At 69.2% G+C, this 56,751-nt stretch carries 55 protein-coding genes (1 of these 55 only partly in view); 17 read left to right on the top strand and 38 right to left on the bottom strand.

The annotated features are described in order from the left end of the window. Nucleotides 1-43: 43 nt before the first annotated feature. From adh to mftE, 5 genes are all read right to left on the bottom strand, one after another. Nucleotides 44-1,567 carry an aldehyde dehydrogenase gene (gene adh, locus LDQ05_RS07265; RefSeq protein ID WP_226436226.1) on the bottom strand — a complete coding sequence of 508 codons (1,524 nt, stop codon included), beginning with the start codon at nt 1,565-1,567 and terminating at the stop codon, nt 44-46. A 67-nt stretch (nt 1,568-1,634) separates the two neighbouring features. Then, nucleotides 1,635-2,963 carry a helix-turn-helix domain-containing protein gene (locus LDQ05_RS07270; protein WP_226436227.1) on the bottom strand — a complete coding sequence of 443 codons (1,329 nt, stop codon included), beginning with the start codon at nt 2,961-2,963 and terminating at the stop codon, nt 1,635-1,637. 96 nt (nt 2,964-3,059) lie between these two features. After that, nucleotides 3,060-4,541 carry a mycofactocin dehydrogenase MftG gene (gene mftG / locus LDQ05_RS07275; RefSeq protein ID WP_226436228.1) on the bottom strand — a complete coding sequence of 494 codons (1,482 nt, stop codon included), beginning with the start codon at nt 4,539-4,541 and terminating at the stop codon, nt 3,060-3,062. A 1-nt stretch (nt 4,542) separates the two neighbouring features. Then, complete coding sequence (mftF, locus tag LDQ05_RS07280; protein WP_226436229.1) at nt 4,543-5,961, bottom strand: mycofactocin biosynthesis glycosyltransferase MftF; 1,419 nt, start codon at nt 5,959-5,961, stop codon at nt 4,543-4,545. Then, nucleotides 5,958-6,644 carry a mycofactocin biosynthesis peptidyl-dipeptidase MftE gene (mftE, locus tag LDQ05_RS07285; RefSeq protein ID WP_226436230.1) on the bottom strand — a complete coding sequence of 229 codons (687 nt, stop codon included), beginning with the start codon at nt 6,642-6,644 and terminating at the stop codon, nt 5,958-5,960. Before mftE ends, mftF begins: the two co-directional genes overlap by 4 nt. Nucleotides 6,645-6,737: 93 nt before the next feature. Between mftE and LDQ05_RS07290 the strand changes: the two genes are divergently transcribed. After that, a complete protein-coding gene (locus LDQ05_RS07290) occupies nt 6,738-7,706 on the top strand; it encodes a GNAT family N-acetyltransferase (protein ID WP_226436231.1) in 969 nt (322 codons plus the stop codon). Between the two features lie 26 nt (nt 7,707-7,732). Here LDQ05_RS07290 and LDQ05_RS07295 read toward each other — a convergent pair whose 3' ends face one another. The 7 genes from LDQ05_RS07295 to mftA all read right to left on the bottom strand — a co-directional run bounded on the left by LDQ05_RS07295 (nt 7,733) and on the right by mftA (nt 15,415). Beyond that, nucleotides 7,733-9,712, bottom strand: a complete 1,980-nt coding sequence (locus LDQ05_RS07295; protein WP_226436232.1) for a mycofactocin system FadH/OYE family oxidoreductase 2 — start codon at nt 9,710-9,712, stop codon at nt 7,733-7,735. 4 nt (nt 9,713-9,716) lie between these two features. Further along, complete coding sequence (locus tag LDQ05_RS07300) at nt 9,717-10,529, bottom strand: mycofactocin-coupled SDR family oxidoreductase (protein ID WP_226436233.1); 813 nt, start codon at nt 10,527-10,529, stop codon at nt 9,717-9,719. 65 nt (nt 10,530-10,594) lie between these two features. Continuing rightward, nucleotides 10,595-12,472: a mycofactocin system FadH/OYE family oxidoreductase 1 gene (locus LDQ05_RS07305; protein WP_226436234.1), complete on the bottom strand. Its 1,878-nt coding sequence runs from the start codon at nt 12,470-12,472 to the stop codon at nt 10,595-10,597. 9 nt (nt 12,473-12,481) lie between these two features. Beyond that, nucleotides 12,482-13,690 (bottom strand): pre-mycofactocin synthase MftD, encoded by a 1,209-nt coding sequence (gene mftD / locus LDQ05_RS07310; RefSeq protein ID WP_226436235.1) that lies wholly within the window; start codon nt 13,688-13,690, stop codon nt 12,482-12,484. A 20-nt stretch (nt 13,691-13,710) separates the two neighbouring features. Next, nucleotides 13,711-14,958 (bottom strand): mycofactocin radical SAM maturase, encoded by a 1,248-nt coding sequence (gene mftC / locus LDQ05_RS07315; protein ID WP_226436236.1) that lies wholly within the window; start codon nt 14,956-14,958, stop codon nt 13,711-13,713. A gap of 44 nt (nt 14,959-15,002) precedes the next feature. Beyond that, nucleotides 15,003-15,317: a mycofactocin biosynthesis chaperone MftB gene (gene mftB, locus LDQ05_RS07320; protein ID WP_226436237.1), complete on the bottom strand. Its 315-nt coding sequence runs from the start codon at nt 15,315-15,317 to the stop codon at nt 15,003-15,005. Between the two features lie 2 nt (nt 15,318-15,319). Continuing rightward, entirely contained in the window at nt 15,320-15,415 is a 96-nt protein-coding gene (gene mftA, locus LDQ05_RS07325; protein ID WP_226436238.1) for a mycofactocin precursor MftA, read from the bottom strand. A gap of 119 nt (nt 15,416-15,534) precedes the next feature. Here mftA and mftR point away from each other — a divergent pair, with 119 nt between their 5' ends. Both mftR and mftM read left to right on the top strand, forming a co-directional pair. Continuing rightward, nucleotides 15,535-16,182 carry a mycofactocin system transcriptional regulator MftR gene (gene mftR, locus LDQ05_RS07330; protein ID WP_226436239.1) on the top strand — a complete coding sequence of 216 codons (648 nt, stop codon included), beginning with the start codon at nt 15,535-15,537 and terminating at the stop codon, nt 16,180-16,182. Next, on the top strand, nt 16,179-16,988 hold the full coding sequence (mftM, locus tag LDQ05_RS07335; RefSeq protein ID WP_226436240.1) for a mycofactocin oligosaccharide methyltransferase MftM: 810 nt from the start codon (nt 16,179-16,181) through the stop codon (nt 16,986-16,988). The genes mftR and mftM overlap by 4 nt, the downstream gene beginning before the upstream one ends. A gap of 3 nt (nt 16,989-16,991) precedes the next feature. Here the strand turns inward: mftM and LDQ05_RS07340 are convergent, their stop codons facing one another. From LDQ05_RS07340 to LDQ05_RS07350, 3 genes are read right to left on the bottom strand one after another with little or no spacing between them, the layout of a single operon-like run. Next, nucleotides 16,992-17,657 carry a MadR family response regulator transcription factor gene (locus tag LDQ05_RS07340; RefSeq protein ID WP_226436241.1) on the bottom strand — a complete coding sequence of 222 codons (666 nt, stop codon included), beginning with the start codon at nt 17,655-17,657 and terminating at the stop codon, nt 16,992-16,994. Next, nucleotides 17,654-19,030, bottom strand: a complete 1,377-nt coding sequence (locus LDQ05_RS07345; protein WP_226436242.1) for a MadS family sensor histidine kinase — start codon at nt 19,028-19,030, stop codon at nt 17,654-17,656. The genes LDQ05_RS07340 and LDQ05_RS07345 overlap by 4 nt, the downstream gene beginning before the upstream one ends. Next, nucleotides 19,027-20,235: an iron-containing alcohol dehydrogenase gene (locus LDQ05_RS07350; RefSeq protein ID WP_372461049.1), complete on the bottom strand. Its 1,209-nt coding sequence runs from the start codon at nt 20,233-20,235 to the stop codon at nt 19,027-19,029. Before LDQ05_RS07350 ends, LDQ05_RS07345 begins: the two co-directional genes overlap by 4 nt. Nucleotides 20,236-20,402: 167 nt before the next feature. On the opposite strand from LDQ05_RS07350, the gene LDQ05_RS07355 reads away from it, so the two are divergent. The 5 genes from LDQ05_RS07355 to LDQ05_RS07375 all read left to right on the top strand — a co-directional run bounded on the left by LDQ05_RS07355 (nt 20,403) and on the right by LDQ05_RS07375 (nt 25,333). Then, the gene (locus LDQ05_RS07355; RefSeq protein ID WP_226436243.1) at nt 20,403-20,876 is read left to right on the top strand and encodes a DUF2871 domain-containing protein; all 474 of its coding nucleotides are present in this window, start codon (nt 20,403-20,405) and stop codon (nt 20,874-20,876) included. Further along, a complete protein-coding gene (locus LDQ05_RS07360; RefSeq protein WP_226436244.1) occupies nt 20,873-21,259 on the top strand; it encodes a DUF3817 domain-containing protein in 387 nt (128 codons plus the stop codon). The genes LDQ05_RS07355 and LDQ05_RS07360 overlap by 4 nt, the downstream gene beginning before the upstream one ends. Nucleotides 21,260-21,321: 62 nt before the next feature. Continuing rightward, the gene (locus tag LDQ05_RS07365) at nt 21,322-23,457 is read left to right on the top strand and encodes an MMPL family transporter (protein ID WP_226436245.1); all 2,136 of its coding nucleotides are present in this window, start codon (nt 21,322-21,324) and stop codon (nt 23,455-23,457) included. A gap of 77 nt (nt 23,458-23,534) precedes the next feature. After that, the gene (locus LDQ05_RS07370) at nt 23,535-24,701 is read left to right on the top strand and encodes a sensor histidine kinase (RefSeq protein ID WP_226436246.1); all 1,167 of its coding nucleotides are present in this window, start codon (nt 23,535-23,537) and stop codon (nt 24,699-24,701) included. Then, nucleotides 24,698-25,333: a response regulator transcription factor gene (locus LDQ05_RS07375; RefSeq protein WP_226436247.1), complete on the top strand. Its 636-nt coding sequence runs from the start codon at nt 24,698-24,700 to the stop codon at nt 25,331-25,333. The genes LDQ05_RS07370 and LDQ05_RS07375 overlap by 4 nt, the downstream gene beginning before the upstream one ends. A gap of 38 nt (nt 25,334-25,371) precedes the next feature. Here LDQ05_RS07375 and madC read toward each other — a convergent pair whose 3' ends face one another. From madC to mdo, 3 genes are all read right to left on the bottom strand, one after another. Further along, a complete protein-coding gene (madC, locus tag LDQ05_RS07380) occupies nt 25,372-26,874 on the bottom strand; it encodes a MadC family VWA domain-containing protein (protein ID WP_372461050.1) in 1,503 nt (500 codons plus the stop codon). Nucleotides 26,875-26,887: 13 nt separating this feature from the next. Beyond that, entirely contained in the window at nt 26,888-27,955 is a 1,068-nt protein-coding gene (locus LDQ05_RS07385) for a MadB family AAA-type ATPase (protein ID WP_226436248.1), read from the bottom strand. A 94-nt stretch (nt 27,956-28,049) separates the two neighbouring features. Next, nucleotides 28,050-29,321 (bottom strand): NDMA-dependent methanol dehydrogenase, encoded by a 1,272-nt coding sequence (mdo, locus tag LDQ05_RS07390; protein WP_226436249.1) that lies wholly within the window; start codon nt 29,319-29,321, stop codon nt 28,050-28,052. Nucleotides 29,322-29,634: 313 nt separating this feature from the next. Here mdo and LDQ05_RS07395 point away from each other — a divergent pair, with 313 nt between their 5' ends. Further along, complete coding sequence (locus LDQ05_RS07395) at nt 29,635-30,690, top strand: ferredoxin--NADP reductase (protein ID WP_226436250.1); 1,056 nt, start codon at nt 29,635-29,637, stop codon at nt 30,688-30,690. A gap of 50 nt (nt 30,691-30,740) precedes the next feature. On the opposite strand, the gene LDQ05_RS07400 is transcribed toward LDQ05_RS07395, so the two are convergent. Beyond that, entirely contained in the window at nt 30,741-31,991 is a 1,251-nt protein-coding gene (locus LDQ05_RS07400; RefSeq protein WP_226436251.1) for an MFS transporter, read from the bottom strand. A gap of 203 nt (nt 31,992-32,194) precedes the next feature. Here LDQ05_RS07400 and LDQ05_RS07405 point away from each other — a divergent pair, with 203 nt between their 5' ends. After that, nucleotides 32,195-32,557, top strand: a complete 363-nt coding sequence (locus LDQ05_RS07405) for an SPW repeat domain-containing protein (protein WP_226436252.1) — start codon at nt 32,195-32,197, stop codon at nt 32,555-32,557. Nucleotides 32,558-32,621: 64 nt separating this feature from the next. Beyond that, on the top strand, nt 32,622-33,302 hold the full coding sequence (locus LDQ05_RS07410; RefSeq protein ID WP_226436253.1) for a TetR/AcrR family transcriptional regulator: 681 nt from the start codon (nt 32,622-32,624) through the stop codon (nt 33,300-33,302). Between the two features lie 26 nt (nt 33,303-33,328). Here the strand turns inward: LDQ05_RS07410 and LDQ05_RS07415 are convergent, their stop codons facing one another. Further along, nucleotides 33,329-34,105: a glutamate racemase gene (locus LDQ05_RS07415; protein ID WP_226436254.1), complete on the bottom strand. Its 777-nt coding sequence runs from the start codon at nt 34,103-34,105 to the stop codon at nt 33,329-33,331. 78 nt (nt 34,106-34,183) lie between these two features. Next, complete coding sequence (locus LDQ05_RS07420) at nt 34,184-35,362, bottom strand: NAD(P)/FAD-dependent oxidoreductase (protein WP_226436255.1); 1,179 nt, start codon at nt 35,360-35,362, stop codon at nt 34,184-34,186. Nucleotides 35,363-35,649: 287 nt separating this feature from the next. Between LDQ05_RS07420 and LDQ05_RS07425 the strand changes: the two genes are divergently transcribed. Genes LDQ05_RS07425 through LDQ05_RS07445 form a run of 5 tightly spaced genes read left to right on the top strand, consistent with a single transcriptional unit; the run spans nt 35,650 to nt 38,185 of the window. Continuing rightward, nucleotides 35,650-36,105 carry an Asp23/Gls24 family envelope stress response protein gene (locus tag LDQ05_RS07425; protein WP_226436256.1) on the top strand — a complete coding sequence of 152 codons (456 nt, stop codon included), beginning with the start codon at nt 35,650-35,652 and terminating at the stop codon, nt 36,103-36,105. Continuing rightward, a complete protein-coding gene (locus LDQ05_RS07430; protein ID WP_226436257.1) occupies nt 36,102-36,422 on the top strand; it encodes a hypothetical protein in 321 nt (106 codons plus the stop codon). Before LDQ05_RS07425 ends, LDQ05_RS07430 begins: the two co-directional genes overlap by 4 nt. After that, nucleotides 36,419-36,613, top strand: a complete 195-nt coding sequence (locus LDQ05_RS07435; RefSeq protein ID WP_372461051.1) for a DUF2273 domain-containing protein — start codon at nt 36,419-36,421, stop codon at nt 36,611-36,613. Before LDQ05_RS07430 ends, LDQ05_RS07435 begins: the two co-directional genes overlap by 4 nt. Then, nucleotides 36,606-37,625 carry a DUF6286 domain-containing Asp23/Gls24 family envelope stress response protein gene (locus tag LDQ05_RS07440; protein WP_226436258.1) on the top strand — a complete coding sequence of 340 codons (1,020 nt, stop codon included), beginning with the start codon at nt 36,606-36,608 and terminating at the stop codon, nt 37,623-37,625. The genes LDQ05_RS07435 and LDQ05_RS07440 overlap by 8 nt, the downstream gene beginning before the upstream one ends. Then, nucleotides 37,622-38,185: a hypothetical protein gene (locus LDQ05_RS07445; protein ID WP_226436259.1), complete on the top strand. Its 564-nt coding sequence runs from the start codon at nt 37,622-37,624 to the stop codon at nt 38,183-38,185. The genes LDQ05_RS07440 and LDQ05_RS07445 overlap by 4 nt, the downstream gene beginning before the upstream one ends. A gap of 239 nt (nt 38,186-38,424) precedes the next feature. Here LDQ05_RS07445 and tuf read toward each other — a convergent pair whose 3' ends face one another. The 7 genes from tuf to LDQ05_RS07480 form a co-directional block, all read right to left on the bottom strand. Beyond that, nucleotides 38,425-39,615 carry an elongation factor Tu gene (gene tuf / locus LDQ05_RS07450; RefSeq protein ID WP_226436260.1) on the bottom strand — a complete coding sequence of 397 codons (1,191 nt, stop codon included), beginning with the start codon at nt 39,613-39,615 and terminating at the stop codon, nt 38,425-38,427. Between the two features lie 92 nt (nt 39,616-39,707). Further along, nucleotides 39,708-41,810: an elongation factor G gene (fusA, locus tag LDQ05_RS07455; protein ID WP_226436261.1), complete on the bottom strand. Its 2,103-nt coding sequence runs from the start codon at nt 41,808-41,810 to the stop codon at nt 39,708-39,710. Between the two features lie 147 nt (nt 41,811-41,957). Further along, nucleotides 41,958-42,428 carry a 30S ribosomal protein S7 gene (gene rpsG / locus LDQ05_RS07460; protein ID WP_226436262.1) on the bottom strand — a complete coding sequence of 157 codons (471 nt, stop codon included), beginning with the start codon at nt 42,426-42,428 and terminating at the stop codon, nt 41,958-41,960. Then, nucleotides 42,428-42,802 (bottom strand): 30S ribosomal protein S12, encoded by a 375-nt coding sequence (rpsL, locus tag LDQ05_RS07465; protein ID WP_226436263.1) that lies wholly within the window; start codon nt 42,800-42,802, stop codon nt 42,428-42,430. The genes rpsG and rpsL overlap by 1 nt, the downstream gene beginning before the upstream one ends. Before the next feature lie 365 nt (nt 42,803-43,167). Then, nucleotides 43,168-43,695 (bottom strand): DUF3558 domain-containing protein, encoded by a 528-nt coding sequence (locus LDQ05_RS07470; RefSeq protein WP_226436264.1) that lies wholly within the window; start codon nt 43,693-43,695, stop codon nt 43,168-43,170. Between the two features lie 20 nt (nt 43,696-43,715). After that, nucleotides 43,716-44,270, bottom strand: a complete 555-nt coding sequence (locus LDQ05_RS07475) for a DUF3558 domain-containing protein (protein WP_226436265.1) — start codon at nt 44,268-44,270, stop codon at nt 43,716-43,718. An 11-nt stretch (nt 44,271-44,281) separates the two neighbouring features. Then, on the bottom strand, nt 44,282-44,914 hold the full coding sequence (locus LDQ05_RS07480; protein ID WP_226436266.1) for a TetR/AcrR family transcriptional regulator: 633 nt from the start codon (nt 44,912-44,914) through the stop codon (nt 44,282-44,284). Between the two features lie 210 nt (nt 44,915-45,124). On the opposite strand from LDQ05_RS07480, the gene LDQ05_RS07485 reads away from it, so the two are divergent. Continuing rightward, on the top strand, nt 45,125-45,685 hold the full coding sequence (locus tag LDQ05_RS07485; RefSeq protein WP_226436267.1) for a TetR/AcrR family transcriptional regulator: 561 nt from the start codon (nt 45,125-45,127) through the stop codon (nt 45,683-45,685). Between the two features lie 22 nt (nt 45,686-45,707). On the opposite strand, the gene LDQ05_RS07490 is transcribed toward LDQ05_RS07485, so the two are convergent. The 10 genes from LDQ05_RS07490 to LDQ05_RS07535 form a co-directional block, all read right to left on the bottom strand. Next, nucleotides 45,708-46,493: an enoyl-CoA hydratase family protein gene (locus LDQ05_RS07490; RefSeq protein ID WP_226436268.1), complete on the bottom strand. Its 786-nt coding sequence runs from the start codon at nt 46,491-46,493 to the stop codon at nt 45,708-45,710. A gap of 35 nt (nt 46,494-46,528) precedes the next feature. Beyond that, on the bottom strand, nt 46,529-47,689 hold the full coding sequence (locus tag LDQ05_RS07495) for an acyl-CoA dehydrogenase family protein (protein WP_226436269.1): 1,161 nt from the start codon (nt 47,687-47,689) through the stop codon (nt 46,529-46,531). Nucleotides 47,690-47,692: 3 nt separating this feature from the next. Beyond that, entirely contained in the window at nt 47,693-49,705 is a 2,013-nt protein-coding gene (locus LDQ05_RS07500; RefSeq protein WP_226436270.1) for an acetyl/propionyl/methylcrotonyl-CoA carboxylase subunit alpha, read from the bottom strand. Between the two features lie 7 nt (nt 49,706-49,712). Then, nucleotides 49,713-51,311: an acyl-CoA carboxylase subunit beta gene (locus LDQ05_RS07505; RefSeq protein WP_226436271.1), complete on the bottom strand. Its 1,599-nt coding sequence runs from the start codon at nt 51,309-51,311 to the stop codon at nt 49,713-49,715. Beyond that, nucleotides 51,308-52,471 carry an acyl-CoA dehydrogenase family protein gene (locus LDQ05_RS07510; RefSeq protein ID WP_226436272.1) on the bottom strand — a complete coding sequence of 388 codons (1,164 nt, stop codon included), beginning with the start codon at nt 52,469-52,471 and terminating at the stop codon, nt 51,308-51,310. The genes LDQ05_RS07505 and LDQ05_RS07510 overlap by 4 nt, the downstream gene beginning before the upstream one ends. Further along, nucleotides 52,468-54,183 carry an acyclic terpene utilization AtuA family protein gene (locus LDQ05_RS07515; RefSeq protein ID WP_226436273.1) on the bottom strand — a complete coding sequence of 572 codons (1,716 nt, stop codon included), beginning with the start codon at nt 54,181-54,183 and terminating at the stop codon, nt 52,468-52,470. The genes LDQ05_RS07510 and LDQ05_RS07515 overlap by 4 nt, the downstream gene beginning before the upstream one ends. Beyond that, entirely contained in the window at nt 54,180-54,977 is a 798-nt protein-coding gene (locus LDQ05_RS07520) for a TIGR03084 family metal-binding protein (RefSeq protein ID WP_226436274.1), read from the bottom strand. The genes LDQ05_RS07515 and LDQ05_RS07520 overlap by 4 nt, the downstream gene beginning before the upstream one ends. A gap of 117 nt (nt 54,978-55,094) precedes the next feature. After that, nucleotides 55,095-55,865 (bottom strand): SDR family NAD(P)-dependent oxidoreductase, encoded by a 771-nt coding sequence (locus LDQ05_RS07525; RefSeq protein ID WP_226436275.1) that lies wholly within the window; start codon nt 55,863-55,865, stop codon nt 55,095-55,097. Beyond that, nucleotides 55,865-56,056, bottom strand: coding sequence for a hypothetical protein (locus LDQ05_RS07530; protein WP_226436276.1), 192 nt, complete (start codon nt 56,054-56,056; stop codon nt 55,865-55,867). Before LDQ05_RS07530 ends, LDQ05_RS07525 begins: the two co-directional genes overlap by 1 nt. 47 nt (nt 56,057-56,103) lie before the next feature. Continuing rightward, on the bottom strand, nt 56,104-56,751 hold the 3' portion of the coding sequence (locus tag LDQ05_RS07535) for a LysR family transcriptional regulator (protein ID WP_226436277.1). It continues 288 nt past the right edge of the window; 648 of the gene's 936 nt are visible here — the last part of the coding sequence; its start codon lies off the right edge, out of view; it ends in the stop codon at nt 56,104-56,106.

The raw sequence follows: 56,751 nt of genomic DNA on the forward strand, positions 1-56,751 counted from the left end.
GCCCGCCGCGTCGGTCACGACGCGACGGGCGCCGGAGTCGGGATCAGAAGAAGCCCTGGGCCTTCGGCGCGTAGGACACCAGGAGGTTCTTCGTCTGCTGGTAGTGGTCGAGCATCATGTGGTGGTTCTCGCGGCCGATGCCCGACTGCTTGTACCCACCGAACGCGGCGTGCGCCGGGTACTGGTGGTAGGTGTTCGTCCACACGCGACCGGCCTGGATCGCACGACCGGCCCGGTATGCGACGCCGCCGTCGCGAGACCACACACCGGCGCCGAGACCGTACAGGGTGTCGTTGGCGATGGAGATCGCGTCGTCGAAGTCGCGAAACGAGGTGACGGACACGACGGGGCCGAAGATCTCCTCCTGGAAGATCCGCATCGCGTTGTCGCCCTGGAAGATCGTCGGCTGCACGTAGTAGCCGCCCGACAGGTCGCCACCGAGATCGGCGCGCTCACCACCGGTGATGACCTTGGCACCTTCGCTCTTGCCGATCTCGATGTACGACAGGATCTTCTCGAGCTGGTCGTTGGAGGCCTGCGCACCGATCATCGTGTCGGTGTCGAGCGGATCGCCCTGGCGCACCGCCTTGGTACGGACCGCGGCGAGCGACAGGAAGTCGTCGAAGATGTCCTGCTGGATCAACGACCGCGACGGGCACGTGCACACCTCGCCCTGGTTGAGCGCGAACATGGTGAATCCCTCGAGCGCCTTGTCCTGGTAGTCGTCGTCGGCGGCGAGGACGTCGGAGAAGAAGATGTTGGGGCTCTTGCCGCCCAGTTCCAGGGTGACGGGAATCAGATTCTGCGACGCGTACTGCATGATCAGCCGGCCCGTGGTGGTCTCACCGGTGAACGCGATCTTGCGGATGCGGGGGCTCGACGCGAGCGGCTTACCGGCCTCCACACCGAAGCCGTTGACGATGTTGACCACGCCCGGGGGCAGCAGGTCACCGATGATCGAGATCAGGTGGAGGATCGATGCGGGGGTCTGCTCGGCCGGCTTGAGGACGACCGCGTTGCCGGCGGCCAGCGCGGGCGCAAGCTTCCACACCGCCATGAGGATCGGGAAGTTCCACGGGATGATCTGGCCGACGACGCCCAGCGGCTCGTGGAAGTGGTAGGCGACGGTGTCCGAATCGATCTCCGAGAGCGATCCCTCCTGGGCGCGGATGGCTCCCGCGAAGTAGCGGAAGTGGTCGATCGCGAGGGGAATGTCGGCGTTGAGGGTTTCGCGGATCGGCTTGCCGTTGTCCCACGATTCGGCGAGCGCGATCGATTCGAGGTTCTCCTCGATACGGTCGGCGATCCTGTTGAGGATCAGGGCGCGCTCGGCAGGCGAGGTCTTACCCCAGGCCGGTGCGGCGGCGTGCGCCGCGTCGAGAGCGAGTTCGACGTCCTCCTCGGTGCCGCGGGCGACCTCGGTGAACACCTGCCCCGTCACGGGGGTGACGTTCTCGAAGTACTGCCCCTTCACCGGGGGAACCCACTGGCCGCCGATCCAGTTGTCGTACCGCGACTGGAAGGACATGAGTGCGTCGGGTGAGCCGGGGCGGGCGTACACGGTCATGGTGCATCTCCTACAGCGTCGAGCATCCGGTATGTGATGCGGGACACTACGGACGCGGACGTTGCAACTACGTTGCGAGCTGCCCGTCCAACCGGTCCAGTTTCGCTTTCACCTGCGTGAACTGCGGCGATACCGGATCGAGCGTGCTCAGGTAGGCGGTCCACGCCGCGATGTCGTCGCGTCCGTGAACCGACGACGTCCACCGCGCGAGCAGCTGTTCGTCGCCGTCGCGCAGGAGCGCCGCCTGCACCCGGGTGCGCAGGTCGTCGCGGATCTCCTGGACACCCGGCGCGTCGGAACCGGGCAGGACCGGGCCCGAGTACCGGCGCACCGCGCCGGCGGTGTCGCCCCGGTCGAGGGCCGCACGCACCTCGGCTACGTCGGTGACGAACTCGGTGAGCAGACGATACGGACGCGACCCGAGGTGTTCGGGCCCGAGCACCTTCCGCAGACGGGACATCTCGGCGCGGATCGTGACGGAATCGAGTTCCGCCTCGTCGAGGAGCACCGCGAGCTGGTCGGAGGTCAGCCCCTCCGGGTGATCGGCGAGGATCAGCAGGATCTCGGCGTGCCGCTGCGAGAGTGTGGTGCGGCGACCGTCCAGGTGCACGGTGGGTCTCCCGGCACCGAACGTCTCGACCCGGGCGGACGGCGACGGGAACAGATGCGGAGAGGTGATCAGGTGCAGTCGCAGCTCCGCTTCGGCCGCCGCCACCGTCGCGCGCACCAGCTGCAGCACCTCCGGCGCGGCGACCCTGGGGCCACCGGTGATGTCGATCGCCCCGAGGATCCGTGCACTGATCGGATCGTGGACCGGACCCGCGGAACAGCTCCACTCGTGGACCGTGCGATTGAAGTGCTCGGCACCGAATATCTGCACCGAATGATCCAGCGCCAGAGCAGTTCCGGGCGCATTCGTGCCGACCGCGTCTTCGCTCCAGTCGGCACCCTCGACGAAGTTCATCGTCAGTGCGCGGTCACGCGCGCCGTGATCGCCCTCGACCCAGAGCAGTCGTCCGCGCTCGTCGCTGATCGCGACGAGGAGCCCGGCGTCGGCACCGTCGTCGACGAGGAGTTTGCGGACGACCGGCCTGATCAACCCCATCGGGTGCCCCGCTCGGTACTGTTCGAGATCGACGCCGGTGAGCAGACCCGGCTGATCGACCACGTCGGGATCCACCCCGCGGTGGAGGCTGCGCAGCCAGGAGTCGCGGACCACGGACCGCACGTGGTCGATACGTCGCTCCCCCAGCGCACCGACGAAGGTGTCGTGCGCGCGGGACACCCGCCGCGCATGCGCAGCGGCGTCGTCGCCCGGGCGCAGCGCCACCCAGGGGTTCGCCCACACGCCGCTCGTCGCGGTGTCGGTCGTCGCGGATCCGACGTGATCGGTCATCTACCGGGGACCTCCTTGCCGATACTGTAGTCCGGATCACACCGCGGGTGGGCGGTCAGGTCCCGTGATCAGTGCACTCGGCGGAACGGCGAGCCGTCACCACCGCCCCGCGACGCGGTGGGCCAGCATGACCGCGGTCGCGTGCGGACCGCGACTCGGTACCTGCGGGAACACCGAGGTGTCCACGACACTCAACCCCTCGATCCCGCGGACGCGGCACCGGTCGTCGACGACCGCCCCGTCGTCGTCACCCATGCGGCACGTACTCGACAGATGCACGGACGTGCCCAGGTGCGCGGTCAGCCAACGGTCGTCCGGTCCGCCGGGTGCCGCGGCGTCCGGGTCGATGCTGCCGACGTCGAGTACGTCCCCCATCCGGGCGAGCACCTCCACGGCCGCGCGGACACCGGCGCGCAGATCGTCGCGGTCGGCGGGATCGGCGAGATACCGCTGGTCGAGTGTCGGCGGAGCAGACGGATCGTGCGGGTCGAGCACGATCCGTCCGCGGCTGCGGGGCCGGGTGAGCACCACCCCCAGCACCGGATCGTGCACCCCGCTGCCCGGGACGGCCGACCCGAACGGCACGGTGTACGGACGCAGTTCGACGGGACCGGTGTGGAGCACCGTCTCGAGCAGCGCCGACCCCGGCGGCCGCTGCTGCGCGGTTCGGTAGCGGTAGCGGATCGTCACCTCCGGATGATCGCTGGAGCTTCCCCCCACCCCCGGCAGGTCGTGCCGCACCTCGATGCCGAGCCGACGCAGTTCGTCGGCGGGTCCGATGCCCGACAGCATCAGCAGTTGCGGCGAGCAGACGGCGCCCGCACACAGAACGACGTGGTCGGCATCGACGCGGTGGACCGCGCCCCGCCGGTCGGCGACGTCGACGCCGCGCGCTCGGCCCCGGGCGACGACGATCCGGAGCACGCGGTGATCCGCAGCGACCGTCAACTGCGGCCGGCCGAGCGCCGGCTGCAGATGCGCCCGTCCCGGTCCGGTGCGCACACCGTCGCGGACGTTGAGCGGGACCCGGCCCACCCCGTCCGGGCCCGGCGCGTTCAGGTCGTCGACCACGGTGTGCCCCACCGCGGCGGCGGCGGCATGGAAGGATCCGGACACCGGCTGCAACCGCTCCCACGACACCCGTGACACGGGGATCGGCCCGGCGTCACCGTGTTCGCGACCGCGGAAGTCCGCGTCGGTCTCGATCTCCCGGAACGAAGGCAACACCCTCTCGTACGACCAGGAGTGGGGCCACGAGTCGAGATCACGGTCGCGGGCACGCACGAAATAGGCACCGTTGACGGCCCCGGAACCGCCGAGCACCCGGCCGCGGGAGACGACGGTCGCTGCGCCCGGCGACAGCCGCGTCGGGTAGGTCGACGTCCACTCGCTGCCCGGCCCCACCGGAACCGTTGCCACATCCAGGATCTCGTCGGGCACGTCGTCGAGCGACGGAAATCCTCGGCCGGACTCGATCAGGAGAACGGACCGGTCGGGATCGTCGCCGAGCCGTGTCGCGACCACACTGCCGCAACTGCCCCCGCCGACCACGACGACGTCGGCCCGCCGGGGCAGCACGTCAGAGCCTGATGTCGGGAACCAGCGCGGACACGTCACGCGCGTCGATCGCGCCCTTCCACAGTCCCGTGCCGTAGGCGGCGTCGTCGAGCCGCTTCAGCAGCACGTACCGCAGCGGTCCGAGTCCGTCGACGTCCCGGTGCCCCCACCAGTCCCACAGTCCCTCGGCCACAGCGAAGGCCACGACGGCACGCCGGATCCTCCGCGAGAACAGTGCACCCACGAACGTCACCGGCCAGTAGTGGCGACACACCGCCGACGCCACCTGCCACAGTCCCCCCGCGAATCCACGCGCGGTGAGCGCGAGAGCGATACGGCTGGGCCGGTCGAGTTCGGTGAACATGCGGCGCACCCGCAGCAGGGTCACGATCTGGGTGAGCACCGCGGCGACCACCCCGATGCGGGTGAACGTCGCGAGCGCCGCGCACCCGAGGAGCGTCCACAGCGACATCGCCATCGGCGGCACCGACCCGGCGTGCCTCGCCGCCAGCGGGGCTGCACCGGTGCCGTAGAAAGCTTTGCGTGTCAACCAGTTCCGGAATCGGATGCGGTGGTCGTGTGCGACCTGCGAGACCGGTTCGTATCGCAGTCGCCAGCCGTCGGACTGCAACCGCAGGCACAGGTCGACGTCCTCGGCGACATGCAGCGCCTCGTCGAACCCACCCGCGTCGACGACCGCGGCACGGCGCACGAGCATCGCGGCACTGGGCACGTACGAGACGGGGCTGCCCGCGACCACCGCCGACTCGCGTCGCCCCAGGTCCAGCGACGACCGGGTGTGCTCGTACCGTGCCAGTGCCCCGGTGTCGGGTTCGAGCGCGATGATGCGCGGCGCGGCCAGCACGACCGCGGGGTCGGAGAAATGCCCGAGCAACGCCTCGAGCCACCCGAGCCGCGGAACGACATCCGAATCGAGAAACGCCACGAACTCGGTGTCCGCCACCCTCATCCCCGCGTTGCGCGCCGCGGCGGGCCCTCGGGGAACCTCATGGCGGATCACGGTGACGTGCCCCGCCTCCGGCGCCTCGACCGGGGACGCGGACCCGTCGTCGACGACGATCACGCGATGCCCCTGCAACACACCCAGCAGCCGTCGCAGGCCCGCCTCGTTGTCCTTGACCGGGACGACGACGGTCACCTCCGACATCGACGGCAACGCTGCGGGTCGTGGATGCCCGATGCCGGAGTCGAGAAGCCTGCGCGCGACCACCGCGGTCTGCGAGTCGACGACCTCGAGGTAGTCGTCGTCGATCATCGTCGCGGCGACCGGCGCGAGCTTGAGCATGCGGGTCGGGGACCCCCCGATGAGGACACGTCCGGCAGCGAAGCGACGGACACGCGGATCGATCCGCACCTTGAACCCGTCGGGGAGCCGGGCCCGTCGGGTCCTGGTCACGGTGGGTGCACTCGCCTGACTCACCGAAGTCGTCCTTCCGTTCCCGGTTGCCAGCGAGCAACCTGCTCGCTCGCCTGCTCCACGAGGCGGGCGAACAGGCGCGCCCCCTCGGCTGCGGTGGCCTCGCGGGGGTCGCCCAGAATGCCACTCTCGGACACCGCGACGATACCGGCTTCCCGCAGTCGCGGCATCAACGTCGCGATCGGTTCGGTTGCGCCTTCCACGGCTCGGGACATGTCCACCGTCTCCGGCGCCAGGTGCAGCATCAGGCCGGTCTCGGTACGTCCGGCATGTGGGTCGCCGCCGGGCACCGCGCACGCGAGCCACGCCGCGTCACGCCCCTCGTAGCGCAGCAGCGACACCGCTTCCGCCAGCGGACGGCCGTTGCCGCCGTGGCCGTTGACGAACAGCACCCGTCGCGCCCACCGGCACGCCGACCGCCCGTACTCGACGATCAGCGACTTCGTGGCCTCCGCACCGATGGACACGGTGCCCGCGAACGCCTCGTGCTCACCGCTGGACCCGTACGGCAACGCGGGCGCGAGCACCGTGCCGGGCAGCGCCGCGGCGACGGCCCGGGCGATCCGGGTGTCCGTGTCGAGGGGAAGGTGGGGGCCGTGTTGTTCGAAGGCACCGATGGGTACGACGACCGTCCACCGGTCGCGTTCGACGTCCGGCCAGTGGGCTGCGGTCAGGTCCCGGGTCACCGGTCCGATGCTAGGGGTTGGGGGCGTGCCCGACGCAACCCGGGCGGTGGACCCGGGACGGTGGCCGAGGGAGCACGGCGCTATGTTTCCGACGTGCAGATCGAACCCCGCCCGTTCGACGATCCCGACGTCCGATCGCTCGTCGACGAGGTGCAGGCCGAGTACGTGCGTCGTTACGGTGGCCCCGACGAGACCGTGCTCGTTCCCGGCGAATTCGCCGCGCCGACCGGCGCGTTCCTGCTCGCTCACGTGCACGGCCGGCCGGTGGGGATCGGCGGGTGGCGCTCCCCGACCCGCGCCCACGGACTGCGCGACGGCGACGCCGAGATCAAACGCATGTACGTGCGCGCCGATGCTCGACGCCGGGGCATCGCCCGTCGCATCCTGGAGGCGCTCGAGCGGTCCGCCGCGGAGTCGGGGCGCAGCCGGATGGTGCTCGAGACGGGAACCGCGCAACCCGAGGCGATCGCGATGTACGAGACGGCCGGATACACGCCGATGCCCGAGCGCTACGGTCGGTACGCGGACGAACCCTCGTCGCTGTACTACAGCAAGGAGTTGCCGCCGATCCGGCGGGCGACCGACACCGACCTGCGTGTGCTGCAGGAGATCGAGCGATCCGCCGGGCTCGTCTTCGCCGAGATCGGCATGGACGCGGTCGCCGAGGACGAGCCGCCGACTCCGGACGAACTGCGCGCGCACCTGGGGCGGTGCTGGGTGTGGCACGACGGCGACGACCGTGCGGTCGCGTATCTGATACTGGACGTCGTGGACGGTGCCGCCCACATCGAGCAGGTGTCGGTGCACGCCGATCATGCGCGGCACGGACTCGGACGCGCGTTGATCGAGCACGCCGCCGGTTGGGCCCGCGACCACGGATACCCGCATCTGACGCTCACCACCTTCCGGGACGTCGCGTGGAACGCGCCCTACTACACGCGCCTCGGGTTCACCGTCGTCGACGACGCGCGGCTCACTCCGGGGCTGCGTCGTCTGCTCGCGGAGGAGAGCGCTCGCGGGTTCGCGTCGTGGCCGCGGGTGGCGATGCGGCGCCCCCTCTGACCCGTGCGCACTTCTGGTAGCCCCCACTACCATAAGTGCGCACGGGTGCCGATCGCCCGGGCCGCATCGTGGCCCTCGACGATCGCCGCGTGCAGGCGGCGCGGGGTCACCGCATCGCCGACCCGGACCACCGGAACATCCACCTGCGACAGTGCTTTCCACAGGTCGTCGACGGGTTCCTGGTGCGTCGCGACGACCACCGCGTCGACGATCGTCTCGTCGACCCTGCCGGTGGGATGGTGCGCGAGAGACACCGCGACAGCACCGTCGGCGTCGTCGCGCACCGCGGTGACGGCGACGTCGGTGACCAGGTCGATCCGTTTCGCGTGCGCGCGACGGAGCCAACCGTCCATGTCGAGTGTCAGGCCGAGGTCCTGCCCGACGATCATGCCGGGGGTGCAGACGGTGACGACGCACCCGCGGTCGGCGAGGAATTCCGCGACGGACGTGGCCTGGTGGAAACCGAGTTCGTCGACCACGAGAACGCGGCCGTGCACGCCGACCCGCTCGTCGAGGACGTCCCGCACGTCCACGACGTGGTCGGAGCGTCCCGCCCAGTCGGGGCGGCGTGGACGCGCACCCGTCGCGACGATCACCGTGTCGGGTCGCAGCGACCGCACCGCGTCGACGTCGGCGGCGGCACCGACCCGCACGTCGACCCCCAGCCGTCGACAGTGCGCGTCGAGACTCGTCACCGCACCGAGCAGTTCGCGGCGGTGCGGGGCACGTGCCGCGGTGCGGATCTGTCCCCCGGTGACGGTATCGCGTTCGAGAAGGGTGACGGCGTGGCCGCGTTCGGCAGCGGTCGCCGCAGCCTGCAGCCCGCCCGGCCCTCCACCGACCACCACGACCCGCCGCGGTGACACCGGGTCCGGCACGGGGCCCTCGCGACCGGCCGTCGCGTTGACCGCGCAGCCGATCCACCTGCCCAGCCCGACCCGCCCGATGCACTCCTGGTTGCAGCCGATGCACGGGCGCACCCGATCGTCGCGGGCGGTCACGGTCTTCGATGCGAAGTCCGGGTCGGCGATCTGTGCGCGGACGGCACCGACGAGATCGCACACCCCCTCGGCGAGGGCGGCGCGCACCTGGTGGGGACGGGTGAACCGACCGACCCCGACGACGGGCAGCGACACCGCGGCGCGGATCGCCGCGGGCACGAACAGGGAGTAGCCGTGCGGTGTGGACATCGGTGCCTCGACGAGGTGCAGGGTCTCGGTGGCGACCCCGACGGAGGTGTTGAGGTAGTCGACGTGCCCGGAGTCCTCGAGCAGACGCGCGACGCCCACCGCATCGTCGATGTCGATGCCGCCGTCGGTGCCGTCGTGCCCGCTCAGCCGAACCCCCACGACCCGGTCGGGGCCGAGTGCCGCGCGGACGGCGGCGACGACCTCGAGCAGTGCCCGCGCCCGCCCGGTGAGGTCGCCGCCGTAGCCGTCGGTGCGGGTGTCGGTTCCCGGCGCGAGGAACGCCCGGAGGATCGATGCCTGCGAGCACTGGATCTCGACGCCGTCGAACCCGCCGTCGACGCACCGGTACGCGACCTCCGCGTACGCGTCGACGAGTTCGGCGATCTCGGCGGTGTCGATCGCGTGCGGCACCTCCCGGAACAGCGGGTCGGGGTCGGGCGACGGCGCCCACAGCACTCCCCGCGTGTACATCGAACTGCCCTGCGCACCGTTGTGGTTGAGTTGCGCCAGAATGCGCGTGCCGTGCCGATGCACCGCCGCGGTGAGTCTCCGGTATCCGGGAAGCACCGCATCGTCCCAGCCCCGGATGAGTTTCTCGTACGGGCGGTCCGACGGGTGGACGGTGTGTTCCTCGGTGACGATCAGCGCCGCACCGCCGCGGGCGCGTGCCTCGTAGTACGCGACGTGCCGGTCGGTGACCGTGCCGTCGGCGGAGAAGTTCGTCAGGTGAGCGGGAAACACCATCCGGTTGCGCAGCGTGACCGGGCCGAGCCGCAGACCGTCCCGCGGCTCGACACCGGTCGTCGTCTGCGCCACCCGATCAGACCTTCGAGTTCCCCTGGTCGAGGGCCATCTGGCTGCCGGTGATGGTCTTCGCACCGTCACCGGCGAGGAACAGCACAGCGTTGGAGATGTCGTCGGGGTCGGCGATGGGCTTCTCGGTGAGGATCGGCACGAAGCTCGGTCCCCACGACGGGTGCTTCTCGAACAGTTGCAGGACGCTGACGTCGGTTCCCATCGGGGTGTCCACCCCGTACGGATGGATGGAGTTGACTCGGATGTTGAACTCGCCCAACTCCTTCGCAGCCGCCTGGGTGAGTCCGACGAGGCCGAACTTCGCGGCCGCGTAGTTCGCCTGTCCGGGCATCGCCTTCAGCCCGGCGACCGAGCTGACGACGATGATCGACCCACCGTTTCCGGCGTCGATCATGGCGGGGGCAGCTGCCTTGAGGGTCTTGAACACGCCGGTGAGATTGATGTCGATCAGCTCCTCGAACTGATCGTCGGGCATCTCCCAGAAGCGGTTCCAGGTGCAGATTCCGGCGTTGGCGACCACGACGTCGAGCCGACCGAACTGGTGCACGCCCTCGTCGACGACGGCCTTCAGCGCGGCACTGTCGCGGACGTCGGCGACGCGAGCGATGATCTTTCCGCCGGCTTCTTCGACCAGCCGGACGGTTTCGTCGAAGTCCTCCCCGGTGGCCTGCGTGTAGGTGGTGTAGTCGGAGACGGGGCGGGCGATGTCGACGCCGATGATCGAGGCGCCTTCCCGCGCGAACCGCAGCGCGTGGTTGCGCCCCTGCCCTCGAGCGATACCGGTGATGAAGACGACCTTGCCGTCGAATTCGCCCATGTGTGCGGCCCTTCTCTCACGTTCGGAACATGCCGGACTGGAACACGTTGCATATTGCCATCACGCTACATCGAGACGGCAAGGTCGTGTCCCATCCGGATCGCATCCCGCACCGTGCGCGGAGCCACACAGTCTCCGATCGAGACCGTTCCGGGACCGCACAGCGAACGATCGGGGAGACGCGGCCCGCAGTCGACGAGCACCGCGCCGGCGACACGCGTCCGCGCACCGGAGACCCGATCCTCGAGCACCACCCCGTCGGCCGCGACCGTCACCGGGCGCACCCCGAGGTGGCGAATCACCCCCGCACGCTGCAGCCGAGTGTTCGCCCCGACGAGATCCCCCGTGGGCGCCAGCCGCGATCCCGCGATCGGGTCCGGTGTCGCGTAGTGCACCTCACGACCGTCCGCCGCGAGACGTTCGGCCACACCCACCGCGATCGGCCCGCCCGACGGATCCCACACCACGACACACGCACCGGGAACTCCGTCCGACAGGTCGCGCGGATCCATCCGCACACCTCCCGCCTCCACGCCGAACGAAGGCGGCCGGGGCACACTGCCGACCGCGACGACCACATCCGTGCCCGACGCACCAGCCGACGCGACGTCCGACGCACCGAGCGTCACCCGGGTGCGCACGTCGACGCCGAGTGCGCGGCACCGCGCGGTCGACCAGTCGAGCAACGCTCCGTATCCGGTGGCGCGTGCCGACCCGCCCGTGCGGGCCTCGCGCTCGACGAGGGTGACGCGGTGTCCCCGCTCGGCGAGCACACGCGCCGCCTCGAGGCCGGCCGGTCCGGCGCCGACGACGAGCACGTCGCGCGCCCGCGCGGGATCCGGCGGCCGCGGCGCGCCCTCGCGTCCCGCCTCCGCGTTCGCCGTGCACCCGACCGGCGGGTTGCGGAAGTCCCGGACCAGGCATCCCTGATTGCAGCGCACGCACGGCCGCGGCTCCCGCCCCGCCCGCACCGCACCGACCAGATCGGGGTCGGCGATCTGCGCGCGGGTCATCTCCACGAGGTCGCACACCCGCCCGTCGAGGAGTCGACGCGCGTGTGCGGGTTCGACGACACCGCCCTGCACCGCGACGGGCACGGTCCCGCCGACGGCGCCGCGCATCGTCCGGCAGAGTTCGTCGTTGTGACCGGCCGGGGTGTGCGCATCGGGCCGGTAGGTCTCGGGGGTGAACGGTCCGCCGCGCACCACCGTGAGCAGATCCACCGTCGGAGCGACCTCCCGCGCCACCTCCGCCGCGTCCGCCGGCGTGATTCCGCCCCACGGCGCGTTCTCGTCGCAGCTCAGCCGCAGCGCGAGGATCCGGCCGGGACCGAGTGCGTCGCGCACCGCCGCGAGGACCTCGCGCAGCAGCAGCACGCGGTCGGTGCCGTACCGGTCGTCGCGCCGGTTGGTCAGACCCGACAAGAACTGGCGCAGCAGCGAGGTCGGCCCGGCGTCGAGTTCGACGCCGTCCGTTCCGGCATCCGCGGCCATCTGCGCGGCCGCACGGAATCCCGCTGTGACAGCGGCGATCTCGCCGACGGTCATCTCCATCGGGAGTTCTCGACCCACGGGATCCGGGACGCGCGAGGGCCCCCACAGAGGCGCCTGCGTCCACGCACTCGACCCCTGCAGCCCGGTGTGTCCCAGACCCGCGAGGACGAGCGCACCGTGCACGTGGCAGCGCCGAGCGATCCGGGACCATCCCGGTCCGCACCGCTCGGCGAGCGGTGCCCGCTCGTACGGGTGGTCGAGGCCGTGCACCGACGCGATCTCGGTGACGACGATCCCCGCACCCCCCGCCGCGCGCCGCGCGTAGTACGCGACGTGACGGTCGGAGAACGCGCGCCCCTCAGCGAGATTCGTCTCGTGTGGGCCGAAGATGACCCGTGACGGAGCGGTCCGCCCGGCGAGCGTGACCGGCCCCGTCAGCGTGTGCGTCATCGTCCCGTGTCAGACCCCGAGATCGCGGCGGAAGCCCTCGGGCACGATCACGTCGTCGCGCGTCAGTTCGTGGATCGAGGTCTTGCCCAGCCCCATGAGCGCCGAACCGATTCCGCCGCTGAGGATGTCGAGCACGTTCTCGACTCCGGCCTGACCGTTGGCGGCGAGACCCCACAGATAGGCACGGCCGATCATCACGGCCTTCGCGCCGAGCGCGAGCGCCTTGACGACGTCGCTGCCACGCCGGATCCCACCGTCGAGGAGCACCTCGACGTCGTTGCCCACCGCGTCGGCGATCGCGGGCAACGCCCGGATCGGCGCGGGAGTGCCGTCGAGGTTGTTGCCACCGTGGTTCGACACCGAGATCGCCGTGACACCGGCGTCGACGGCCCGCTTCGCGTCGTCGACACGCATGACGCCCTTGAGCACGAACGGTCCGTCGCCCCACTGCTCGCGCAGCCACGCGACATCCTCCCAGGTGGGCAGCGGCGTGGTCATCCACTCACCGTATGCACCGAAGAACGTGGGTGCCGTGCCTCCGGGCAGCGTCAGGTTGGGGGTGGTCAGATCCGGGACACCGCCCGACCTGGCCCACTCGAGCAGCCACTGGGGTCGGGTGATGCCCTCCGGCGCGAACTTGACCATCGCCTCGAGGTTCATGCGTTCGGGGATGGCGGGACTACCCCAGTCGCGACCGTTGGAGAACGACCAGTCCAGGGTCATGATCAGGCCCTTGGCACCGGCGGCGCGGGCACGTTCCATGCGCTGGACGAGCACGTCGCGGCTGCCCACCCAGTACATCTGGAACAGGGTCTTGTCGTTGGCGGCGGCGACGTCCTCGATCGACTTGGACGCGAACGAGCTGAGCCCCATCGCGACGCCGCGGGCGGCTGCGGCCCGCGCGACCGCGACCTCGCCGTCGGGGTGCACCGCCTGCACCCCGGTCGGCGAGATCATCACGGGCATCGACACGTCCTGGCCCAGGACGGTCGTGCCCATCTCGCGTTTGTCCGACAGGCCGGCCACGTGCGGCGCGAACCCGAGCTCACGGAACGCGGCCGTGTTGTCGTCGACGGTCAGGCCCGCCTCCGAACCTGCGACCAGCGCGCCGTACACGGACTTGGGCAGCCGCTTGCGGGCGCGCTCCTGCGCGACCGCGACGGTCTCGAACCAGGGGCTTCGAGCCCAGGGGTTCTGCAGCCAGGAGGGCTTGGCCATCGTGTGATCTCTCCTCGGATCTAGAAGCCTGCGAGCGGATTCTCGTCGCAGAACTTGGCGGGGGGTTTGGTCAGCAGCGTCAGCGGCACGGGCGCTGCGGGGGTGCGACGCTCGGCGCGCTTGCCGGTGCGGGAATGATCGACGCTGGACTGAGGGACGGTGCGGTCGGCCTCGAGCGCGGATTGTCCGTGTCCCTGCACGCATTCGGGGTCCGGTCCGTCCATCGGCAGTCCGGTGAAGAACTTCGCGGCCATGCAGCCTCCGCGGCAGGAGTCGAAGAAACTGCAGGAACTGCACGCTCCCGCGGACTGGGGTTCGCGCAGTTCGCGGAACAACTCGGAGTTCTTCCACACCGACGCGAACCCACCATCGGTGACGATGCTGCCGGCGAGGAAGTTGTCGTGGATCGCGAACGGGCAGGCGTACACGTCACCGACCGGGTCGATCAGGCACACCACGCGGCCGGCACCGCACAGGTTCAGGCCCGGTAGCGCACCGGCACCGTCCGATCCTCCGAAGGCGGACAGATGGAAGAACGAGTCGCCGGTGAGCACGCCCTCACCGTGCGCGACCAGCCATTCGTAGAGCTGACGCTGCTGTTCGTGGGTGGGGTGCAGGTCGTCCCACACGTCCACGGCGCGACCCGACGGGCGCAGCCGCGTGATGCGTAGGGTGGCGCCGTACCTGTCGGCGAGTGCCTTGAACTCGTCGAGCTGGTCGACGTTCTGCCGGGTGACGACGACGGAGATCTTCGCGTCGCGGAAGCCCGCCTCGGACAGGTTCTCGAGCGCACGCACGGCCATCGCGAACGAACCGGGGCCGCGCACGGCGTCGTTGACCTCGGCGGTCGCGCCGTCCAGCGAGATCTGGACGTCGACGTAGTCGGACGCGGCCAGTCGCGCGGCGACCTTCTCGTCGATCCGCACACCGTTGGTGGAGAACTTCACGCCCACCTGGTGTTCGGTGGCGTAGTCGACGAGTTCCCAGAAGTCGGAGCGTACGGTGGGTTCACCGCCGCCGATGTTGACGTAGAACACCTGCATTCGCTGCAACTCGTCGATGATCGACTTGCACTGTTCGGTGGTCAGCTCACGCGGGTCGCGTTTACCCGACGACGACAGGCAGTGCACGCACGACAGGTTGCACGCGTAGGTCAGCTCCCAGGTCAGGCAGATCGGCGCGTCGAGACCCTTCTCGAACTGGTCGACGAGACGGCCGACCCGGGGCGGGGCGGCGGGAGCGGCGGGCGGTTCGAGCAGAGACGTCATAGCGGGGTCCTTGCTGGGTGTGGGCTGTTCGGGCGGCGCAACTCTCAGGCGGGGACGATCATGTGCGAGTCGGCCAGTGTGCGCAGGGCGCGCAGATAGGGCCGTTCGGCGGTCTCGTCCACGCCGTGTGCGCGCAACGCGGCTCGCACCGATTCGTGGTCGCCCAGAGAGCGGACGACGCCGACGATCACGGTGTTCTTCAGGAACGACAGTTTGCGGGTGCCGAAGTGGTAGAGCAACGCCCCGAACGGCTCGGGGCGAAGCGCTACCTGCGGGTGGAGCCGCCAGGTGGCACCCGGGTCGAACGTATCGGTGCTCTTCTTCTCGGGGGACACGTCGATGGCTCCGGGGGCGGTCATGATCAGTACACGCCGCACATGCCGTCGATCGACACCTCTTCGACGAGGGATTCCTCGACCAGCTCGGACTCGATCACCGCGTTGTCACGATCGGACATGCTTCCTCCTCGGTTGGACCCCTGTGCGTTTTCACTGCCACAGCGGGGTTGCACTGTGACTCGGATTACCAATGTAATGGCATCCGGTGCACAATGTCACGCAGGAGGGAACGAATCGCATGCGCAGTCGCCGGAAACCGTCCGCTCGGGTAGGCCGCCGCCCGTCCACCACGAAGGAGAACCTGGCCGCGATCGGGATCGAGTTGTTCACCGACGTCGGATTCGATGAGACGAGCATCGACGACATCGCGGCTGCCGCGGGCATCGCGCGACGCACCTTCTTCCGGTATTTCCCCTCGAAGAACGCCCTGGCCTGGGGCGACTTCGACGGGCATCTCGCCCACATGCGCGCCCACCTGGACGCCGTCGACGACGACCTGCCCCTGAGCCGGGCCCTCACGACCGCGCTGCTGGATTTCAACACCTTTCCCGCCACCGAGACCGCACGGCACCGCGCGCGGATGGAGCTGATCCTCGGCACTCCCGCGTTGCAGGGGTATTCGTCGGTGATGTACCAGGGCTGGCGGGGGGTCATCGCCGCGTTCGTGGCAAAACGGATCGGCGCGGAACCCGACGGCCACATCCCCCGCACCGTCGGCTACCTCATGCTCGGGGTCGCCCTCGCCGCGTACGAGCAGTGGCTCGCCGACCCCGACGCCGACCTCGAAGAACTTCTCACCACCGGAATGCAGGCGGTCACCCGGGGGCTGGACTACTGTGACCCCCACTCCCCCGATTCCACTCCCGGACAGGCCGACCCGTCATGACCGTGCTCGATTCGCTCGCCCCCTGCCCACCCGGTCGTTGGACGCACGACCACGTCACCGTCGAACACGTCGACTCCGGACCATTGACGTTGCGGCGCAGCGACGGCCGACTCCGCGTGACGCACTCGCTGACCCCCGCCGATCTGAGCGAACGGCTCGTCGCGGGCGTCACCGCGTCGGTGCAGGACGCCGACTTCGGCCAGGAGGAATTCGAACTGACGATGGTCGGGCTCGTCCGCTCCACCGTGCCGGGCGCCCTGGACTCGTGGTCCGTCTACTACCGCAATTCTCTGCGCGAACTCCTCGATGGAACAGCAGATTTCGCGCCGATCCATGATCGTGCGGCCGAACTCGTGCGCGGCAGCGTACTCGACCTCGGCTCCTGCTTCGGCTTCCTGCCGCTGCGCCTGGCCGGGGCCGGTGTCCCGGTGACCGCCACCGACATCCTCCCCGGCACCATGCGCCTGCTCGACGCGGTCGCGCCCGAGCTGGGTGTCGCGCTCGAGACCATCGTGTGCGACGCCACGCACGTGCCGGTCCCCGACGGCAGTGCCGACACCGTCACCGCGATCCACCTGCTCGAACACGTCGACGACACGATCGGCGACGCCGTCGTCGACGAGGCACTGCGCGTCGCTCGGGAACGCGTCGTGATCGCGGTGCCGTTCGAGGACGAGGCGACCGCCTGCCACGGGCACGTGCGCACGTTCGATCCCGAGGCGCTGCGCGCGCTCGGCGAACGTACCGGTCGCGACTTCGACGTCGTCGAACATCACGGCGGATGGCTGATCCTCGACGCGTCCTGACGGTCAGATCAGGCCGCGCTTGCTGGCCGCGTACACCGCCTCGGCGCGACGACTCACTCCGAGCTTGCGCATGATGTTGCTGACGTGGAACTTCGCGGTGGTCGCGGAGATGAACAGCTGCTCACCGATCTTCGCGTTCGACATCCCGGAGGCCAGCAGCCTCAGCACCTCCACCTCGCGACCGGTGAGTTGCTCGGCCTGCGCCCCCTGACCGTTGAGGGACCGCACGACCGCCGCGGCACTGCGCGAATCGAACGCGCTCTCACCGCGCGACACCGCGCGGATCGCCCGCACGAGTTCGGTGGTGTCGACGTCCTTGACGACGTAGCCGCGCGCTCCCGCGTGAACGGCGCGCACGACGATCTGCTCGTCGAGGAAGGTGGTGAGCACCAGCACCCCGACACCCGGGTGTGCCGACGACAGTTGCCCGCACAGCGCCAGCCCCTCGTAGTCCGACCCGGCCGACAGTTTCAGATCGAGCAGCACGATGTCGGGGCGCATCCGCTGCACGAGATCGAGCGCCTCGACGTGCGTCGCCGCCTCCCCCACCACCTCGAGGTCCGGCTCACGGTCGAGGATGGTGCGCAGCCCCTGACGCAGGATGGCGTGGTCGTCGACGAGCGCGATCCGCACCGCACTCGACTGGACGTACTGATCCGGCAGGCTCATCGACGCTCTCCCTTACGGTCCGGAGCAGCGTTGCACTGCACCGGGATACGGACAGTCACCCGCACACCACCGAGTCTTGCACGGCGCACCTCGAGGGATCCGCCGAGTTCCCGCGCGCGGGCCTGCATGTTCGCCAGTCCCCGATGCCGACCGTCGAGGTCGTTCCCCGCGGCGAGGGCGAGCATCACGCGCATCTGCGCGGGATCACCGTCACCGTCGTCCGCGACCGACAGCGATACCCGGTCCTCGTCGTAGACGAGACGAAGGATCGCTCGGGTGGCGTGCGCGTGCACCGCCGCGTTGAACAGGGCCTCACCCGCGATCCGCAGCAGCGAATGCTCGGCTTCACCCGGCAGTTCGACCGGGGTACCGCCGACACGCACCGCGATGTCCAGTTCGCCCGGCATGTGGGCGACACTGAGTTGTTCGAGCATCTCCGGCAACGACGACCGCTCGGCATCCGAGGGATGGTTGAGCGCGTAGATCGCGGTACGCAACTGCTCGACCGCGCGACGTGTCAGTTCCTTGGCCAGGTCGAGTCGTTCCCCGCGTTCCGGGCCGGGAATCTCGCTGCGGCACACCTCGATCTGCATGCCGGCCGACAGCACGGCCTGCGTGACGCTGTCGTGCAGTTCCCGAGCGATCCGGTGCCGTTCCTCGTCGAGCGCCTGCTGCCGCTGCGCCGCGCCGAGTTGCCGCTGGGTGAGTGCGAGTTCGCGGAGTGTGGCCTCGAGTTCCTCGTTGCGCGCCTGCAGGTCTGCGGCGGATCGGTTCGCGTCCCGATACGCCTCCTCGGCGCGTTCGAGAAGCAATTGCCCCCGCTGGTAGAGCGCCGAGTTCTGCAGCGCCACCGCGGTCTGGCTGGCGAGGATCGACAGGACGGCGCGATCGGTGGCGTCGAGAGTGCGCGACCTCGGTGTCCACGCCGCGATCGCACCGGTGACTCCCCCGTCGAGAACGATGGGGACGCACGCGTGGTGATCGTCGACCACCGGCGACGTGTCGATGGCGCCGCGCCGGGCCGCATCGAGCATCGCCACCACCTCGTCCGGCAACGGCGGCCCCTGGACGTCGTCGACGAGGAACGGGGTGGCGTCGGGGCCGAGCACCAACCGTCGTGGCCCGGCGTCGGGCAGGGTCCCGTCGGCCAGCGCGAACGCCACCCAGCCCGCACTCAGGTGGGCACGGGCCGCTTCCGCGACGGCGCAGATCAGGGTCTCCGGACCTTCGACGGTCCGCACGAGTGCCCGGGAGATCAACTCCAGGGCGTGCACGACCCGTTCGAGACGCTCGGCGGCGCCGCGGTACTGGGGATAGAACGTCGGCTTGCCCGACCGGAGCCCGGTCAGCGCCGACAGGTCATGCGCGTTCACAGCGCGACCCGGAACAACTCGAGCATCTGCTCGTGGGTGGCCGGTCGCGGGTTGGTGGCCATGCACGCGTCGTGCAGCGCGCCGTCGGCCAGGCGCGCCAGGTCGTCCTCCCGCACCCCCAACCGACGCAGGCCCCGCGGCACCCCCACCTGCCGGGCCAGATCGTCGACGCGGCCCGCGACGGCGGCGACGGCGGCGTCGGCGGGTCCGTGGGCCTCCTCGAGTCCGAGGGTGGCGGCGATCTCGACGAACGGTGCGGGATCTGCGGCGCCGTTGAAGCGGATGACGTGTGGGAGCAGCACGCCGTTCACCACGCCGTGCGGCAGGTCCAGCAGTCCCCCCACCTGATGGCTCATGGCATGGGTGGCACCGAGGATCGCGTTGGTGAACGCCAACCCTGCTTCCAGGCTGGCCTGGGCCATCGTGGCCCGGGCCGGCATGAACATCGGCTCGTCGATGGTGCGGACCAGGGTGCCGGTGACCATGCCCACCGCCCTCAGCGCGTGGTGGTCGGTGAGCGGATTGTGAGCGCGGGACACGAACGCCTCGATGCCGTGGGTGAGTGCGTCGAGCCCCGTCGCGGCGTTGAGATCCTCCGGCATGGTGGTGAGCAGCCGGGGATCGATCACCGTCAGATCGGGCACGAGCGATCGCCCGATGATGGTGATCTTGGTACCGCGCAGGGTGTCGGTGACCACGCAGAACTGGGAGACGTCGGCCCCCGTACCCGACGTGGACGGGACCATCACCATCGGCGGGATCGGCACGGCCACGCGATCGACACCCTCGTAGTCGAGGATGTTCCCGCCGTTCGCCGACAACACCGCGACCGCTTTCGCGGCATCGATGACCGATCCCCCGCCGAGCCCGACCAGCACGTCGCAGCCCCGTTCCCGATACACCTCGTACCCCGCGGCGACCTCGTGGTCCTTCGGGTTCGGGGTGATCCCCGACCACACCGTCGGCGCGAGCCCCTGGTCGCACAGGTGCCGCACCAGCTCATCCGTCCATCCCGCCTCGATGAGTCCGGGATCGGTGACGAGCATCGGCCGGATCCCACCGAGCCGCGCCGCAGCATGCGCCGCCTCGACGAGTGATCCTTCGCCGAACACGATCTCGGGCGCGTGGAACTTCACGAGAGCCGGAGGTGCGCCCGCATGCCGCGGATGTTCGCCCTCGGCGTGTTCCGGGATGACGACGGCCACTGCTCACCTCTGACAAGTCCGCGCGATTGTGTGACACAGCTTACCGTCGACCGGATGCCGGACGTCCTCGGCCGCGACGCGGGCCGGATCGAATCGATCACCTCCATCCGAAGTCGTAGACGGATGCCCTCTTTCCGCCGATGCGCCGAGGCCGCGAGAACGGTCGGATGGACGGTGTGAAGACACTCGTCAATGCCGCGTTCGGGTACGCCGTCGCCGGTCTTGCGTCGGGCCTGTACTACCGGGAGCTGACCAAGGCACAGGACTTCGACGGCCCGACCCAACTGTCCGTCGTGCACACCCACCTGCTGGTGCTCGGTGTGCTGTTCCTGCTGACCGTCGCGATCCTCGAACACCTGTTCACCCTGTCGGCCGGACCGCTCCACCGCTGGTTCACGATCACCTTCCACTCGGGCCTGATCCTGACGGTGTCGATGCAGCTCGTCCACGGCACCATGCAGGTGGTCGGGACGGAGGCGTCGGCCGCGATCTCCGGTATCGCCGGGATCGGCCACGTGCTGCTGACCGTCGCGTTCGTCGTCTTCTTCCTCGGGCTGCGCACCGCGATCGGCCGACCACGCGAGCGGGTCGGCGTCGACGGCCGGTCGGGTTCCGCCGTCGGGGACGGGGGCCTCGCATGAGCGGCACCGATCTCCGCCCGGAGAGTCGCTCCACAATCGTGCTGGTACGCACCTTCCGCCTCGTCGCGATGCTGGAGGCGGTGACGTGGTTCGGTCTGCTCGTCGGGATGTACTTCAAGTGGGTCGCCGGCACCACCGAGGTCGGTGTCCGCATCTTCGGTTCTCTGCACGGTGCGGTCTTCATCGCGTTCGTCGTACTCACGATCGCGATGTACGTTCGGCTCGGATGGCGCCCGCGGACCCTGATGCTGGCCCTGGTGTCGTCCCTGCCACCGTTCGCCACCGTCGCCTTCGAGGTGTGGGCCGCCCGCAGCGGACGGTTCGTTCCGGGAACCGACCGGTACTCCGACTTCCCGTCCCGCTACCCCACCCCGGTGCGATGAGCACGCGCGATTCGGGATCCGGCGATGCGAGACCGGGTGATCACGGTGCGGGCGCACGCTTCATGAGGCTCCTGTTCGGCTCCCGACGCCGGGCGGCCGTCGTCGTGCTGCTGTGGATCCTGCTGGTGGGTGCACTCGCGAGTGTCGCACCCGCGCTGGAGGACGTCGAGAACAACGCGGGAGCCAACGATCCACCCGCGTCGTCGGAATCCGTACAGGCCGCCGAGCTGGCGGCCCGTGAGTTCCCACGACAGGAAGGGACTCCCGCGATCGTCGTCGTTCGCGGCGCGGACAGCACCGAGACGACGGCGGCGGTGGACCGGATCGTCGCGAGCATCGACGGTGCGCGAGCCGACAATCCGTCCATCGCCGCCGTGATCACCGCCGGAGGCTCCGACCGTGACGATCTGCGCACCGCCGACGGCACAGGAGAGATGATCGTCGTCCCCGTCACCGGCGACCCGACCGACACGACGTTCCAGGACACGGTCGGCACCCTGCGCGAACTCGTGGGCGCGGCGGCAGGCTCCGTCGACGCCGCGGTCACCGGCCCCGCGGGGATCGCCACCGACACCGTGAAGGTGTTCAGCAGCGGCGACAAGATCCTGCTGTTCGGCACGATTCTGTTGGTCGCCGTGATCCTCCTGCTGATCTACCGGTCACCTGTCCTCGTGGTGGTGGCGCTCGCCGGGGTGGGTGTCGCGATGCGACTGGCCGAGACGGTGGGCGCGATGACCGCCGACGCCGGCTGGGTCGACGTCAGCTCGCAGACGGCCTCCATCATGACGGTGCTGCTGTTCGGTGTCGGCACGGACTACGCGCTGATCGTCACCGCCCGCTACCGGGAAGCGCTCGCCGTCGAAACGGACCGCTCGGCGGCGATGATGCGCGCACTGCGCGGCATCACCGAATCGATCGTCTCCAGTGTCTCGACGATCGTCCTCGCCATGCTCGCGCTGCTCGTCGCCGTCTCACCCGCCCTGCGCGGGTTCGGCCCGTACCTCGCGCTCGGCGTCGCCTCGATGGGGCTGGTCGCGTTCACGTTCACCCCCGCCCTCATGTTGCTCTTCGGTGGCAGGCTGTTCTGGCCGTCCTCCACCCGGGCGGCGGCAGGCAGGGTCGGGGGCAGGATCTGGGAGCGAGTTGCGGACCTCGTCGAACGGTCGCCGCGAACGGTGGTGCTCTCCACCCTGATCGGGCTTCTCGTGATGACTGCGGGCTTGGCCGGCTACCGGGAGAGTTTCGATTTCATCAGCGGTTTCCGGATCGACACGCAATCCGAGCAGGGTCGGGACATGATCGCCGACGCGTTCGGCCCGGGCGAGATCGCACCGTCGACCGTGTACGTCACGGTGCCGGACGGCACACCCACACCGGACTGGACCGCGATCGGCTCCCACCTCGCCGACGTCGACGGGGTGGCGCGGACCGGGGCGCAGCCCGCCGTCGGTTCGAACGGCACCACCGCCGCGTTCGAGGTCGTCTTCACCGACAATCCCTACGGCCCGGAAGCCCTGGACCGTGTGGACACCCTCGCGGCCACCGCGGAATCCGCGGCGATCGCCGCGGGCATCGACGACGCGCGCGTCGTCGTCGGCGGTGAGAGTGCCCACGCCGCCGACATCCGTGCCGCGCTCGATCGTGACAACCTGGTCGTCGCAGTGCTCGTCCTCGTGATCGTCGCCGCGGTCCTGGCGTTGCTGCTGCGGTCCGTTCTCGCACCCCTCTACCTGATGGGGACCCTCGTGCTGTCGTTCACCGCGACCCTCGGTCTCACGACCTTCATCACGGTCACGGTGCTCGGCGACGCGGGAATCGGGAACCGGGTCACGGTGTACATCCTCGTGTTCCTCGTCGCGTTGGGTGTCGACTACACGATCTTCCTGATGAGCCGCTACCGGCAGGAGTCGACGACGCACCCGCCTCGGGTGGCGTTGCGGATCGCTCTCACCCGCACCGGCGGGGTGATCTCGTCCGCCGGCCTCATCCTGGCCGCGACGTTCGCCGTGCTGACCACCCAGCCCATCCGCGAGCTGTTCCAGTTCGGGCTCGCGATGGCGATCGGGATCCTCCTCGACACCTTCGTCGTCCGGCCGCTGCTCGTTCCCGCGATCATGCGGCTGCTCGGTGACCGAGCCCTGTGGCCGTCGGTTCCGCGGGTCGCGGATCGCCCCGAGAAGGTACCGGCCCGCCTGTGACCGGCCCACCGGCGGTGTGCCCCGGCCCGGATTCCGGTCCGGGGCACACCGCACGCGTGCGGCTACCGTATGACGTGATGGTTGAGGAATCCTCGTTCGTACAGGTGGGGCGACTCCGTCTGGGACTGCACGTGCTGATCGTGGTTCTGGCGTTGATCGTGCTGCTGCGCGCGGTAATCCTGTCCGAGCCGTCGGCCGGATGGATCGGCGCGCTCACGGCCCTGTTCGTCGTGGTGCACATCGTGGGTGCCGGGTCGTCGCCGACTCCGACGACCCGATTCGTCTGGTTGGGGTCGCTGTGCGCATTGTGGGTCGCCATGGCGCTCCTCGGCGCCGACGCGGGATACGTGTCGTTCGGGCTGATCCTGCTCTTCATCGCCGAGATGTCGGTGGGTCCCGCGATGGCGGCGGTCGCCGCGGTCACCGTCGTCGATGTACTGATCGGTGCCCGCGACGGCCGATGGGGCGGTGCGCTGGTGGGGTCGTTGCTCGGTGCCGTCGTCGGTGTGGTCGCAGGACTGGGATTCCGGGTCCTGTTCCGCGAGACGGAGAAACGGCAGCGCCTGATCGAGGATCTGCACCGGACCCGTGCGGAACTTGCGGAGACGGAACGCTCGGCAGGTGAACTGGCGGAGCGGGAGAGGCTCGCGCGGGAGATCCACGACACCGTCGCGCAGGGCCTGAGCAGCATCCAGATGCTGCTGCACGCCGCGGAGACCGAGGACCTGCCTCCGGGCGCCGCCGACAAGATCGTGATGGCCCGGCGCATCGCGTCCGCCGGACTCACCGACACTCGACACCTGATCTCGGCGCTCTCGCCCGCCGATCTGGCCGGGAGTTCGCTCGTCGACGCGCTGGCGAGGGTGTGCGATCGGGCGACGGCGGGCACGTGCCGGATCCGGTTCCTGGTCGAGGGCACTCCCGTGTCCCTGCCGATGCCGGTGGAGTCGGCACTGGTGCGGCTCGCGCAGGGCGCGGTGTCGAACGTCGTGCGTCACGCCGATGCGCGCCACGGTGTCGTCACCCTCACCTACGGTGCCGACACCGTGCACCTCGATGTCGTCGACGACGGCCGCGGGTTCGACGTCGACCTCCTCGACGACCCGGGTGCACACAGCTTCGGGCTCGATGCGATGCGCACCCGGGTCGAGGAACTCCACGGACGGTGGGCGGTCGAATCCGAGCCCGGCCACACCGCGATGACCGTGACCTTTCCGCTCGCGCACCGGGAGGACACACGATGATCCGGCTCGTCCTCGCCGATGATCACGCGATCGTCCGGGCCGGCCTCCGGGCACTGCTCGAGCGGCACACCGACATCGACATCGTCGCCGAGGCCGCGACCGGCGACGAAGCGATCGCGCTGTGTCGGGACGAGTCCGTCGATCTGGTACTCATGGATCTACGGTTCGGGTCGGGACCGAGCGGGGTGGAGGCGACGCGTCGGATCCGGGCTCTTCCGGACGCACCGCACGTTCTCGTGGTGACGAACTACGACACCGACGCCGAGATCCTCCGTGCGATCGAAGCCGGCGCCAGCGGCTACCTCCTCAAGGACGCCGCGCCCGCCGAACTCTTCTCCGCCATCGTCGCGGCCGCGGCGGGCGTCGGCGCACTGTCGCCCGCGGTGGCCTCGAAGCTGATGGCCCGGATGCGCGATCCGGGTGTGACCCTCACGCCCCGCGAGACCGAGGTGCTCGAGTCCGTGGCCGCGGGTCTGTCGAATCGAGAGATCGCTCGCCGGATGTTCCTCAGCGAGGCGACGGTGAAGACCCACCTGACGAACGCGTTCGGGAAGCTCGGTGTGCGCTCGCGGACCGCGGCGGTCGCGCAGGCACGCGCGCGAGGGATCATCGGCACTGCCACCGATCGTTGACCCGACACGGTCGTCGGGCGGCCCACCGGCTGCCCGGATCATCGCAGGGCGTATCCGAGTTCTGCTGCGCACGCAAGCAACTGGGTTCCGTCACGGGCGACCACCACTTCGTCGCACACGTCGGCGTACTCGGGCATCGCGCACGTGGCCTGCGCCCAGTACCGTTCGGGTTCGGGCGTGATCCACGCGAGCCGGTGGACGCGCCGGCGCAGTTCCCGGAGGCGATCGGTGCGCGACGGCAGCCCGTTGCAGCGACCGTCACCGACGACCAGCACGGAGGTTCGCCTGTCGACGGATCCGAGATGGTCGACGAGGAGCTCGTCGAACACCCGGCCGTAGTCGCTGCTCGCTTCGAGATCCACCGCGGGATGCGCGAGCACCGCGGCCAGCGCGCCGTCGCCGTCCGCGGCGAGCAACTGCCGGGTGACGTCGACGGGTCGATCGACGAACGCGACGACACGGCAGCGGTGTGCGCGGCCGTGCATCGCCTGTGCGAGCCGCAACGTGAACGCCGTGATCGGGCGCACCGACAGCGACACGTCGGCGAGGACGAGCAGCCGCACCCGGTCGGGACGCGGCGCCCGCACCACGAGATGGAAAGGCACTCCGTCCGTGCGCATCCCGGCGCGGGCGGTGCGCCGCATGTCGAGTCGGCCGCGGGCCGGTTCACGCGGGCGCAGCCGCGCGGGACCGCGCATACGTCGCAACACCTCGTGGCAGGCCAGTTCGATCTCGGCGCGGTCGATACCCGCGGTGTCACGGGATTCGGGTGCCTCGACGTCGTCGGTCACGGGAATCACGGCCGACAACGCGGCCACGAACGCTTCGACGGCCTCGACGAGACGACCGAGTTGCGCTTCGGTGAGCGCTTCGTCGGGAACGTCCCCGTCGTAGGTGCGGTGCGGATCGTATGCGTCGAGCCACGCGAGGATCGACCCCGGATCGTCCCAGGACAGCGAGCCGACGACCGCTGCCCCCGGATCCGCGGACAACTCGCCGACGGTGCTGGATCCGGCACGGTCGACGTCGACGGTGTAGGTGACGCCGCGCCGTCCCGAGTCCGCTCCGGTGTCGACGGACAGGTCGGCGTCCGAGGACGTCATCGACACGTCGTCGTCCTTGTGCGGGTTGAAACCCTTCTCGGTCTCGGGGGTGTCGAAGTGGTCGCCGACCTCGGCGGCGCGTTCGTTGTAGTCGGCGTACCGCGCCACGGACGGGTCGTCGTCGATGTCGAGGGTGGTGGGCAGGGCATCGGCGAACAGTGCGCGTGCGGGATCCCGGTCGGGCTCGGCGACGACCGCGTCGACCGCGCCGAACAGTTCGTCGAAGGCACGTTCGAAGCCCGCGCGCTCGTGCGGGTACTTGGCGCACACCGCGCGCAGACACGACCGCAGCGCCTTGCGGTCGGCCGCACCGACGAGCCCGAGGACCCTGCGCACCTCGATGGTTTCGGCCGGCGACGCGGCCACCCCGTGAGTGCGCAGCAGCGACGCGAACACCGCGGAGACGACGTCCAGTGCTCGGGTACCCGGGTGGCCCACGCGGACCACCGGGTCAGCGCCGCGCACCGCTGACCGCCGTGTCGCGACCACCGCCCCCGTGACCGCCTCCCCCTCTGCCCCGGAACACCGCGGTGGTGGTGTTCGCGGGCCGAGCGGCGACGGTGGCCCGTTCCACCGGGGCGGGCGAGGACACCCGTGCAGGATCGGCCCCGTCCGGTCGCCCGCGGGCGAGTTCGACGTCGCCGGTGTACTTGAGCAGCGTCGAGAACAACACGTCGCGCAGATCGGTGAACGGATCCGCCTCTGCCGCACCGTCACCCAGGACGGTGGCGGCGCGGGCCGCGTCGATGACCTCGGAGACGGACGGACTCTTGCGCAGGGGCAGGTCGCGCAGTGTGTGAGCGAGGTCGACGACCTTCCCGGCGGTGTCGGGTCGCACCTCGGGAGCGCGGGCCGTGACGATCTCCCGTTCACGCTCGGGTGTGGGGTATCCGACGTGGAAGTGCAGGCAGCGACGTTTGAGCGCCGGGGACAGTTCTCGGGTGTCGTTGGAGGTGAGGATGACCCAGGGCACGGAGCGGGCGGTGAACGTCCCGACCTCGGGGATGGTGACCTGCCGTTCGGCGAGGACCTCGAGCAACAGGGCTTCCATCGACTCCTCGGTACGGTCCACCTCGTCCACGAGCAGCACCACCGGTTCCGGCGAGAGCACGGCGTCGAGAAGCGGACGGACGGAGAGGAACTTCTCGGAGTACAGACCGAAGTCCTGGTCGGCGAGGAACCGTGAGGCGTCGGCGATGTCGGTGTGCCGCCCGAGCAGTTCGCCGATGCGGTCGCGCAGCATCTGCACGTGCAGGAGCTGTTTGGCGTAGTCCCACTCGTACAGCGCGCGACTGTCGTCGAGCCCCTCGTAGCACTGCAACCGTACGAGCCGGCGGTCACCGGCGGCGGCGAGCGCCTTGGCCAGTTCGGTCTTGCCGACTCCGGCCGGCCCCTCCAGGAGCAGGGGACGTTCGAGTGCGGTGGCCAGGTGCACGACGGTCGCGAAGTCGTCGTCGGCGATGTAGTCGTGCCGGCGCAGCGCGTCCGCGAGTTCGGCGCCGTTGGCGAAGGTGGTCATCCGGGTGGTCCTCCGGTGCGGGCGGGAAAGGGGATGGATCGCGCCCGGGGGTGGGCAGGGGGGCAGGCCACCCCCGGGCGCGGAGTCGCGACGGTCAGTACGACCGGTTGATGCAGTGATCGACGACCGGGATCATCGAATCGACGGTGACCTCGCGCGGGTTGCCCGGGGTGCACCAGTCGTCCTGGATGTGCTCGGAGATCGCGCGCACGGTCTTCTCGTCGCCGGTGATGACCTCGCCGCGGCCGGCGTACTTCCTGGTGTTCATCTGGTTCTTGTCGTACGAGTCGACGCGCACCTGCCCGAAGTTGTCGGGGATGCCGACGTCCTTGGCGAGCCGGATCGCGGCGTCGACCGCGGCATCGGCGGCCTGCACGGTGGTCATGTTGCGGGTGTCGACGCCCATCGCGGTGGCGATGCGGGCGTAGTGCTCGTAGCGCGACGGCAGGTTGTACTCCCACACGCGCGGCAGGGCGATCGCATTGTTGAGACCGTGGTGGCTGTCGAAGAAGGCGGAGACGGCATGCGAGATGGAGTGCACGATACCCAGGCCCCCGGAGTTGAACGCCTGCGCAGCGATGTACTGAGCGTTCATCATTCCTTCGCGGGCCGCGAGATTGCGCGGCTCGAACGTGGCCTCACGCAGGTTCTTCGCAACCAGTTCGATGGAGTACAGGGCGTTTCCGAGCGACGGTGCGAAGTCCAGGCGCGAGACGTACGGCTCGGAGCCGTGAGCGAGGACGTCGAAGCCGCAGTACGCGGTGAAGTGCTGCGGGCAGCTGTAGTAGAGCAGCGGGTCGTCGATCGCGAGGGTGACGATCGTGGCCTCGTCGAAACCGACCCATTTGTGCGGGTGGTCCATGTCGGAGGTGTCGGTGATGACGTACGCCCAGGATGTCTCGGAACCGGTGCCGGCGGTGGTGGAGACGGCGATGTGCGGCGGGTTCTCCTTGTTGGTGGACTTGGCGAAGCCCTCGAACTCGTTGATGTTGCGGCCGTCGTGGGCGATGACGACGCGGGCGCCCTTCGCGGCGTCGTGACTCGAGCCGCCCCCGACGGAGATGATCGAGTCGCACTTCTCCTTCTGGTAGACGGCGGCGGCCTCCATGACGTTGTAGTCCTTGGGATTGGACTCGACCTTGTCGAAGAGAACGACCTCCACACCCTGGTACTCGATCTTCCCGATGAGTTCCTCGATGATCCCGGAGCCGCGCAGGCCGGTGGTCATCAGGAGGGTGCGCTTGAATCCGAGGTTCTTGGCCTCCACGCCGATGATGTCGTGGGCACCGACACCCATGAGCGCGCGCGGGAAGGGGTGGAACTCCTTGATCGGGAAGTCCCAGATCTGGTTGAGCTCGATTGCCATCGTCGTTCTCCTCGTCGAGATGCGGGTCCGCCGGAGCGGTGGTGTGATGCAGGCCTCATCTGCGACCACCATCGGTGACGCCCGCGCCCGAGGAGAAGGGGCGGACGGCGAAACCGTCCGGTCGCGGGCAGTCATCCACCCGATCGGGCAGGTTCCGTCCCACTGACCGGGTGGGCGTTCGGCCCGGCCGTACGGCCCCGGTACCGTTTCGCACCGGGGGTCCGACTGATACCCTGACAATTAGAACACGTTCTAGAACCGTGGCGTGTCCGGATTCCGCCCACGGAAGTTTGCACGAGAGGACGACACACTCATGACGACAGTCGAGGTGCCCCACGGCTCGCGATCGGTGATCCTCACCGTGTCCGCAGTCGTCGAGGAAACCGCGGACAGCCGCTCGATCGTCTTCTCCGTGCCCGACGACGCGCGCGCCAAGTTCGACTACAAGCCGGGCCAGTTCCTGACACTGCGCATCCCGAGCGACCTCACCGGCTCCGTCGCCCGGTGCTATTCGCTCGCGAGCTCCCCCTTCACGGACGACGCACCGAAGGTGACGGTCAAGCGCACCGTCGACGGGTACGGTTCCAACTGGCTGTGCGACCGCGTCGCCGCCGGCGACGCCATCGAGGTGCTTCCCCCGGCCGGCGTCTTCACCCCCAAGTCGTTCGACCACGACTTCCTGTTGTTCGCCGCCGGCAGCGGGATCACGCCGGTCATCTCGATCCTCAAGTCCGCACTCACCCAGGGCTCGGGGAAGATCACGCTCGTCTACGCCAACCGCGACGAGAATTCGGTGATCTTCGCACGGGAACTGCGTGAACTCGTCGAGAAGAACCCGACGCGCCTGACCGTGGTCCACTGGCTCGAGTCGGTTCAGGGACTGCCGTCGGTCGACCAGTTGGCCTCGCTCGCCGCCCCCTACACCGACCGCGAGGCGTTCATGTGCGGGCCGGGCCCGTTCATGGACGGTGTGCACCAGGCTCTCGCCAACGCCGGGATGCCCCGCACCCAGGTCCACGCCGAGGTGTTCAACTCGCTGTCCGGCGACCCGTTCGCCGACCACGCACCCGCCGAGATCAGCGACGAGGAAGCCGCGGACGCCGCGACCGTGGAGGTCGAACTCGACGGCGAGGTACACAACCTGTCGTGGCCGCGTTCGCAGACGCTCGTCGACATCATGCTCGCCGAGGGAATCGACGTGCCCTACTCCTGCCAGGAGGGTGAGTGCGGTTCGTGCGCGTGCACGGTCGTCGAGGGCAAGGTCGAGATGGCGCACTGCGATGTGCTCGACCCCGAGGACATCGAAGCCGGATACATCCTCGGCTGCCAGGCCAAACCCGTCACAGACCATCTGAAGATCGAGTTCTGATCGGCCCGGGTCGACACGTCACGACCCGGATCCGGCACCGGTGCCCGTTCCTACCGCGAGGTGGGAGCGGGCACTTTCTCGAGCAGCACCCGCCGCGGCCTCGGTCCGCGCACGAGCACCGCGGCACCCGACGCGAGCGCGACGACCGCCACACCCACGCCGTACCCGACGGCGGTGACGGTGAGACCGAACGCGCCCGCCGACGCACCCGCGATCATTGCGGGCACCGAGAACGCCAGATAGCAGACCGTGAACGTCGTGGCGAAGATCCGGCCGCGTTCATGGGGGCGCCCCATGCCGCCGATCACGTTCATCGCACCGACGAACACCGAACCCCACCCGACGCCGGCCACCGCGGTGGCCGCGAAGTACAGCCCCACCGACTCGACGAGCACGCTCGCGACCACCGCGAGGACACCGGCGGCGAGCAGTACGACACCGGTGAGGACGACGTGTCGCGGTAGGCGGCCCGTCATCACCACCGCCGCGACGGTGCCCGAGCCGAACATCGTGGCGATCGCCAGGCCCGCGACGAACCGGTCGTCGATCCCGAACACGGCATCGACGATGGACGGGCCCAGCGACATGTACAGTCCACCGAGCGCCCATGCCGACATCAGGCACGGCAGCACCAGAAGGAACCGGCCACGCACCTCCCGCGGCACCGACGCACTCGGCACCAGACTGCGCACGGCGGCGCCCACCGACGTGAACCCGGTCGCGGGTGAGGTCTCGGGAACGAAGAACAGTGCGACGGCCAACCCGACGGCGAGTACCGCCACCGATGCGTAGGAGAGCACCGTCGGGAACGGCGCGAACTCGACGAGGAGCCCGGCACCCGCCGCGCCGAGAGCCAACCCCAGTGACGGTCCGATGCTGTTGACGAGCGGCCCGATCTTCGGGTTCGGTTGCAGATCGATCACCGCGGCGGCCAGGGCCCCCGTCGCCGCCCCGACCGCGACGCCCTGGAGAACCCGGGCTGTGATCAGCCAGGTGACGTCGTCGGCGGCGATGAACACCAGCATGCTCGCGGCCAGAACGAGCAGCGCGGTCCCGACGACCGGGCGCCGCCCGATGCGATCGGACAACGACCCGACGGTCAGCAGCATCGTGAGCAACGCGAGCACGTACACCGCGAACACGACGGTGAGCAGGGCTGCGGAGAATCCCCACATCTGCTGATAGACCGGGTACAGCGGCGACGGCGCCGACGACGACGCAGTGATCGCGAAGGCTCCGAGCCCCACCACCACGAATCCGAAACTCCTCCGGGCGTCCCGTGTTCGGGTGGGCCGGCTCATCGAACCTCCTGTCGTGGGGGCACACGTCGACAATCCCAACATCGTTTGCATTGCGAATATTTCACCGTGGTCACGATCACCCCGGAAAACCCCGCCCACCCGGCCGAACCTTTATCCCACCGCAACGCGCAGACATCTTGACCGACCGGTCGAACAGTCCTATACCGAGAGATAGGGGACAAATCCGTCAGAGGAGGCTCACCATGTTCTCCGACAGTCGGCTGCAGGACTATGTGGCCGTCGTTCTCGGCGCGTTCGCCGCGCTGTCACCGATCTGGCTCGACACCAGCGACAGGGCCATGTGGTCGCTGATCGTTCTCGGTGTCCTCGTCGCACTGTGCGGCATCGCCCAGATCGCCAGCCCCACCATGGCGTCTCTCGACTACGCGATGGGGCTCTTCGGAGTGCTGCTGTTCCTGTCGCCGTGGGTGATGAACTACACGGCCTTCAGTGGCGCATCGTGGACCGCATGGATCGTCGGTGTGCTCACCGTCGTCGTCGCGGTCGCGGCTCTGCCCGCAATGAGCACCCGCATGCACGGTGGTGGACTGGCACCCCATCACTGACCGACCGGTAATCCACCCGTGGGCCGGTCCCGACCGGCCCACGGTTCACACCCGGGAGAACCCGGTGAACGCCCACGGCCGCCTGTCGGGACACCCGACGACAGCGCGCTCGCGCATCCTCGACGCCGCCGAGGCCCTGTTCTCCGAACGTGGCTTCGACGCCACCGCGGTCACCGCGATCGCCGCCACCGCGCACGTACCCAAAGGCTTGATCTTCTACTACTTCCCCACCAAGGAGGCGATCCTCGGAACACTGATGGCCGAACGGCTGCCCACCGAACCGCTTCCCGATCTCACCACACTCGTCGAGCCCGGTGATCCCGCGACCAGCCTGGTGAATCTCGACACCGCGTTGAATCTCGGGCACCACGACTCGTCGATGCTTCGGGTGATCATCTGGCGTGAAGCCGAACGACGTTCCGACGCGCGCATGCACGTCCGATCCCTGCGCGACTACCTGCACGACGCGACGATGCGCATCCTGCAGGCCAGCACACCGGTACCGGTGTCGATGAGCGCACTGCGTGCGGCGGCATCGACCTGGGTGTCGGCGATGCTGTCCGCCGCGACCACCGATCGCCTCCTCGCCCGCGACGGTGCCACCCGCGCACGCGACGACCTGCGCAGCATCGCGCGACTCGTCGCCGCGGGAATGTCCGGGATATCCGGGGCTCCGGGTGCCCTGGCCACGCTGGGACGGTTCTGGCTCGGGCGGATCTGGATCCCGGTGATCACAGCGGCCTGACGAGCACGATCCGTGCCCCGGCCGGCTCAGAGCGCGACGTCCGGCACCGACCCGAGCAGCACCCGACCGTCCTCGAACGCACGCACCCGTTCGGGCAGTTCCCCCGCTGCGCCGCTGAGGAACACGTCGACGCGCCCCGTGCCGGTCGAGGCCCGACCGAGCGCGTCGATCCTGCGCAGTGTCTGGCGTGCGACGGCGTCGGCGCTGTCGAACAGGCGCACGTCCCGCGGCAGCTGTTCGGCGATGCTGTCGGCGACGAGCGGATAGTGCGTACACCCCAGGACCACACCCTGCACCCCGTCGGGGGTCTGCTCTACCGCCGCGGCGATCGCGGTCGCCGCGGCGGCGCGATCACCGCGGTCGATCGCATCCGCCAGACCGTGGCACGCGACACCCACCACGTCGCTGCCGTCCGCGAACCGCTCGACGAGATCCGCCTGGTAGGCGCTGGCGGTGGTCGCCGCCGTCGCCCAGATCGCGACCGACGCGCACGCCGCGGCCGCCGGCTTGATCGCGGGAACGGTGCCCACCACGGGAATGCCGTCGCCGAGTTCGGCGCGGACGTGCTCGAGCGCCGTGACCGACGCGGTGTTGCACGGCAGCACCACCACCTCGGCTCCGCGGTCCACCGCGCGCCGCGCCGTGGTCACGACACGCTCGGTCACCCAGCCGGGATCCTTCGGACCCCACGGCGCACCGTCGGGGTCCATCGACAGCATCAGATCGAGATCGGGCCGCAACCGCCGCAACCGCGCGGACGTCGGCAACAGCCCGAAACCCGAGTCGATGAGCGCAACGATCACCCCACGAATCTAGCGTGTCGCACGGGACACGGTCGCAGACGTGCGGCCACCCGCTGATCGAGCCGGCGCCGACACACCTCAGGCGGGCGCGAGCAACTCTTCGATCGGGGTTCGGGCGGCGATCTTGGCGCGGGTCTTCATCACCTGCCCGGGCAACCCCGCCCCGACGACACCGACCAGCCTGCCGTCCCGCTCGTAGTACGCGAGGAACTTGCGTCCGTCGTCGCGCACGATGTGCACGGTGTCGTCGCCGCGCACCGCACCGAGTCCCTGGATCTTGATGTCGTACTGGTCGCTCCAGAAGTACGGGACCTGCCCCACCGCGCCCGCCTCGCCCGTCAACAGTGCCTTCGCGAGCACCGCCGCCTGCTCCCCCGCGTTCGTCCAGTGCTCGACACGCTTGCGACCGCCGTCGGGCAGCTGCCACGCGGCGACGTCGCCGACGGCCCACACGTGCGGATCCGACGAGCGGCCCACCCCGTCGCACACGACACCGTTGTCGAGTTCGACACCGGATCCGTCGAGCCAACCGGTGACGGGTGTCGAACCGATCCCGAGGACGACGAGGTCGACCTCGATCTCCGTACCGTCGCCGAGGACGGCGGTGGTCACCCGGTCGTCACCCCGCAGTTCGGACAGGCCCACCCCGGAACGCACGTCCACGCCCTCGTCGGTGTGCAGGCGCGCCACGAGCGCCCCGACGTCGGGGCCGAGGACCGATGCGAGGGGCGCGGCCTGCGGTTCGACGAGCACGACGTCGACGCCGCGCGCCCGCAGGCTCGCCGCCACCTCGCAGCCGATGAACCCTGCACCGACGACGAGCGCGCGAGAACCGGAGACGATCTCCGCGCGCAGCGCACGGCTGTCCTCCAGAGAACGCAGCACGTGGACTCCCCGCAACGACGGCAGGCCCGGAATGCGACGCGGCCGCAACCCGGTCGCGACGACGAGCTCGTCGTACCCGAGTTCGGTGCCGTCGTCGAGTGTGAGGGTTCGGGATGCGGTGTCGAGGGAGCGCGCACCCGTACCGAGCCGGAGTTCGATCCGCTGGTCGTCGAAGAACTCCTGCGGCTTCAACGTGGTGTCGTCTCGCTCACCGCGGACGACGTCCTTCGACAACGGCGGGCGGTCGTAGGGCAGATGGACCTCGTCACCGACGAGCACCACGGCACCGTCGTATCCTCCGCGTCGCAGCTCCTCCGCGGTGCGCACACCGGCCAGTCCTGCCCCGACGACTACGATCCGATCGCCTGCCACGTGGTGTTCCCTTCAGGTCGAATGCGTGACGGACGCCACGCGAACACATCGCATCTTCTTATCAAACAGACGTCGGCTCCGACAGACCCACATGCTCCCCGTGGTGAACACCGGTTCCGGAACCGACGAAGGTTGTGACACCGTGTGTCCATCCCTGATCACCTGTCACACGGGCATCAGCGGATACGCGGATAATGAGGGCGGCGAGCACCGCGCGCCGAACCGGTACACGCCGCGGCGCGTCACGCACGACAATCGGATACGACAACCGAATCGGAGGAATCCCCATGACCAGCGACAGCGGCGCAGCGCTCAGCCGCGTTCAGTTCGGAACGGGATCGTCACCCGGCCCGGTCGATGCGCTGGGACGCACGATCATCGCCGACGCCGTCGTCGCCAAGATCGCGGGCCTCGCGACGCGCGAGGTCGCCGGTGTCTTCGACATCGGCGCGGGCACCGCGCGGGTCGTCGGTGCGCTGCGCGACCGCATCCCGGGGGCGCGGATCAATCACGGGCAGGGCGTCGCCGTCGAGGTCGGCGAGAAGCAGGCCGCCATCGACATCGGGATCGTCGCGGAATACGGCGTGGCCCTGCACGAGTTGGCGGTCGCGATCCGGCTCAACGTCATCGCCGCCGTCGAACAGATGACGGGCCTCGAGGTCACCGAAGTGAACATCACCGTGTTCGACGTCGTCCTTCCCGACGAGACACCCGCACCGGATCCGAAGAATCGCGTGCGGTGAATCCGGACCGGATCGTCGAACTCGTCCGCACCGTCCCCGGTGTCGCCGATCTGCACGGCGGTGCCTTCGGGGAGGTCGCAACGTATGTCGGTGGGCGACGCGTGATCGGCCTCCGCGTCGGCGGTCGCGGCACCGACCGCGTCGAGATCCACCTGACGGCCGAGTTTCCCGCCGATCTCCCCGCGCTCGCGGACACCGTCCGCACCAGGGTGGCCGAGCACGTCGACGGTGTCGTCGACGTGGTCGTCGAGGACGTCGTCGCCGGTACCGGCGCGTTCGGTGTATCCGACAGCACACGGAAGCAGGTCCCCTCGTGAACCACACACCTCTGAGCAACACCGTCGTCGGTCTGATCGCCGGTCTGCTCCTCGCCCTCGCCGGAATCCTCGGTGGTGTCAGCGGACTGCTGTTCGCCATCCTGCTCGGCGGGATCGGTGCGGCGATCGGAGCGCACCGCGACGGCACACTCGACCTCGGCGCACTGCTGCGCAGCCGCGGCCGTGGATGAGGCCGGGACTGCCGCTGGGACCGGAGCCGAGGCCGCGTCACCCGCCGATCCCGCCGACGCCGATTCCGGGGCGCTGCGCGGCACCCTGACGATCAAAGATCGTGCGATCGAGCGGATCGCGGCGAATGCCGCACTGCAGGTTCCCGGTGTGGTCCGGCAGAGCGGCGGGTTGAGCCTGCTCACCGGACGCGAACTGCCGCGCGCCGACATCACGACGGCGGCGGGAGCGGTCGCGGTGAACCTGTTCGTCGCGGCCGAGTGGCCCTACGATGCCGCGGCCCTCACGCGGCGCGTGCACGATGTCGTCGAACGCCACCTCAACGACTACACGGGCACGACCGTGCACGAACTGAACGTGGTGGTGGTGTCGACCGCGCAACCCCGCGAGGACGAGCCGGCGGATCCGCCGGTGCCCGTCGAATACCACGAATCCGACATCGTCGCCGCCCGCAGCGGACCGCGCACCGACCTGTCGCTCGTCGCGCCGTTGGTCCCGCTCGCCTACCCGGCGGCAGCGTCGGTCGCCGCACTCATCGCGCTGGGCGCGCTCGGCGTCGCGTTCGTCGCGGCCCGTGAACTTCTGATCGTCCGCGGCGCATACGGCGGGGCACCGTGGCTGCGCAACTCGTTCGAATGGTTCGGCAGGTTGCACTGGGAACCGTGGATCGCGCCGGTCGCGGTGCTCCTCGTCGTCGTCGGTGTGGTCGCGATCGTCGTCGCACTCAAACCGCGCAAGCGCACACACCTACCCCTGTGTCTGTCGGGACCTGTCCCGACCGTGTGGATGCGCCGCACCGACGTCGCCCGCATGTGCAGCGCACGTGCCAGCGCGCTTCCGGGTGTCCTGACCGCGCGCACCGTCGTCGACCGCAGACGCGCACTGCTCCGGGTCCTGGCCGAGAACGGCACCTCCGCGACGGATCTCGTCGACACGTTGCGCGCCGAACTCGAACCGCAGTTGGCGCTGTTGGCCGACCCCGTCCCCCTCGTCGTGAAGGTCCGGTATCGATGAAGCTGCGCACCCTGCTCGTCAACCGGTTCTTCGCCTTCGTCACCGGCTGCACGCTGCTCGCCGCGGGGGCGTTCGCACTCGCCTGGCTGTGGCGGGTGCCGCTCGCGCGAGAGCAACTCGCGACACTGGATCGCACGGTCGTCACGGACATCCCGGATCAGCCGTGGTGGACACCGGCACTGTGGACGGTCGCGGGGGTGGGTCTGGCTGTCGGAATCGTGCTGCTCGTGGTGAACCTGTCGCGGCGCCGGCCGTCGACGGTGCAACTGTACGACGCGGTGACCGACGCGACGCTCGGCGTCGAACTCGGGCCCGTCGCCGCCGGTGTCGCCCGCGATCTCGAGGCGCTACCGGGGGTGCGGTCGGTGCGGGGCCGGGCCGTCGTCGAACGGCACCTCCCGACGCTGTCCGTGACCGTCCACGCCGAACCCGACATCGATGTCGCCGAACTCACCGCCGCAGCCGAGGACAGCGCCCGTCGCGCGGCAGCGGCACTCGGGGGCGCACGGGTCGCGACTCAAGTACTGCTGCACCTCGACCCCGCCCCCGACGTCCACTGAGCCACCCCCGCGTCCGAGCCACCCCCGCGTCCGAGCCCCCCGCGTCCGAGCCTCCCCCGCGTCCGAGCGAACGTATCGTCCGCTCGATCGATTCGAGTGAATGTACCGTTCGCTCCGACGGAGAGGTCGTGGGCTCGCGCGCGGGAGGTCGGAAACGCCGAACGGCGCCCACCCCGGAGGGTGGACGCCGAACGGACGTCGGTGAGTACTACCTCACTCGAGGATCCCGTAGGCGATGCCTACTTGATGATCTTCGTGACGCGACCGGCGCCGACGGTGCGGCCACCCTCGCGGATCGCGAAGCGGAGGCCCTCGTCCATGGCGACCGGCTGGATCAGCTTGACGGACATCTCGGTGTTGTCACCGGGCATGACCATCTCGGTGCCCTCGGGGAGGGTCACAACGCCCGTCACGTCCGTGGTACGGAAGTAGAACTGCGGACGGTAGTTGTTGAAGAACGGCGTGTGGCGGCCGCCCTCCTCCTTGTTGAGGATGTAGGCCTGGCCCTCGAACTCCGTGTGGGGAGTGGTGGTGCCGGGCTTGACGACGACCTGGCCGCGCTCGACGTCCTCGCGCTTGATGCCGCGGACGAGGAGACCGACGTTGTCGCCGGCCTGGCCCTGGTCGAGCAGCTTGCGGAACATCTCGATGCCGGTGACCGTGGTCTTGGTCGACTCGGGGCGGATGCCGACGATCTCGACCTCTTCGTTGACGTTGATCACGCCACGCTCGACACGGCCGGTGACGACGGTGCCGCGACCCGTGATGGTGAAGACGTCCTCGACGGGCATGAGGAACGGCTTGTCGGTCTCACGGACCGGGTCCGGGATGGACTCGTCGACAGCCTCCATGAGGTCCTCGACGGACTTGACCCACTTGGCGTCGCCCTCGAGCGCCTTGAGCGCCGAGATCGGGATGACCGGGGCGTTCTCGTCGAACTCCTGCGAACCGAGGAGCTCGCGGACCTCCATCTCGACGAGCTCGAGGATTTCCTCGTCGTCGACCATGTCGGCCTTGTTCAGGGCGACGAGGATGTAGGGAACGCCGACCTGACGGGCGAGCAGGACGTGCTCACGCGTCTGGGGCATCGGGCCGTCGGTGGCGGCCACGACCAGGATCGCGCCGTCCATCTGGGCGGCACCGGTGATCATGTTCTTGATGTAGTCGGCGTGACCCGGAGCATCGACGTGAGCGTAGTGGCGCTTCTCCGTCTGGTACTCGACGTGGGAGATGTTGATCGTGATACCACGAGCCTTCTCCTCGGGAGCCTTGTCGATCTGGTCGAACGCGAAGCTCTCGTTGAGATCCGGGTACTTGTCGGCCAGCACCTTGGTGATCGCAGCCGTGGTGGTGGTCTTGCCATGGTCGACGTGACCGATGGTGCCGATGTTCACGTGCGGCTTGGTCCGCTCGAACTTCGCCTTCGCCACTGGAATGTCCTCCTGGACTGTTGTTGCTTGCAGTATGCAGCAGTGCGGTTTGTATTACTTGGTCGTGCAGGCGACCGGGTCCAACCCGAAGGTTACTCGCCGGTGGCCTTGGCGATGATTTCCTTCGAGACGTTCGACGGAACCTCTGCGTAGGAATCGAACACCATGGAGAAGTTCGCGCGGCCCTGGGTCTTCGACCGCAGGTCCCCGATGTAACCGAACATCTCCGAGAGCGGAACCAGCGCCTTCACGACACGGGCACCACTGCGTTCCTCCATGGCCTGGATCTGGCCACGGCGGGAGTTCAGGTCGCCGATCACTTCACCCATGTAGTCCTCGGGGGTGGTGACCTCGACAGCCATCAGCGGCTCGAGGATGACCGGAGCAGCCTTGCGGGCCGCTTCCTTCAGCGCCTGCGAACCGGCGATCTTGAAGGCCATTTCGGAGGAGTCGACGTCGTGGTAGGCACCGTCGAGCAGCGTGACCTTCATGTTCACCAGCGGGTAGCCGGCGAGAACGCCGTACTGCATGGCGTCCTGCGCGCCGGCGTCGACCGACGGGATGTACTCGCGCGGAACGCGGCCACCGGTGACCTTGTTCTCGAACTCGTAGGTCGCGCCGTCCTCGCCGACGAACGGGGTGAGGGCGATGATGACCTTCGCGAACTGGCCCGAACCACCGGTCTGCTTCTTGTGGGTGAACTCGAGCTTCTCCACCGGACGGGTGATCGTCTCGCGGTACGCGACCTGCGGCTTGCCGACGTTCGCCTCGACCTTGAACTCGCGCTTCATGCGGTCGACGAGGATGTCGAGGTGGAGCTCGCCCATGCCGCCGATGACGGTCTGGCCGGTCTCGTCGTCGAGCTCGACGGAGAACGTCGGGTCCTCTTCGGCGAGCTTCTGGATCGCGATCGACAGCTTCTCCTGATCGGCCTTCGACTTCGGCTCGATGGAGACCTGGATGACCGGGTCCGGGAAGGTCATCGACTCGAGGACGATCGGGGCGTCCTGCGCGCACAGGGTGTCGCCGGTCGTGGTGTCCTTCAGGCCGATCATCGCGTAGATGTGGCCCGCGACGGCCTCGTCGACCGGGTTCTCCTTGTTGGCGTGCATCTGGAACAGCTTGCCGATGCGCTCCTTCTTGCCCTTGGTCGAGTTGAGCACCTGGGTGCCCGAGTCGATCCGGCCGGAGTACACGCGCACGAAGGTGAGCTTGCCGAAGAACGGGTGCGCAGCGATCTTGAAGGCCAGGGCCGAGAACGGCTCGTCCTTCGAGGGCTTGCGGGTCAGTTCCTCTTCCTCGTTGCCGACGGCGTGGCCGTGGACCTCGCCGATGTCGAGGGGCGTCGGCAGGTAGTCGACGACCGCGTCGAGCATGGGCTGGATGCCCTTGTTCTTGAATGCGGTGCCGCACAGCACCGGGTACAGCTCGGAGGCGACCGTCATCTTGCGGATGGCGCCCTTGATCTCGGCGATCGTGAGCTCTTCACCGCCGAAGTACTTCTCCATGAGCTCTTCGTCGGACTCGGCGACGGTCTCGAGCAGCTTCTCGCGGTACTCGGCGGCCTTGTCGGCGAGGTCGGCCGGGATCTCCTCGACGGTGGCCGCGGTGCCGATCTCGGTGGTGCCACGCCAGGTGAGCGCCTTCATCTCGACGAGGTCGACGACGCCGTCGAAGGCATCCTCGGCACCGATCGGCAGCTGCAGGACCAGCGGCTTCGCACCGAGACGGTCGATGATGGTCTGCACGGTGAAGTAGAAGTCCGCGCCCATCTTGTCCATCTTGTTGACGAAGCAGATGCGCGGAACGTCGTACTTGGCGGCCTGACGCCAGACCTGCTCGGACTGCGGCTCGACGCCTTCCTTGCCGTCGAAGACGGCGACGGCGCCGTCGAGGACGCGCAGCGAACGCTCGACCTCGACGGTGAAGTCGACGTGGCCGGGCGTATCGATGATGTTGATCTGGTTCTTGTTCCAGAAGCAGGTCACGGCGGCGGAGGTGATGGTGATACCACGCTCCTTCTCCTGCTCCATCCAGTCGGTGGTGGAGGCGCCGTCGTGGGTCTCACCGATCTTGTAGTTGACGCCGGTGTAGTAGAGGATGCGCTCGGTCGTCGTGGTCTTGCCGGCATCGATGTGCGCCATGATGCCGATGTTGCGGACCTTGTTCAGGTCGGTCAGCACTTCCTGTGCCACAGGTAAACCCCGCTCGTAGCTCGTGTCGGTCCAAGGGTGCGGACCACGTGTTCTTGTGTTGTCAGCCGGCCTTTACGGGACCGACACAATTGTGCAAGCAGCCGGCCGGGAGGTCGAATGGTGACGGACCTCCCGACCGGCGCCTGATCACCAGCGGTAGTGCGCGAACGCCTTGTTGGCTTCAGCCATCTTGTGGGTGTCCTCGCGACGCTTCACGGCGGCACCGAGACCGTTGCTCGCATCGAGCAGCTCGTTGGCCAGGCGCTCGACCATGGTCTTCTCGCGACGCTGCCGCGCGAAGGTCACGAGCCAGCGCAGCGCGAGGGTGGTGGAGCGGCCGGGGCGGACCTCGACGGGCACCTGGTAGGTGGCACCACCGACGCGGCGGCTGCGGACCTCGAGGGCGGGCTTGACGTTGTCGAGCGCGCGCTTGAGGGTGACGACCGGATCGGTGCCGGTCTTCTCGCGAGCCTGCTCGAGCGCCTGGTAGACGATGCGCTCGGCGGTGGACTTCTTGCCGTCCAGCAGGATCTTGTTGACCAGCTGGGTGACCAGCGGCGACCCGTAGACCGGGTCGGCGATCAGCGGACGCTTGGGAGCGGGACCTTTACGTGGCATCAGGCCTTCTCCTTCTTCGCGCCGTAGCGGCTACGAGCCTGCTTGCGGTTCTTGACACCCTGAGTGTCGAGCGAGCCGCGGATGATCTTGTAGCGAACGCCGGGGAGGTCCTTCACACGACCGCCGCGGACGAGCACCATCGAGTGCTCCTGCAGGTTGTGGCCTTCACCCGGGATGTAGGCGGTGACCTCGACAGAGCTGGTCAGGCGCACACGCGCGACCTTACGGAGAGCCGAGTTCGGCTTCTTCGGGGTGGTGGTGTACACGCGGGTGCACACACCACGACGCTGCGGGCTGCCCTTCAGGGCCGCGCTCTTGACCTTGGCGGCCTTGTCGCGGCGGCCCTTGCGGACCAGCTGATTGATGGTTGGCATCTATCGGCTTTCTCGTTGTCTGGAGCTGCTCACACGAGCAACACTGGCTGTTCTGAAATTAGGGATCCATCGGTTGGGGCAAGGAAGCAACTGCCCCGCACTCGCCCCCCGTGTGCACACGAGGTCGGGTGTGTCGCGTACCCCCACACAGGCAGCCGGAAACTCGCATCTGCACATGTTCACAGACGGCGCGTACGGCATCGCCTCGCATAGGCACACAGATCGGTCCGAACATGCCGGACACGACCTACAACGATACCCGGCGGCGCCGCATCAGGTCAAAGCGAGACGTCTGCCGACGAGGCATGCTCCGGTCACCGCCGTGCGCCGGCGGTACCGAACCCGATCCGGTGTGTGCACCGGCGTCAATTGCTGAGGTTGAGGGTGAGTCGTGCCAACGTAGCAGCGGCCTCGCACGGATCCGCACCCGAGGAGGTGTACTGCACCCACCACCCGAAGATGCCGGTCGTCGAATCACCGGCCGTGACACCGCACGACGACGCGTCGTTCGGCCTGCGCATCTGCAGGGCACGCCGCCCCTCGACCGTGGTGCCCTCGACGCTGTACCCGAGTTCCTCCCCCGCCTCGCGCTCGCGATCCAGCGAACCGGTCTCGAACCAGTTGAAGGTGACCTTCACCACCCCGGCCGGTCCGTCTCCCTCCCAGCGGCAGATCGCGCCGAAGAACCCGCGGTAGACCGAATCGACGCCCACCGTCTCGGCGATCTTCTGCTCGGTGACGGCGTCACACTCGGTGAGCAGGTCGGCGAACTCCGACGACGCCCCACCCGCACCGTTCCCCGCCGGGATCGGCCGACCCTCGATGCTGCGGCCGCACCCCGCCGTCACCAGCGCCGACAGCACGACGGCGCCCACCGCGACGGCGGTCCGCACCGGACGTCTCCGGGCGCCGGTCACCGCGACCGCTCCACGCTCAGCACCGCGAGTTCCCGGGCGACGTCGCACGGATCCGCGACCGGCGCGAACAGGCCGTAGGACACCGACCAGTGGATGAAGTCACCACCGAACTGCACTCCGATCTCGCACAACACGGTCCGCCCGTCCCCGTTCTCCGCCGAACCCAGGAAACCGGGATTCCCCCCGATCTCGACGTCCGCGGCGGGACGGCCGACCAGGTCCGAGCCGGCGCGTTCCCGCCCGATGGGGCTGCCGCGGTACCACGAGAAACTGACGCTCGGTCCGCCGACATAGATCTCCCACTCGCAGCCCACCGAGTTGCGGGTGACGGCCTCGAAGGAACCCAGGCCGAACCGGCCGGCCACTTCGTCGTCGGAGACCCCCGCGCATTCCGCGAAGAACGGCCCTGGTTCGGTGACGGACGGAGCCGTGCTCGTCGGCGCCGCCGTTGCGGCATCGTCCGAGGATCCGCAGCCCGCAGCGGTCGCTGCAACCACGATCACCCCGGCCGCAGCCAGTGCCGCCCTCCCCGTCCGCACGAACCCCTCCATGTGCACAGACCCTAACCGGTCCTGACGTCGCGCGCGCGTCTGCGACGCGCGTCGGCGAGGACCGCATCGAGTTGGGTCGCCCAGTTCCGGACGATCTCCGCGCGGCGACGCGAATCGTCGGTGAGCACGTCGGCCAGGCCCAGTCCGCGACCGAGATCGAGTGTCGCCTGGACCATACGGTGGACGACCGGATCGGCGTCGTCCTCGACACCGAGCTGCCGGACCGCCACACGATGCGCGACCCGGCCGAATCGCTCCTCGAGCGGAACGATGCGTCGACGCAACTCCTGATCCGCGGCGGCCGCCGTCCACACCTGCAACGCGGCCTTGAAGAGGGTTCCGCAGTACTGGTCGACGATCCGCGTCACGACCGCCTCGGTGCGACCCACTCCCGGCGCGGCGTCGAGGTCGCCGTCGTCGATCAGCGTCATCCGACTGTCGAACATGTACTCGAGTGACGCCGTGATCAGGTCCTCGCGCGTCGGGAAGTGGTGCTGCGTCGCGCCGCGAGACACGCCGGCACGTTCGGCGACGACGGATACGCTGGTCGCGGCCCACCCGGAGTCGGCCAGACACTCGATGGTCGCCTCCAACAGACGTTGCCGGGTCGCCCGGCTACGGTCCTGTTTGGGTTCGCGCATCATCCCGATCCTTCCTGGCGCGTCCGACCGCCGGACGGATGATGCACCACACCGGCCGTTCACGGTGGGGGCATCCCACAGCGCCCGTGCGGCGCGATCCGGTCCATACGAACATATCGTGTCCGGGTCGGGTGATTCCGGCCCGGGAAGAGACGGGCGGGGGTGGAGAACGCGCGCCCTGCGCGTTCGGACGGAGAAGGGAGCGATGCCACGGTGGCGACGCTGGTGACACGCGACGACTATTTCGATGCGGCGATCGAGATTCTCTCGACCACCGATCACGGCGGGCTCAAACAGGCCCCGCTGTGCGCACGACTGCAGGTCACGACGGGCTCGTTCTACAACTATTTCGGCAGCTGGGCATGTTTCAGAACCGAGTTCCTGCGACGCTGGCTGGAGCGGCAGACACTCGAACTCGCCGCGTCCGCCCGACGCGAGACCTCGCCCGCGCGGCGCATGGAGATACTGATCGATTTCGCGTGCGCGCTCCCCCACCGGGCCGAGTCGTCGATCCGCGGGTGGGCGCACAACGACCCCGAGGTCCGCGCCGTCCAGGAGACCGTCGACGAGCACCGCTACGCGGTGGTGCACGAAGCGGTGACCGCGCTCGTCGGCGACGACGACGCGGCCCGGGACTTCGCCAGACTCGCGCTCTACACGCTCGCCGGATACCAGCAGAGCCTGCCGATGCAGGACATCGAGACCCTGCGGTGGTCGCTGCGACGGGTGCTCGATCTGCTGCTCACCCACCACGGGCGGACGTGCATCGCGTGACCGCGTCCGGCCCGGCACGATCTCACCGGGTCCTCGCCCACGACGGAGGCCTCTTCTGCAGGAACGCCGTCATGCCCTCCACCGCCTCCGCCGAACCGAACAACCGCGCCGACTGCGCTGCGAGATCGTCACCGTAGCGGTCGAAACCCTCGAGGATCCTCGCGGTGACGAGTCGCTTCGACTCCGCGAGGCCCTGCGGGGAGCATTCCCGGATCTCCGCGAGGAGATCGGCCAACGCGGCTGCGGTGTCCCCGGTGGACAGCGTGATGAGTCCGTCCGTGACGGCCTCCTCCGGACCGAACCGCTCACCGGTGAGGAAGTACCGTGCCGCGGCTCGGGACGACAACCTCGGCAGCACGGTGAGGGAGATGATCGACGCCGCCAGACCCAGTCGCGCTTCCGTGAGCGCGAACGTCGACCCCGGCCCGGCGATCACGATGTCGCAGGCGCCGATGAGCCCCATACCGCCTGCCCGGACGTGCCCTTCGATGCACCCGAGAACCGGCTTGGGCAGTTCCAGGATCTGCCGGAGCAGAGCCGTCATGTCGCGGGTGCGTTCGGCTGCCGCCTCCTCCGGTGTACCGGACGATTCGCTCAGATCCGCTCCGGCGCAGAAGGTTCCTCCGGTGTGGGTGAGAACGACGGCGCGGACTGCCGGGTCGGCGGCCGCGTCGTCCAGTCCCTGCCGCAGCTGCGCGAGCAGCGGTGTGGACAGCGCATTGCGATTGTGCGGTGAGTCGAGGGTCAGCGTCGCGACGGTGCGGTCGACGTCGTACCGCACCACCACCGCGTCCGTCTGCTCGGTCATCGGGGGCTCCTGGATGTGCTCGATCGCCGGGTCTTCTAGTACGACCGTGGCAGACCGAGCGAGTGCTGGGCAACGAAGTTGAGGATCATCTCGCGACTCACCGGCGCCACCCGCGCGATGCGCGCGGCACCCAGCATCGCGGCGAGGCCGTATTCGGCGGTGAGTCCACCACCGCCGTGCGTCTGGATCGCCTGGTCGAGGCTCGCGATCGCGGCCTCGGCCGCCGCGTACTTGGCCATGTTCGCGGCCTCGGCGGCACCGAGATCGTCTCCGCTGTCGTAGAGCACCGCGGCCTTCTGCATCATCAGTTTCGCGAGTTCGACCTCGATCTTGCGTTGCGCGAGCGGATGCGCGATGCCCTGGTGAGCGCCGATCGGCTCCTTCCACACGGTCCGTTCCCGGGCGTACCGTGTGGCCGCGTCGAGCGCGTACCGCCCCATCCCGACGGCCATCGCGGCGCCGAGGATGCGTTCGGGATTGAGTCCCGCGAAGAGTTGCATGAGCGCGGCGTCGGGATCACCGACCAGCGCGTCCGCGGGCAGGCGGACATCGTCGAGGAACAGGATGAACTGACGGTCGGGTTCGACGATGTCCATCTCCATCGGGGTCCGGACGAATCCCGGAGTGTCCACGGGGACGATGAACAACGCGGGACGCAGCTTTCCGCTGCGGGCGTCCTCGGTGCGGGCCACCACGAGCACGGCATCGGCCTGGTCGACGCCGGAGATGAACACCTTGCTGCCCGACAGAATCCAGTCGTCGCCGTCGCGACGCGCGACGGTGGTGATGTTGTGCGAGTTGGAACCTGCGTCGGGTTCGGTGATGGCGAACGCCATGATCTTCGTGCCCGCGGCGAGCCCGGGTAGCCATCGGTTCTTCTGCGCTGCCGTGCCGTATCGGGCGATGATGGTGCCGCAGATCGCCGGGGACACCACGACCAGCAGCAGTCCGCAACCCTGCGCGGCGAGTTCCTCCTGGACGAGGGCCAGGTCGTAGATTCCGGCGCCCCCACCACCGTACTCCTCGGGAATGTTCACTCCGAGGAACCCGGCGTCGGCGGCTGCGCTCCACAGTTCGGTGAGCGGCTCCCCCTTCCGTGCCTTCGGCAGAACGTAGTCGACGTAGCCGTAGCGTTTCGCGAGGGTCGACACCGCGTTCCGCAGTTGGGTGCGTTCGTCGGATTCGATGACGCTCATGCTCTAACCTTCCGTGCCGGGGGTGGTCAGTGGTGCGGTCTCGTCGTGCGGTGTCACGACGGCGAGGACAGCGCCCACGGCGACCTGGTCGCCGACCGTGACGTCGAGCGAGGTGAGGATGCCGGCGACGGGCGCCGCGACGGTGTGTTCCATCTTCATGGCCTCCAGCCGCACGAGCGGGCTCCCCGCCTCCACCGCATCGCCGACCGCGGCGTCGACGCCGATCACCGATCCGGGCATGGGTGCGAGCAGCGATCCCGCGGGGATCCGCGCGGCGGGATCGGTGAAGCGCGGCAGGGCGGTCAACCGCACGGGGCCGAGCGACGAGTCGACGTGCACGGTCGCGTCGTACCGCGCGACCGAGAGCCGCCGGCGCACCCCGTCGACGTCGAGGGTCACCCGGTCGGGTGTGTACGCGACCACCCGGATGTCGTCGCGACCGTCCACCCGCACACCGTCCCGCGTGATCCGGTAGCGGACCTCGTGTTCGTCGTGCCCCGCGGCGAATCGTCTGATCTGCGGGTGCGACGGCAGATTCCGCCAGCCCGACGGCAGACCGGCGTTCACGGTCGCGGCCGACCGTTCCGCCGCCGACGCGGCGAGGGCGGCGGCGATCGCGGACACCTCCTCGGCGTCCAGGGACGCCAGCGGCTCCGAGAGTTCGGCGAGCCCGTGGGTGTCGAAGAATGCCGTGTCGGTGTCGCCGGCGCGGAAGGCGGGGTGCTGCAGCACATCGACGAGAAGGTCACGGTTGGTGACGAGTCCGTGGATCTCGGTGCGTGCCAGCGTCGAGGCGAGCAGCCGCACGGCCCGATCGCGGGTGGGTGCATACGAGATCACCTTGGCGAGCATCGCGTCGTAGTGCACGCCGATCTCCGACCCCGCGACGACCCCGGAGTCGATGCGTACACCGGTCCGCCGGAGCACGTCGAACTCGACCGCGGGCTGCGGCGGCACGAACCTGTGCACGACGCCCGACTGCGGTTGCCAGTCTCGGGCGGGGTCCTCCGCATAGAGCCTGGCCTCAACCGAACATCCCTGCACAGGGGGCGGTTCGGATTCGATCCGGTCACCGTCGGCGATGCGGAACTGGAGGTCGACGAGATCGAGGCCGGTCGTGCATTCGGTGACGGGATGCTCGACCTGCAGGCGCGTGTTCATCTCCAGGAAGTGGAACTCGCCGGTTCCGTCGGCGAGGAACTCGACGGTGCCGGCGCCCTCGTAACCGATGGCCCTCGCGGCGCGGCGTGCGGCGTCGAAGAGACGCTCACGCATGCCGTCGGTCGCCTCGACGAGCGGGGAAGGAGCTTCCTCGATCACCTTCTGGTGGCGCCGCTGGATCGAGCATTCACGTTCCCCCACGGCCCACACCGTGCCGTGCCGGTCCGCGAGGATCTGCACCTCGATGTGCCGTCCGGTCTCGAGGTAGCGCTCACAGAACACCGTCGGGTCGCCGAACGCCGACGCCGCCTCGCGCCGTGCCGCGTCGAGTTGTCCGGCGAGTTCGTCGAGGGTGCGCACCACGCGCATACCGCGGCCACCGCCGCCCGCGGACGCTTTGACGAGAACCGGCAGGTCCGCTTCGGTGAGGCCGACGGGGTCGAGTTCGGCGAGGACGGGAACGCCGGCGTCGGCCATGATCTTCTTGGCCTCGACCTTCGACCCCATCCGCTCGATCGACTCGGGCCTCGGTCCGATCCAGGACAGGCCGGCTGCGAGTACCGATCTCGCGAACTCGGCGTTCTCGGAGAGGAACCCGTATCCCGGGTGCACTGCGTCGGCTCCCGCCGCGAGTGCCGCCGCGATGACCTTCTTCCCGTCGAGGTAGGTCTCGGCCGGGGTGACACCCGGCAGTCGCACGGCGGCATCGGCGTCGGTGACGTGCGGGCTGTCGGCATCGGCGTCGGAGAACACGGCGATCGCACCGAGTCCTGCGCGCCGGCACGACGCGAACACGCGTCTCGCGATCTCGCCGCGGTTCGCGACGAGCACCGAGGTGATGGTCGATTCGCTCACGGGTGCCTCACATCCGGAAGACGCCGAAGGATTCGGCGCCGCTGATCGGTGCGGTGGCGACGGCCGACAGGCACAGTCCCACCACGGTGCGGGTGTCGCGGGGGTCGATGATTCCGTCGTCGTAGAGACGGCCGGACAGGAACATCGGCAGCGACTCGGCTTCGATCTGGTTCTCGACGGCGGCGCGCATCGCAGCGTCGGCGGCTTCGTCGAACTCCTGCCCGCGGGCCTGCGCGGAGGCGCGTCCGACGAGGGAGATGACCCCGGCGAGTTGTGCACCGCCCATGACCGCGGATTTGGCGCTGGGCCACGCGAAGAGGAAGCGCGGGTCGAAGGCGCGCCCACACATGCCGTAGTGACCCGCACCGTAGGACGCGCCGATGAGGATCGAGATGTGCGGGACCGTCGAGTTCGCGACGGCATTGATCATCATGGCGCCGTGCTTGATCATGCCGCGTTCCTCGTACTCACGACCCACCATGTAGCCGGTGGTGTTGTGCAGGAACAGAAGTGGGGTGTCGGCACGGTTGGCGAGCTGGATGAACTGCGCGGCCTTCTGGGATTCCTCGTTGAACAGGACACCGCGCGCATTGGCGAGGATCCCGACCGGATAACCGTGCAACCGTGCCCATCCGGTGACGAGGGAGGAGCCGTAGAGGGGTTTGAACTCGTCGAAATCGGAGTCGTCGACGATGCGGGCGATCACCTCCCGGGGATCGAAGGGTTGCCTGAGATCCTCCGGGACGATCCCGAGGAGTTCCTCGGCGTCGTACCGGGGTTCGCGCACCTCGGGTAGGGGCGCCGGACCCGCCTTGCGATGGTTGAGCCGGCGCACGATACTGCGGCCGATACGCACCGCGTCCTGTTCGTCGACGGCGAAATGGTCGGCCAGACCGGAGATCCGCGCGTGCATCTCGGCGCCGCCGAGCGACTCGTCGTCGGACTCCTCACCGGTGGCCATCTTCACCAGCGGCGGCCCCGCGAGGAACACCTTCGAGCGGTTCTCGATCATCACGACGTGATCGGACATACCGGGGATGTACGCGCCGCCGGCGGTGGAGTTGCCGAACACCAGGGCGATCGTGGGTATGCCCGCCGCCGACAGTCGGGTCAGGTCGCGGAACAGCCGCCCACCGGGAATGAACACCTCCTTCTGCGTGGGCAGATCCGCGCCCCCGGATTCGACGAGTGAGATCAACGGCATCCGGTTCTGGAGGGCGATGTCGTCGGCGCGCAGCGACTTGCGCAGCGTCCACGGGTTGCTGGTGCCGCCGCGGACCGTGGGGTCGTTGGCGACGATGACGCACTCGACGCCTTCCACGACACCGATGCCGGTGACGACACTCGCGCCGACGGGGAAGTCGGTGCCCCACGCCGCGAGCGGCGACAGTTCGAGGAACGGTGAATCAGGGTCGAGGAGCAGTTCGATCCGTTCGCGCGGAAGGAGTTTGCCGCGGTCGTGGTGTCGGCGCACGTACTTCTCGCCGCCTCCGCCGAGGGTCTTGGTGTGTTCGCTGTCGAGTTCCGCGAGGCGGGTGCGCATCGCGGCGGCGGCCGCGTCGAACTCCGCGGAGCCCGGGTCGAGGGTCGAGACGAATGTGCTCACGTGTGGTATCCCAGTCGTTTGGCGGCGAGTTCGGTGAGGATTTCGGTGGTACCACCCCCGATGCCGAGGATGCGCATGTCCCGGTACTGGCGTTCGACCTCGGATTCGGCCATGTAGCCGAGTCCGCCGAACAGTTGGACAGCCTGGTGCGCGACCCACTCCCCCGCTTCGACGGCGGTGTTCTTGGCGAAGCACACCTCGGCGATGAGGTCACCGTCGCCCGCGACCGCGCGTTCGGCAACGGATCGGGTGTAGACGCGGGCCACGTCGATGCGCCGCGTCATCTCCGACAGGGTGCGTTGCACCGCCTGCCGGGAGATCAGGGGGCGCCCGAAGGTCTCGCGGTCGCGACACCAGGCGAGGGTGAGGTCGAGGCAGCGTTGCGCCGACGAGTACGCCTGCGCGGCGAGCGCGACCCGCTCGGCAACGAAACCCTGTGCGATCTGTGCGAACCCGGTGTGCTCGGCACCGACGAGGTTCGCAGCGGGCACCCGGACGTCGACGAAGGACAGTTCCGCGGTGTCGGAGGCACGCCAGCCCATCTTGTCGAGCTTGCGCGACACCGTGAATCCGGGTGTGCCCTTCTCCACGACGAGCAGTGACACGCCACCCGCGCCGGGGCCGCCGGTGCGGACGGCGGTGACGACGAAGTCGGCTCGGCAGCCGGAGGTGATGTACGTCTTGGCCCCGTTGACGACGTAGTGGTCGCCGTCGCGGACAGCGGTCGTGGTGAGGTGCCCGACGTCGGATCCGCCGCCCGGTTCGGTGATGGCCAGCGATCCGATCGCGTCGCCGGCGAGGGTCGGCCGGACCCACCGGTCGAGATGGTCGGGATCGGCCGCGGCGATCAGGTGGGGCAGCGCGATCCCGCAGGTGAACAACGATGCGAACGCGCCGCCGGAGGCCCCGGCCTCGTGGAACGCCTCGCACACGGTGAGCGCGTCGATCGCATCGCCCCCGGATCCGCCGACGCTGTCGGGGAATCCTGCGCCGAGGAGTCCGAGTTTCGCGGCCTTCGAATGCAGGTCGCGGGGCAGCTGCCCGTCACGTTCCCAGTCGTCGAGGTGTGGGAGGACCTCGCGGCGCACGAACGCGGTCACGGTCTCGCGCAGGGCCCGGCGTTCGGGGGTGGTCCAGACGTCGCTGGGTGCTGTGTTCACGTGCGCTCCTCCAGGAGTGCGATGGGTATGTCGACGTGTCTGGCCCGCAACCATTCTCCGAGCCCCTTCGCCTGCGGATCGAAACGGGCCCGGGAGGCGACGCCCCGTCCGAGGATCCCTTCGACGACGAAGTTCACGGCTCGCAGATTCGGCAGCACGTGCCGCGTGACGGTCAGCGGCCGTGTCTCGGGCAGCAGATCCTTCAGCGTGTCGACGGTGAGTGCGTGTGCGAGCCACCGCCATTCGTCGTCGCTGCGAACCCACACGCCGATGTTCGCGTCGCCGCCCTTGTCGCCGCTGCGGGCACCGGCGACCGTGCCGAGCGGCACTCGACGGGTGGGTCCGGGAGGCAACGGGCTCGGCGGTTCCGGCTCGTCGACGGGTTCGAGGGTCCGGCCGGTTGCGGGCACCGGGATGTCGACGGCGGTTCCGTCGGGCATCACCGCGATGTGCGGCACCCGGCTCGCGTCGACGTGGGCGGCCGTGTAGACGCCGTAGGGGCTGCCCGCACCCGGTGGTGCGGTGACGAAGAATCCGGGATACCCGGCGAGCGCGAATTCGACTGCGGTGGAGGTGAAGGCACGCCCGACGATGTTCGGGTCGGGGTCGCGCACGGTGCAGCGCAGCAGGGCGCTCGCAGTCTCCTCGGTGTCGGCGTCGGGGTGGTCGGTGCGGGCGAGGACCCAGTCGAGTTCGGCGGGACGGACCGACAGGTTCGCCTCCATCTGCGTGCGCACCAGCGCGGCCTTCGCCTCGATGTCGAGCCCGGTGAGGACGAATACGACCTCGTTGTGGAATCCGGCGAGGGCATTGAGGCACACCTTGAGGGTCGGCGGGGGCGGCTCCCCTTCCACTGCCGTGATGCGGACGCGGTCGGGGCCGGTCCGTTCCAGGCGAGCGGTGTCGATGCGTGCGGTGACGTCTGGGTTCGCGTATCGACCGCCGGTGACCTCGTACAGCAGTTGCGCCGTGACGGTACCGACGGTGACGGCACCGCCGGTGCCGGGATGTTTGGTGATGGTGGCCGATCCGTCGGCCTCGATCTCGGCGATCGGGAACCCGGGTCGGGTGAGATCGTCGATTTCGGTGAAGAACGCGTAGTTGCCACCGGTGGCCTGGGTGCCGCATTCGATGACGTGGCCCGCGACGACGGCCCCGGCCAGGGCGTCGAAGTCGGTTCGGGACCATCCGAAATGGGCGGCGGCGGGCCCGACGATGACGGACGCGTCGGTGACGCGGCCCGTCACGACGATGTCGGCCCCGGCATCCAGACATTCCACGATGCCCCACGCACCGAGGTACGCGTTGGCGGTGAGTGGACGGGGGTCGGCGGCGAATCCCAGTTCGTCGATCCGGGCGATCAGATCGTCGCCCTCGACGTGGGCGATGCGCGGCGACAGTCCGAGTCGATCGGCGACCGTGCGCAGCGCCTCGGCAAGTCCGGCGGGGTTGAGTCCGCCCGCGTTCGTGACGATCCGGACCCCCCGGTCGAGCGCGAGCCCCATGCAGTCCTCTGCCTGCCGCAGGAACGTCTTGGCGTATCCGGACGCCGGGTCCTTCAACCGGTCGCGCCCGAGGATGAGCATCGTCAGTTCGGCCAGATAGTCGCCGGTCAGGTAGTCGAGTTCCCCGCCCTCGAGCATCTCGCGCATCGCCGACAGGCGGTCGCCGTAGAAGCCGGAACAGTTCCCGATCCGCACAGCACGGGTCATGCGTCCTCCTCCTTCTTCTTCTCCGGGCGGCCCGCGCCGGGTGGGCCGGCGAATGCCTGCGCCAGATCGAGCCAGGCCGCCGCGTCGGGCCCGTGCGCGGCCAGCGCGGTGTCTAGCCGATGCGTCCGCTGGGTGACGAGCCGACAGAAGTCCTCGGCGGAACCGGTCACCGATTGCGGGGCGTCCTCCGGACCCCACGTCCACATGCTGCCGTCCGGTGCCACCAGTTCGACGCGGAACACGTCGGCAGGTGGGGTCCGTCCGTGCACGACGAACGAGAAGTCGCGCGTGCGCACGCCCAGGTGCGCGATGTGCCGCAGGCTCGCGGTGGGTGCGCGGTGCACGCCGAGTGCGTCGGCGACATCCCCTCCGTGTGCCCAGGTCTCCATCAGTCGTGCCGTCGCCATCGACGGCGCGGACATGGGCGGGCCGTACCAGACGATCTTCGTGTCGGCCGGGACCCGACGGAGAGCCTCGGCCAGGTCGCGGCGGGTACCGCGCCAGTCCGCGAGGAGGTCCGCCGGGACGCGGGCAGCTTGCTCTGCGGCTCCTTCGTCGACGAATGTTTCGGCGTCGGCGATCTTTTCGAGTCCACTGACGAAGGCGTCGGGTTCGGTGACGGCGATGAGGGCGGCGCGGTCGGTCCACAGGAGGTGACCGATCTGATGGGCGATCGTCCATCCCCGCGCGGGCGTGGGCCGGCGCCAGTCGTCGGCGGTCAGGTTCGTGACGAGGGCGTCGAGGGCGTCGCCTTCGGCGCGCAGATCGTCGAGTAGCTCGGGCAACTCCACCATGCGACCAGGGTCACACGCCGACGCACCAAAATCAAGCATCGATGCTTGTTTTATGCGTCGATGCAGGTGAACGCCGCAAACGAACTCGCCGCAGCGCTCGCCCCCTGCGCGGCGGGGTCAGATTCCGTAACCGCCGTCCACGTCGAGTTTCTGGCCACTGATGAAGCCGGCCTTGTCCGAGGCGAGGAACAACACGGCCTCCGCGATGTCGACGGCGTGCCCGAACCTGCGCAGCGGGATGTTCCGCTTCGTCACCTCGAGCGCGCGATCGTCGAGTTCCCCCGTGGAGATCAGGCGATCGGCCATGCCGTCGACCAGCATGCCCGGGCCGACACTGTTGAAACGCACGCCGAACCGTCCTTCCTCGGCCGCGAATCCGCGCACGAGCGACTCGATCGCGGCCTTCGGTCCGGCGGAGAGGCCGTCCCGGACCGGGTACCGGGTGGTCGCGGCGGTGGTGACCGCGACCACCGACCCGGCCGAGCGCCTCAGTTCCGGCAACGCCGCGGAGACCACGTTGAAGAACGCCTTGACCTCGGCGTCGACGGCCGCGCCGAACTGCGCGGGCGACACCGCCGACAGGTGCACCATCGGAACGTGCGGACCCGCCGCGTGCACGACGGTGCCGAACCCCCCGAACTCACCGGTCACCGATTCGACCCACCGTGCCGTCGCGTCCGGATCCGCGAGGTCGAGCGCGTCGTACGCGACGGTCGCGCCCCGCTCGCGGAGTTCCGCGGCCAGCCGTTCCGCGGTGTCCGTCCGGCTGCGGTACGTGAATGCCACGTCGTGGCCCGCGGTGGCGAACGCACGGCAGATCGCAGCACCGATCCCGCCGGTGCCACCGGTCACGAGCACCGCCGGGTGCGCCGAGCCGTTCCCGCTCATCAGGCACCGATCCTGCGGTGCACGAGTTTCCCGACACCGTGCATCGTGCCGGTACCGGGGAACTCCCACACGATGTCGTCCGTCAGCAGGGCACCGTACTCGTCGAGGGTTCCGAGGCCCGGCGCGTGGGCGGGACGCGCGAGGGTGTCGGTGACGAGCGTGCTCCGCGCCGCCCGTTCGAGATCGTTCACTGCGGGTTCGTCCTCCTGTGTCGTCCGACGCCCGAAGGTATCGGGCGTCAGGGCCGTGTCGGAGATCCGATCCCGCCCAGCGGTCGAGCCCGTCTGTTCCGCACCACCATTCGGACCAGTTCCCCGGCCGGACCGGACAGCGCCCGCGGTGGCCGCCACACCGCACGGAGAACGCGCGACAGGTCGAGTCCGTCGACGCCGATCACCCGCAGTTGCCCTGCGGTCACGTCCTCGGCGACGGCGAGGGTGCTCAGGACCGCAGGCCCGACACCTCCGAGGACACTCGTGCGCACCGATGCCCCGCTGCCGAGTTCGAGCAGCGGCGCAGGCCGGTCGTACTCCTGCAGGGCGAGGTCGAGCGTGCGACGGGTGCCGGACCCCTCCTCCCGCACCACGAGCGGGGTGGCCGCGAGTTCCGCGACGGTGATCGGGCGGCGCCGGCGCGCCCAGCGATGATCGGGTGGCACGACGACGACCAGTTCGTCGCGCGCCACCTCCACACTGTGCAGCCCGGCGGGCACGCCGGGGCCTTCGACGAAACCGACGTCGCATCCTCCGGCAGCGGCGATGTCGCACACCTGCATCGAGTTGTGCACCTGCAGTCGGATCTGCACGTCGTCGTGGATCGCCCGGAATTCACCGAGCCAGCGCGGGATGAGGTGTTCGGCGACGGTCATCGATGCCGCGACGACCAA

This window comes from Rhodococcus yananensis, from assembly GCF_020515525.1.
In the GTDB taxonomy this organism is placed as follows: domain Bacteria; phylum Actinomycetota; class Actinomycetes; order Mycobacteriales; family Mycobacteriaceae; genus Rhodococcus; species Rhodococcus yananensis.

Excerpts from the sequence above, each read along its gene's own strand:
- mftM (WP_226436240.1), top strand. The coding sequence starts at position 16,179 with ATGACCGTGCTCGATTCGCTCGCCCCCTGCCCACCCGGTCGTTGGACG.
- LDQ05_RS07405 (WP_226436252.1), top strand. The coding sequence starts at position 32,195 with ATGTTCTCCGACAGTCGGCTGCAGGACTATGTGGCCGTCGTTCTCGGC.
- LDQ05_RS07355 (WP_226436243.1), top strand. The coding sequence starts at position 20,403 with ATGGACGGTGTGAAGACACTCGTCAATGCCGCGTTCGGGTACGCCGTC.
- mdo (WP_226436249.1), bottom strand. The coding sequence starts at position 29,321 with ATGGCAATCGAGCTCAACCAGATCTGGGACTTCCCGATCAAGGAGTTC.
- LDQ05_RS07300 (WP_226436233.1), bottom strand. The coding sequence starts at position 10,529 with ATGGGCGAATTCGACGGCAAGGTCGTCTTCATCACCGGTATCGCTCGA.
- LDQ05_RS07525 (WP_226436275.1), bottom strand. The coding sequence starts at position 55,865 with ATGAGCGGGAACGGCTCGGCGCACCCGGCGGTGCTCGTGACCGGTGGC.
- LDQ05_RS07340 (WP_226436241.1), bottom strand. The coding sequence starts at position 17,657 with ATGAGCCTGCCGGATCAGTACGTCCAGTCGAGTGCGGTGCGGATCGCG.
- LDQ05_RS07495 (WP_226436269.1), bottom strand. The coding sequence starts at position 47,689 with ATGAGCGTCATCGAATCCGACGAACGCACCCAACTGCGGAACGCGGTG.
- LDQ05_RS07370 (WP_226436246.1), top strand. The coding sequence starts at position 23,535 with ATGGTTGAGGAATCCTCGTTCGTACAGGTGGGGCGACTCCGTCTGGGA.
- LDQ05_RS07270 (WP_226436227.1), bottom strand. The coding sequence starts at position 2,963 with ATGACCGATCACGTCGGATCCGCGACGACCGACACCGCGACGAGCGGC.
- rpsL (WP_226436263.1), bottom strand. The coding sequence starts at position 42,802 with ATGCCAACCATCAATCAGCTGGTCCGCAAGGGCCGCCGCGACAAGGCC.
- LDQ05_RS07475 (WP_226436265.1), bottom strand. The coding sequence starts at position 44,270 with ATGGAGGGGTTCGTGCGGACGGGGAGGGCGGCACTGGCTGCGGCCGGG.
- mftR (WP_226436239.1), top strand. The coding sequence starts at position 15,535 with ATGCGCAGTCGCCGGAAACCGTCCGCTCGGGTAGGCCGCCGCCCGTCC.
- LDQ05_RS07520 (WP_226436274.1), bottom strand. The coding sequence starts at position 54,977 with ATGGTGGAGTTGCCCGAGCTACTCGACGATCTGCGCGCCGAAGGCGAC.
- LDQ05_RS07400 (WP_226436251.1), bottom strand. The coding sequence starts at position 31,991 with ATGAGCCGGCCCACCCGAACACGGGACGCCCGGAGGAGTTTCGGATTC.
- LDQ05_RS07445 (WP_226436259.1), top strand. The coding sequence starts at position 37,622 with ATGAAGCTGCGCACCCTGCTCGTCAACCGGTTCTTCGCCTTCGTCACC.
- LDQ05_RS07425 (WP_226436256.1), top strand. The coding sequence starts at position 35,650 with ATGACCAGCGACAGCGGCGCAGCGCTCAGCCGCGTTCAGTTCGGAACG.
- LDQ05_RS07365 (WP_226436245.1), top strand. The coding sequence starts at position 21,322 with ATGAGGCTCCTGTTCGGCTCCCGACGCCGGGCGGCCGTCGTCGTGCTG.
- mftC (WP_226436236.1), bottom strand. The coding sequence starts at position 14,958 with ATGACGTCTCTGCTCGAACCGCCCGCCGCTCCCGCCGCCCCGCCCCGG.
- adh (WP_226436226.1), bottom strand. The coding sequence starts at position 1,567 with ATGACCGTGTACGCCCGCCCCGGCTCACCCGACGCACTCATGTCCTTC.
- LDQ05_RS07480 (WP_226436266.1), bottom strand. The coding sequence starts at position 44,914 with ATGATGCGCGAACCCAAACAGGACCGTAGCCGGGCGACCCGGCAACGT.
- LDQ05_RS07490 (WP_226436268.1), bottom strand. The coding sequence starts at position 46,493 with ATGACCGAGCAGACGGACGCGGTGGTGGTGCGGTACGACGTCGACCGC.
- LDQ05_RS07515 (WP_226436273.1), bottom strand. The coding sequence starts at position 54,183 with ATGACCCGTGCTGTGCGGATCGGGAACTGTTCCGGCTTCTACGGCGAC.
- mftB (WP_226436237.1), bottom strand. The coding sequence starts at position 15,317 with ATGACCGCCCCCGGAGCCATCGACGTGTCCCCCGAGAAGAAGAGCACC.
- mftD (WP_226436235.1), bottom strand. The coding sequence starts at position 13,690 with ATGGCCAAGCCCTCCTGGCTGCAGAACCCCTGGGCTCGAAGCCCCTGG.
- LDQ05_RS07305 (WP_226436234.1), bottom strand. The coding sequence starts at position 12,472 with ATGACGCACACGCTGACGGGGCCGGTCACGCTCGCCGGGCGGACCGCT.
- rpsG (WP_226436262.1), bottom strand. The coding sequence starts at position 42,428 with ATGCCACGTAAAGGTCCCGCTCCCAAGCGTCCGCTGATCGCCGACCCG.
- mftA (WP_226436238.1), bottom strand. The coding sequence starts at position 15,415 with ATGTCCGATCGTGACAACGCGGTGATCGAGTCCGAGCTGGTCGAGGAA.
- LDQ05_RS07385 (WP_226436248.1), bottom strand. The coding sequence starts at position 27,955 with ATGACCACCTTCGCCAACGGCGCCGAACTCGCGGACGCGCTGCGCCGG.
- LDQ05_RS07395 (WP_226436250.1), top strand. The coding sequence starts at position 29,635 with ATGACGACAGTCGAGGTGCCCCACGGCTCGCGATCGGTGATCCTCACC.
- LDQ05_RS07375 (WP_226436247.1), top strand. The coding sequence starts at position 24,698 with ATGATCCGGCTCGTCCTCGCCGATGATCACGCGATCGTCCGGGCCGGC.
- LDQ05_RS07360 (WP_226436244.1), top strand. The coding sequence starts at position 20,873 with ATGAGCGGCACCGATCTCCGCCCGGAGAGTCGCTCCACAATCGTGCTG.